Here is a 56091-nt window from a genome sequence, read left to right as displayed (position 1 = left end):
CCCGCGGCGCCACGCCGAAGACGAGCACCGCGAACCCGGCGAAGACGGCGACCGCGGGAAGCACGTTCAGGATCGCCGAGTACGCGTCGGCTGCAGTCACCTCCGAGTCCGTCGCCGCCGCGCCGAGCCAGAGCGTGGTCGCCGCGACGAGTGCGAGCACCGCGATCGCCCCGACCAGCGTCACGACGTGTCCGCCGAGCCATCGCCACCGCGGCAGCGGGCGCGTGAGGAGGAACTCCGCTCGCGTCGACGCCTCCTCCGCGCGGGCGGCCCCCATACGGAACGCCGCGAAGACCGCCGTGACCAGCCCGATGATCTTCGCGATCAGCGCGACGAAGCCCAGCGTGACGTCCTCGACCGACAGCCCGAACGCCGTGAGCAGTTCGACGAAGCCCTCGTCCTCGAGCAGGAACTCGTCGACGAGGGGCAGCATCGTCCCCATCACGACGCCGACGGCCGCGAAGCCGCCGGCCCAGGCGAGGAGCACGCCGAGATTCGCGCGCCAGGCGAACGCGGTCGCGCCGCCGAGCCCCCACCGGCGGGTCCGTCCGGTGGTGCGCGCCCGCACGAGGCCGGCACCCGCGTCGCGCAGGCCGCGCAGCAGCACGGCCCCGCCGCCGAGCACGAGCGTCGCCGCCAAGGGCACGAGCAGCACTTCCCACCGGTTCTCGTCGAAGGCCTCGATCCGATCGAACCAGCCCGCGGGCGTGAACCAGCCGAGCCACGCGCGGCGATCGGCGCTGTTCGCGGCCATCCGCATCAGGACCAGAGCCACCACGAGCGCCCCAGCGACCGACAGCGTCAGCCGCCGCGTGCCGAGCACCTGCGAGAGGAGCGCGGCGACCGCGACCAGCGTGGCGGCGTACCCCGCGACTGTGAGTCCGGCGAGCGCGGAGCCCTCCGGCTCCGCGCCGATCAGCGCGAACGCGATGCCGACCACCGCGCCGATGAGCGCGCACGCGGCGAGCAGCACGCCGAGCTGCACGACGAGCACCGTGTGCGCGCGCACGGCACCGAGTGCCTGGACCGCGTCGGCGCGCCCCGAGTCCTCGTCGCCGCGCAGCACGCGCGTCGTCGCGGTGAGCGCCCACGCGGCCGCGATGAGCGTGAGGTAGAGCCCGGCGTCCCACAGGGCGAACCCGCCCACGGTGTCGACCGCGGTGCCGACGCCCGCGATGATCCGCACCCCCGGATCCTCGGCCCAGAACAGCAGCGCCTGGCGTGACGCCTCGTCGGGGTACGCGGTCTCGAAGGAGAGCCCCTCGAGCGCGATCAGTCCCCCGAGGCCGAGCGCGATCGCGACCGCGCCGCGCACGATCAGGCGCCCCGTGAGCAGGGCGACCGCGCCGAGCGGGCGGGGCGCGCGACCGACCCGCAGGTGGCGGTGCGTCGCCATCGCGTGCGTGGTGGTCATGCGGCATCCGTTCGGTCTCGGGCCTGCGGCGGGTCAGTAGTAGGTCAGGAAGATCTCCTCGAGCGACGGCTCGACGGTGCGGAGCCGCACGACGCGGTGCTCGGCGAGACGGCGCACCAGCGCGTCGGGCTCGCCCGCGATGGTGATGCGGATGCCGCCCGGCACGCCGGCCAGCGGCTCCACGCCGGTGACGCCCGCGACGCCGTCGAGCGCGGGCGGTTCGCCGTCGAACACGGCCTCCACGATGGTCGCGCTGATGCGCCGCAGCTCGTCGAGCGCGGCGACCTCGACGAGCCGCCCGGCCCGCAGGATGCCGACCCGGTCGCAGAGGTCCTGCACCTCGTCGAGGATGTGCGACGAGAGGAAGATGGTCTGCCCGCGCGCCGCGGCATCCCTCGCCACGATCTGGAACTGCTCCTCCATGAGCGGGTCGAGGCCGGCGGTCGGCTCGTCGAGCAGCAGCATGTCGGGGCGGCTCATGAGCGCCGCGACGAGCGCGACCTTCTGCCGGTTGCCCTTCGACATCGACCGGATGCGCTCGGACGGGTCGACGTGGAAGCGCTCGACGAGCTCGGCGCGGAAGTCCGCGTCGACCCACCCGGTGACCGCGCCGAGCAGCCGCAGCACCTCGTCGCCCGTGAGCTGCGGCCAGAGCGCCACCTCGCCGGGCACGTACCCGAGGTGACGGTGCGCGCGCACGACGTCGCCGACCGGCACGCCGAGCACGGTCGCACTCCCCCGCGTCGGCCGGATCAGCCCGAGCAGCAACCGGATCGTCGTCGTCTTGCCCGACCCGTTCGGCCCGAGGAACCCGAAGATCTCGCCGCGGCGCACCTCGAGGTCGAGGCCCTCGAGCGCCTGCACCTGGCCGTAGTGCTTGGTCAGGTCGGAGGTCGCGATCGCCGCGTCACTCATCCGGGCCTCCTCCCGACGGGCGTGCCTGCGTGCAGTCTCCCGGGTGCGCGGGGCTGCGGGCGGGGCGAAGGTCCCGGATGGCGCGCCGCCGCGCCCGCTCAACCGAATCGGTCGAGCTCGGCGTCGGCGTCGTCGGCGTCGACATCGGCCCGGTCGCTCGCATGGGCGGCCGCCTCGTGCTCGCGCCGCGCCGTCCTGACCTCCCGGTCGGCGTCGGCGAGCTCGTCGCGCAGCTCGTCGAGCCGGCGCTCGAGTCCGTCGCGCTCCTCGCGGAGCTCGTCGAGGCGTCGCGTGGCGGCGTCCAGCCGCTCGTGGGTCGCGTCGAGCGTGCGCCGCGCGTCGGCCGCGTGCGCACGGGCGTCCCGGGCGGCGGCCTCGGCGCGGTCGCGGGCTGCACGGATCTCGTCCGCGGCCACGGACGCCGCGTCATCCGCTCGCCCCCTCGAACGCCGCGGCGGCGCGGATGCCTCGCCCGCGACGGCCCCGTCGAGGTCGACGTCGGACCCCACGGCCTGCAGTGCCCGCACGAGACGCCCCGAACGCACGGCCGCGCCCGCCTCCTCGGAGACCGTCGCGGCGACGAGCGTCTGCTCGACCTCGTCGAGGACCGCGCGCGACGGCGTGCGGTCCGCGGCGTCCGCCAGTGCGACCGCCGCGCGCAGCAGGTCGCCGACGATCTCGCGCCGCTCCGCGACGAGCGCCGTCATCGCCCGCCCGTCGCCCGACGCCTGCGCATCGGCCAGTTCGCCGCCGAGCCCGACGAGGTCGCCGAGCCGGTCGACCTGATCGTGCGCGAGCCGGTTGACGATCCACGCGACCGGCGACGGCCGCCGCAGTGCCGCGATCCGCTTCGCGAGCGCCGGATCGCTCGCCTTGGCGTCGGCCGCACGGGCGTTCCGAGCCGCCGTGAACTCCTCGGGCACGAGCGCGTAGAGCGCGTCGGCCGCCTCGGTGAGGCCGTCGGTCGCCACCCCGTCACACCGTCTCGAGGTACTTGTGCACGACGCTCAGCGCGACCGATCCCTGCCCCACGGCGGACGCGACACGACGCATCACGTCGGCCCGCACGTCGCCGGCCGCGAAGATGCCGGGCACGCTCGTCTCGAGGATGAACGGGTCGCGCTTGAGCGTCCAGCCGCGCGGGCGGCGGCCGTCGTGGATGAGGTCCTGCCCGGTGACCACGAACCCGTGGTCGTCGAGCTGGACCAGGTCGCGGACGAGTTCGGTTCCCGGCACCGCGCCGATGAATACGAACATCGCGTCGGCCGGCAGGGTGTCCTCAGCGCCCGTGACCGTGTCGCGGACGGTCATCGACGTCAGCCGCGTATCACCCTGCAGGGCGATCACCTCGGCGTGCGTGCGCACGGTGATGTTGCGCGTCGCCTCGATCTGGTCGATGAGGTACTTCGACATGCTCCGCGCGAGCGACTCGCCGCGCACCAGGATCGTGACCTCGGCGGCGTACCGGGAGAGGAACATCGCGCCCTGGCCCGCCGAGTTCGCACCGCCGACCACGACCACGCGGCTCCCGCTGTAGCTCACCGCCTCGCTGGCGGCCGCGCCGTAGTAGACGGATGCCCCGTTCAGCCGCTCCTCGCCGGGGATGCCGAGCGTGCGCGCCTCGACGCCGGTCGCGAGCACGATCGCCCGCGAGCGCAGCTCGCTGCCGTCGTCGAGCGTGACGATCTTGTAGGAGTCCTCGACGCGGATCGCGGTGACCGCCTGCGGGTTCAGGATCTCGGCGCCGAGTCGCCTCGCCTGGGTCACCGCGCGCCGCGCGAGGTCGGCGCCGCTGATGCCGTGCGGGAATCCGAGGTAGTTCTCGATGCGCGAGCTCGTGCCCGCCTGGCCGCCGGGCACCTCGCGCTCGATCACGGCCGTCCGCAGCCCCTCGGATGCGCCGTACACCGCCGCGGCCAGGCCCGCCGGCCCGGCGCCGATCACGATCAGGTCGTAGAACGGCGCCTGCGGGGGTGCGCGGAGCCCGATCCGCTCGGCCAGTTCGTGCAGGTCGGGGCAGGCGAGCACCGTACCGTCGGGCAGGAACACGACCGGCAGTCGCGTGCTGCCCTGCAGCGTGGCCTCGACGAGCGCCTTCGCGCCTTCGTTGCGCTCGATGTCGAGCCACTGGTACGGAATCTGGCTGCGGGCGAGGAAGTCCTTGACCGCATGCGTCGTCGGCGACCACAGCGTGCCCGCGACGCGGATGCCCTCGTACACGGGCGGCGTGTTGGCGTGCCAGTCGTCGAGCAGGTCGTTGAGCACGGGATAGAAGCGCTCGTCGGGTGGATCCCACGGCTTCAGCAGGTAGTAGTCGAGGTCGATGGCGTTGATGCTCGTGATCGCCGCATCGGTGTCGGCGTACGCGGTCAGCAGCACGCGCTTTGAGTCGGGGTAGTGGCGGATCGCCTCCGCGAGGAACTCGGTGCCCGACATCCCCGGCATCCGCTGGTCGACGACGAAGAGGGCGACCGGGGTGTTGCGGCGCTCGAGCTCGTCGATCGCCTCGAGCGCCTCCCGGCCCGACCCCGCCCGCAAGATGCGGTAGTCCTCGCCGTAGCGGGACTGCAGGTCGCGCGCGACCGCGTTGAGCACCTGCGGCTCGTCGTCGACGGTCATGATGACGGGCTTGACCATGGATCACCCCTCCTCCGGCGTTCGCGCGTCGCCGGTCGCGTCGGCCCGATCGACCGGCTCGATGCCGATCGGCAGCCGCACGGTGAATCGTGTGCACCCGGGCGTGGATTCGAGCTCGAACTGCCCGCGGTGCTTCTTCACGATGATGTTCCGTGAGATCGCGAGCCCGAGGCCCGTGCCCTCACCCGGCGGCTTGGTCGTGTAGAACGGGTCGAAGATCTTCGAGCGGATCTCGCGCGGCACGCCCGGTCCGTCGTCCTCGAACTGCACCTCCACCCACTCCCCCGCACGGCGGGCTCGGATGGTCAACGTGCCAGAGCCGTTCATCGCGTCGATGGCGTTGTCGATGAGGTTCGTCCACACCTGGTTGAGCTCGCCCGCGTACGACTGGATCGGCGGCAGGTCGGGGTCGTACTCGCGCACCACCGTCACGCCGTGCTTGAGCTTGTTCTGCAGGATGACGAGCGTGTCGTCGAGTCCGGAGCGGAGGTCGACATCCTGCACCGGGGCCTGGTCCATGTACGTGTAGCGCTTGAGCGCTCGCACGAGCTCGACGATCCGGTGCGTGCCGACCGTGATCTCGGTCAGCAGCGTGTAGACCGTCGACTTGAGGGCCAGCCATTCCACGACGACGGGAAGCCCCTCGCTGCCGAACACCACGCCGATCGCGTCGAGATCGTGGCGCCGGACGCCCAGGCCTGCGAGCGACGCCGCGATCTCCCCGACGCGCATGCCGTGCACACCCAGCCAGTCCTCGATCTCGGCCTCGCGGTCGCTGCGCTCGAGTGCGCCGAGCTGCACGGGATCCTTCGCACGCTCGGCGGCGAGCGCGTCGAGCTCACGGAGGCGCTGCAGTTGGTCCGCGCCGGAGTACCTGAGCATCCCCAGCCGGATCTGCGCATCCTGCAGCCGCTCGAAGACGTCCATCGCCTGCGCTGCGCCGCGTTGGGCGGCCGACGCGGGATTGTTCATCTCGTGTGCCAGGCCGGCGCTGAGGCGGCCGAGCGAGGCCATCTTCTCCTGCAGCACGAGCTGGTCCTGCATGGTCCCGATCCGGCGGAGGCTCTCCTCGAGCGCGGCGTTCCGGCTGCGGAACTCCTCCTCCTTCGCGCGGAACTCCTCCTCGCTGCGGCGCAGCGCCTCCTCGGCGGCCCGGCGGTCGCCGAGGTCGCGGATGATGCCGGTGTAGTAGCGGTCGCCGCGCACCGTCCACGTCGACAACGAGAGCTCGACCGGGATCTCGTCACCCGCCTTGGTCAGCGCGGACAGCTCGACGGTCGTGCCGATCACGTGCGGCACACCGGTCGCGGTGTAGCGTGCCATGCCGGCGCGGTGCAGTTCGCGGTAGCGCTCGGGGATGATCAGTTCGAGTTGCTGACCGACCACCTCCGCCTCGGTGTGCCCCAGGATGCGGGTGGCCGCCGCATTCCACGACACGATGCGGCTGGTGTGGTCGACCGAGACGATCGCGTCGATCGCGGACTCGGTGACCGACCGGAACTTCTGCTCCGCTTGGACGCGCTCGCTGATGTCGCGGATGATGCCCGTGTAGTAGCGGTCGTCGTCGAGGAACCACGTGGTGAGCGAGAGCTCAATCGGGAACTCCGTGCCGTCCTTGCGGAGCGCCGCGAGCTCCACCGTCGAGCCGATGACGTGGGTCGGCCCGCCGCTGCTCACACGGTGGAGGCTTGCACGATGGCGGTCGCGGAAGCGCTCCGGGATGATGAGCTCGAGGCTGCGACCCACCGCGTCGGCCTCGGAGTGTCCGAACAGGACCGTCGCGGCGCTGTTCCAGCTGCGGATGACGCCCTGCGCGTCCGCGGAGACGATCGCGTCGATCGCCGACTCCATGACCGACCGGAACTTCGCCTCGGACTCCCGCAGCGCCAGCCGGGCCTTGGACACGGTGACCTGCCGCTCGACCCGGGCGAGGACCTCGCGCGGGTCGAACGGGGTCGAGATCAGGTCGTCGCCCACCTCGAGGGCGCGCACGCGCGTCTCCGTGTCATCTTCGCCGGCGACGAAGACGACCGGGAGGTCACGGCCATGCCCGTGCCGATGCAAGTCGGCGACGAAGTCGAACGGGTCGACCCGGGCGAGCGCGGTGTCGACGACGATGAGGTCGGGATCGCGCGCGAGCGCCGCGCGCGTCGGGGCCTCGTCACCCCCGACGGAGAGCAGGTCGTATCGGCCGTCGTCGAGGATGCGCGTCAGCCCCCGCACCGCGTCGGCATCGTCGGAGACGACGAGGATCAGCCCTCGGTCGGCCATGGGCCCCCCTCCCCGCGCGCATCCGCCCCGTCGTCGTCGGACTCGTCGTCGTCGGACTCGTCGGCCGAGGCGGACGGGGCGAGGTGGACCGGCAGCCGCACGATGAACCGCGTGCAGCCCGGCCGGGACTCCACCTCGAGTTCGCCGTGGTGCTTGCCGACCACGAGGTTCCGGGAGATCGGCAGGCCGAGGCCTGTCCCTTCCCCCTGCGGCTTCGTCGTGAAGAACGGGTCGAAGAGCTTCGAGCGGATCTCGGGCGGCACGCCGGGCCCGTCGTCCTCGACCTGGACCTCGATCCAGTTCCCGTCGCGCCGTGCCCGCAGGACGAGCGTGCCCTCGCCGTGCATGGCGTCGATCGCGTTGTCGATGAGGTTCGTCCACACCTGATTGAGCTCGCCGGCGTAGGCCTGGATCGACGGCAGGTCGGCGTCGTACTCGCGCACGACGAGCACGCCGTGCTTGAGCTTGCTGTGCAGGATCACGAGCGTGTTGTCGATGCCGACCCGCACGTCGACATCCTGCACCGGCGCCTGGTCCATGTAGGTGTACGTCTTCAGCGCCTTCACCAGCTCGACGATGCGGCTCGTGCCGACGCCGATCTCCGAGAGCAGCATGTAGATCAGGAACTTCAGCCCCAGCCACTCGGCGACGACGGGCATGCCGGCGGGGTCGAAGGTCGCGCCCAGCGCGTCGAGGTCCTCGCGCGAGAAGCCGAGGCTCGTGAGCGACTGCGCGATCTCGCCGCCGGAGGACACGCCGTGGTCCGCGAGCCACTCCTCGATGTCGCCCGCTCGGTCGCTGCGCGCGACCGCGCCGAGCTGGGCGGGCGTGCGGGCCCGGTCGGCGGCGAGCGCGTCGAGCTCGCGGAGGTGTTCCAGCTGCGAGCCATAGTAGCCCAGGCGACCGAGCTGCAGCTGGGCGAGCTGCAGTCGCTCGAACACCGCCATCGCCTGCGCCGACCCGCGCTGCGCGGCCGACGCGGGGTTGTTGAGCTCGTGCGCCATCCCGGCGCTGAGCTTGCCGAGCGAGGCCATCTTCTCCTGCAGGATCAGCTGGTCCTGCATGGTCCCGATCCGTCGCAGCGTGGATTCCAGTGCGGCGTTCTTGCGTCGCAGCTGTTCGCCCCGTTCGCGCAGCTCGCGCTCGCTCCGGAGCAGGGCCTCCTCGGCGGCCTTGCGCGCGCCGATGTCGCGGATGATGCCCGTGTAGTACCGCTCCTCGTCGAGGAACCAGGTCGCGAGCGAGAGTTCGATCGGGAACTCGCTGCCGTCCTTGCGCACGGCCGCGAACTCGGCGGTCGAGCCGATCACGTGCGCCTCGCCGCCCGTGTTCACGCGGTGGATCCCCGCCCGGTGGAGGCCGCGGAACCGATCGGGGATGACCAGCTCGAGCGTGCGCCCGACCGCCTCCGCCTCGGTGTGGCCGAACAGCTCGGTCGCGGCGCGGTTCCAGCTGCAGATGACGCCGTCGGCATCCGCCGAGACGATGGCATCGATGGCCGACTCCATGACGGACCGGAGCTTCGCCTCGGACTCGCGCAGCGCCGCGCGCACCCTCGAGACCGTGACCTGACGCTCGATCCGGGCGAGCACCTCCCGCGAGTCGAACGGCGTCGTGAGCAGGTCGTCCCCGGCCTCGAGGCTGCGCACGCGCGCCCCGACATCGTCCGCAGGCGCGACGAAGAGGACCGGCAGGTCGCGACCGAGGCCGTCCCGGTGCAGGCCGGCCACGAAGTCGAACGGGTCGAGCCGGTCGAGCGTGGTGTCGACGACGACGAGGTCGGGTTCGCTCGTCGCGACCGCGGTCGTCGGGGCCTGGTCGCCCTCGACGGCGATCACGTCGAAGCGGCCGTCGTCGAGGATTCGGCGCAGCCCACCCACCGCTCCGACGTCGTCGGAGACCACGAGGATGAGCCCGCGGTCGGCCACGGAGACCTCCTCCCCTCCCGCATCGGTGCGGCGGACGGCCCTTCCGCCAGAGTAGCGACGCGTCGACCGCCCGACCAGCACCCGTCCGGGGTGGCCCCGCCACGCCGGATCGCCTCGCGCCGCTGCCCGGAACCGCCCGGTCCATCGAGTACATTCGGCCTCGAGCATGAGCTCACGGGGGTCGACGAGGAACGGAGGACCGATGACGCCATCCGGGTCGGCGGAACCCACGATCGCGCGCGGCGACGCGGAACCGCCGCACGAGACCGACGCCCTCGTCGAGCAGATCGTCGGAAGCGAACTCGCAGCGCTGCGGGAGGCGTTCGGCGAGGGCGCCGAGTTCGCCGTCACCCGTGCCGGCCGCCGCGACGAGACGCTGCACCGGCTGGAGTGCCCTGCGCTCGAGCCGCACCTCGACCGCCGCGCCCGCTGGACGGACGAGCACCGTAGGCGCCTCGCCGCCGACCGCGAATACCGGATCCCGCTGCCCGCGCTCATCACGCGCGAGCGCGCCCGCGCCACATCGAACGTGCGCGGCTGCAAGGTGTGCTGGCCGAACGCCACCGGCCGCGAGCCGAGGCCGCTCAAGCGCCTCACCGCCCGCGGCCTCCGCACCCAGCACGTCGGCCGGGTGCTCGCGACCGAGGCGGGCGACTCGCTCGGCACGATCGTCCGGATCTCCGCGCACTCCGGCGCCGACCTGTTCGGCGTCGAGCACGACGAGATCGAGATCGTGACCTCGGCCCGCACCGTCCGCGTCGCACCGGCCGAGGCCGTGCACCTCTGGGACCTCCCGAACGACTCCGAGGCGATCGAGCGGAAGATGCGGCTGCTCGCCAAGCTCGGGTCGGGCCTCTCGCCCGCGAACTGAGCACGCGCGAACCGAGGGCGCTCAGGTCCAGGGCTCGCGCCACCCGCCGTGTCGTGCAGCGAGTGCCGCCGCGGCATCCGGGCCCCAGCTGCCCGGCGCGTAGGGCTGCACGGGCGGCGGCGCGTCGATGAGCGGCTGCATCACCCGCCAGGCGGCCTCGATGGTCTCCTGCCGGCCGAACCGGATGCTGCGCCCCTCGAGCGCGGCGTGCAGGAGCACCTCGTACGGGGTCGGGCCCTCGCCGCCCTCGTCCGCGAACTCCATGTCGAGCCCGACGGGCCGCGGCGTCGCGGCATCCGCTCGCTTGGCATTGAGCATGATGCGCACGCCCGTGCCCGGATCGAGGCGGATGACGAGCTGGTCGGGCTGGCTGTCGGGCGTGCGCAGCCCGAAGCCGAGCAGCGGTGAGGGCCGGAACACCATCCGCACTTCGGTCTGGGTGACGGGCAACAGCTTGCCGGTGCGGATGAAGAACGGCACGCCCGACCACCGCCAGTTCTCGATGCCGAGCTCGATCGCGCAGAACGTCTCGGTCGTCGAGTCGGCAGCGACGCCCTCGACGTCGCGGTAGCCGTCGAACTGGCCGCGCACGTAGCGGGCCGGGTCGGCGTCCGCCATCGAGCGGAACAGCACGGTCTGCATGGTGCGGATCGACTCGACGTCGCCGTGCGCGGGCGCCTCCATCGCGACCGCCGCGAGCAGCTGCATGAGGTGGTTGACGACGACGTCGCGGAGCGCACCGACGGGGTCGTAGAAGCCCCCGCGACCGGCGATGCCGAAGTCCTCGGCCATGGTGATCTGCACGCACTCGACGTGGTTGCGGTTCCACACCGGCTCGAGCATGGTGTTCGCGAACCGCAGGTAGAGGATCTCCTCCAGGCCCATCTTCCCGAGGTAGTGGTCGATCCGGTACAGCTGCGACTCGTCGACGACCTCGTGCAGTTCGGCGGCGAGCGCCTGCGCCGACGCGAGGTCGTGCCCGAACGGCTTCTCGATGACGAATCGGGCGTTCGCCGCGAGGCCGGCCCTGGCAAGGCCCGTCACGACGGGTGCGAACAGGCTCGGCGGCGTCTCGAGGTAGAACACCGGATGGCGCGCCTCGCCCATCGCCGCGGCGACCCGCTCGTAGGTGGCCGGGTCGACGAAGTCGCCGTGCACATACGACAGGCGGTGGCAGAGCCGTTCGAAGACCCGGAGATCGAGGCGCTCGCCCGACGCGACGATCGACTCGCGGGCCCGCTCCTCGAGCTGCGGCAGGCTCCAGTCGTCGAACGCGACGCCGAGGATGCGGCAGTCGAGGAGCCCGCGCTGCTCGAGGCGGTACAGCGAGCGGAAGGTCATCACGCGCGCGAGATCGCCGGTGATGCCGAAGATGACGAGGAGGTCGCCGCGAGGGGCCTCCGGCTCCGAGACCTGCATGGTGGCAGTCTGGCCGATCCGCGCGCCGCGCGACAGGTCCGGCCCGTCCGAGGCGGCGCTCGGCCACGGCCGCCCGCCTAGACTGAACGGGCACTCGCGGGAGTGGTGAAACCGGTAGACACGCAGGATTTAGGTTCCTGTGCCTTCGGGCGTGTGGGTTCGAGTCCCACCTTCCGCACCGACCGTGCGGACGATGCCGCCGGTGGCCGGCGGGAGCGTCGATCCGGGAGGTGGCGACATGAGGGCCCCGGTCGATGCGCGTCTTACCCTGCCGAAGCCCTCCGCACGCGCGACCGTGTCCGGGATCGCCGCCGCGATCCTGCGCCGCGTCGCGCCCGGCCTGCTCGCGCGCATCGCCGGGCGGACTGCGCAGACCGCGCTCCCGCCCTTCACCGACCTGCTCCGCATCGCCGAACTCGCCGGTGCGCTCCCTGCGACCGATCCGTCCACGTCGCCGGCCGGGATCCTGGAGCGCTTCCCGCACCTCGCGGCGGTGACCACCCGCGAAGTCGTGATCGAGGGGCCGGACGGCGCGATCCGCGCCCGCACGTACTCGCCGCCCGATCCGGCCGGGGTCGGACTCGCCTGGGTGCACGGCGGCGCGTTCATCGGCGGCGACCTCGACCGCGCCGACGCGCACTGGCCCTCGCTCGAGCTCGCCTACCGCGGCGTCGCCGTGGTGTCGCTCGACTACCGCCACGCCGTGCGCGGCGTGCACTACCCGGCACCCTCCGATGACGTGCTGGCCGGATGGCGGTGGGCGGCGTCGCACGCGACGGCGCTCGGCGTGCCGTCCGGGGCGATGCACCTCGGAGGCTCGAGCGTCGGAGGCAACCTCGCCGCGGGCGTGGCCAAGCGCGTGCGCGATGCGCGCCCGGCGAAGCCGGCGCCCGCGAGCCTCGTGCTCGTCGCCCCGTTGCTCCACCCGTTCGGCACGCCGCTTCCGGCCGACGTGCTCGCCCGCATGCGCGCCACGACGGGCGGCGACGTGTTCCGGCCCGAGGACCTCACGCACATGGCCTGGAACTACGCGGGCCGCCGCAGCGTGCTCGACGACCCGTACGCGTTCCCGGCGAACGGCGACCTCGCCGCGCTGCCGCCGACCCTCGTCATCACCGAGGAGTTCGACACCATCCGCACCTCCGGCGAGGACTTCGCGGCAGGCCTCCGCGCCGCCGGCGTGCCGGCGGTCGTGCGCATGACGCCCGGCGCCGCGCACAGCTCGCTCGGCCGGCCCGCCGATCCGACCGCGCACCTCACGCTCGACGTGATCGCCGAGCACCTGCTCGGCCCGTGGACGCCGCGCCGCTGACGCCGCGCCGCGCCGCTGAGACGACCTCAGATGAAGAGGGTCGTGGCCGACTTCTCCGCCTCGCCGAGGAAGGTCGCGACGCCGCCGAACTCGATGCCGTCGATCAGGTCGGACTCGGCGATGCCGAGCAGGTCCATCGTCATCGTGCAGGCGATCAACCGGGCGCCGCCCGCCTGAGCCGCGCCCATGAGGTCGGGCACCGACTGCACCTCATGCTCCTTCATGACGTGCTTGATCATCGCAGGGCCGGCGCCCGCCATGTTCATCTGCGACAGCGGCAGGCGGTCGGGACCCGAGGGCATCATCATGCCGAACATCCGCTCGAGCGCGGTGTGGTCGCGCTTGGGGGCGTGCTCGCGGCGCAACGCGTTGAGCCCCCAGAACGTGAAGAACATCGACACCTGCTGCCCCATCGCCAGTGCGCCGTTGGCGATGATGAACGCCGCGAGCATCTTGTCGAGGTCGCCGGAGAAGACCACGAACGAGGTCTGGTTCCTGCGCGCGGCGACGGCCGTCGACGCGGCTGCGGAGGCCGCGCCGCCCTTCCGGAACGCCGCGACGTAGCCGGGGCCCTCGGGGGTCATCGACAGCACCTCGTGACCGTGGCTCGCCGCCCACGCGGGCCCGTCGCTCACGAAACCGGGGTCGGAGACGTGCACGAGGACCTCGTCGCCGGCAGCGAGCTCCGACATCGTGCTCGAGAGCCGCATGATCGGGCCCGGGCAGGCGAGCCCCGTGCAGTCGAGGTCGACCCGGGTCCCCGAGCCCTTCGTCGCGGCGATGAGGTCGGCGGCCTCCGCGTATGCGATCTCCGGCGCCGGCGCCGCGGCCGACACGGGCTCGACGTCGTGCCAGTACCGGAACGTGTTCGAGCCGCCCGAGAGGGTCGCGACCTCCGCGAATCCCCGCTGGACCAGGATGCGGTACGCCAGGTAGCTGCGGAATCCGACCGCGCAGTACAGGCGGACCGGCACGGCGCGTTCCCAGGCCTCGCACGCCGTGCGGAGCGTCGCGAGCGGCACGTTCTCCGCGCCGGGGATGTGCCAGATCGCGTACTCCTCGGGTGTGCGCACGTCGACCAGGCGCGCGCCCTCGACGGCGGCCGGCCAGTCCTTCGCGTACCAGAGCACGAGGTCGCCGCGCAGCACGTTTCCCGCGACGAACCCGGCCATGTTGACCGGGTCCTTCGCCGAGCCGAACGGCGGCGCGTAGGCGAGCTCGAGCTCCTCGAGGTCGTGCACCGTGCCGCCGAGCCGGATCACGGTCGCGAGCACGTCGAGGCGCTTGTCGACGCCGTCGAACCCGGCGACCTGCGCGCCGAGCACCCGACCCGTGCCCGGTGCGAAGAGCAGCTTGACGTGCATCTGCGCCGTGCCCGGGTAGTAGCCCGCGTGCCCGGAGGGGTGCAGGTGCACCGTGCGGTGCTCGATGCCGTCGGCGGCGAGTTGCCGCTCGGTGGCGCCGGTCCCGCCCGCGACCATGTCGAACACCTTCACGATCGAGGTGCCCTGCGTCGAGCGGTACTCGGTGTCGCGCCCGCAGATGTTCTCGGCGGCGACGCGCGCCTGGCGGTTCGCCGGTCCGGCGAGCGGCGTGATCCACGGGCCCGGCAGGACGGTGTGCGCGGTCTCGACGGCGTCGCCGGCGGCCCAGATCGACGGGTCGGAGGTGCGCATGTGCGTGTCGACGCGGATGCCGCCGCGCGGGCCGAGCTCGAGACCGGCGTCCTTCGCCAGCTGCACGTTGGGCCGCACGCCGGCTGAGAGGATCACGAGGTCGGCGTCGACGAAGACGTTGTCGGTCAGCTCGACGGTCACGCCGCCGCCGTCACGCGCGGCGAACGCGGCGGCCGCCGTGGAGAGGTGCAGGTCGACGCCGCGGCTGCGCAGGTGCTGCTCGACCGGGATCGACACCTCACGGTCGAGCGGCGGCAGGATCTGGTCGGCCATCTCGACGACCGTGACCGAGGCACCGCGGTGCTGCAGGTTCTCGGCCATCTCCACGCCGATGTAGCCCGCGCCGATCACGACCGCCTGCACGGGGCCCGCGATCGGCCCGCGGGCGGATGCCGCGGCGAGCGCCTCGTCGAGCTGCGCCTTGATCGCGTCCATGTCGGCGATGTTGCGCAGCACGTGCACGCCGGGCAGGTCGATGCCGGGCAGCGGCGGGCGGAGCGGATCGGCACCGGGACACAACGCCAGGCGGTCGTAGGACTCGGCGTACTCGCGCCCCGTCCGGAGCTCGCGGACCAGCACGGTCTTCGCCTCCCGGTCGATCGAGCGCACCTCGCTGCCCACGCGCACGTCGATGTCGAGCGTGTCGCGCAGGCTCTCGGGCGTCTGCAACAGCAGCCGGCTCCGATCGGCGATCACCTCGCCGATGTGGTACGGGAGGCCGCAGTTGGCGAACGAGACGTGATCGCCCTTCTCGAAGACGATGATGTCGGCGGATTCGTCGAGGCGCCGCGCACGCGCGGCCACCGAGGCGCCACCGGCGACCCCTCCGACGACGACGATCTTCATGCGGCACTCCTCCGTCTGTGGCGCCGACCGGCGCGCGGGGGCCGCCCCGCCGGGGCGGCGCCGTCCACGCTAGGCGCGGCCGGTCGCGCGGCGCGGGCCCTCGGTCCCGCGGCCGTGCCGCCCGGATCCGCCGCTCGGGATGTTCGCGGGGCGGCCGGCGGGTCTCAGTTCCCCCAGAACGGCCCCGTGAGCCCCACGCTCGCGAAGTACTCCCGCGCCTCGATCGGCTCCCGCCGTCGGTACGGTGAGTCCAGCCGCCCCTCGTACCAGTGCGACGCGAGCCGCCAGAGCGTCGGCAGGTCCATGACGTACCCGCGCTCGAGCCCGGTCCGCTCCAGCCACTCCTCGACGCAGCGGGTCGAGCAGAAGATGCGCTGGTGATCGCACGCGTGGATCACGTCGTCCCAGATGCGCGCGACCGGCGTCAGGAAGTGCGCGACCTGCGGCGCATCCGGTTCGGCCGAGCGCGTGATCGTCCAGGAGTGCGCCGTGCCGCACGCCGGACAGGTCGTCGCGATGAGGGCGGACGGCTCGTCGGGAACGAGGTGCGGGATCGCGAACGCGTCCCAGGCGCACCCGCCCCACCAGAGCGTCCGCTCCCCCATGACCGAGAAGGCGAAGTTGCGCGTCGCGAACGGGTGGGCGAGCACGATGCGGTGGGCGTCGTCGAACACGACGTGGCGCGCTGCGGCGAGCGCCTCGAGCGATTCGGCGACATCGGATGGCGCGAGCCCGGTCGTCGCGGCCAGTTCGCCGGGTGCGGGCAATCGTCCGGTCTCGGCGAGCCCCCGGTAGAGGGCGACGCGAACGGACTCATCGCGATCGTTCACGCGCCCGAGTCTTCCGCACTTCGGGCGTCTCGGCCAGACCGCACTCCCCGGTTCAGTCCGGCGACCGCAGGCGCCCGCCGTCCGTAGCATGGACGGGTGACCGACCCGACCGCGCCCGACGAGATCACACCGGGCATCTACGAGCACTACAAGGGTGCCCGGTACGAGGTGCTGCTCGTAGCGCGCCACAGCGAGACCGAGGAGCCGTTCGCGGTGTACCGCCAGCTCTACGGCGACGGCGGTGCCTGGATCCGCCCGCTCGGGATGTTCGCCGAGTCGGTCGAGCTCGACGGCCGCACCGTGCCTCGCTTCCGTCGGGTCGGGCCTGCTCAGCCCGCGTAGTCGGACACGGTGGGCCCGACGCCCGCGACATCGAGCCCGAACGACTCGGCGGCATCGCAGATCGCGCGCGCACGCGCCAGTCGCGGCAGGTCGCTGCCGTCTCTGATGCCGCGGCGCTCGATGGTCTCCACCACCTCGAGCGCCCACGCCAGATCCGCGTCCGACGGACTCATCGCGGCGTGCACGGCCCCCACCTGTTCCTCGCGCAGGCAGAGCCGGCCGGTCATGCCGAGGGATGCCGCGTGCCGCGACGCTTCGGCGAGCGCCGCCGCATCCCGCGCCACCGTGGGGCCGTCGACCGGACCGGGCAGGCCTGCCGCCCGGCTCGTCGACACGAGTCGCGACCGCGCGTAGAGCAGCGCCATCGGGTCGTCGGCGGCGCCGGTGTCGCGGCGGAAGTCGCCGCTCCCGAACGCGAGGCGCACCACGCCCGGCGCCGACGCGATCTCGAGGGCGGCCTCGACGCCCCGCGCGCTCTCGACGAGCGCGACCAGGGGGACGTCGCCGCCGAGCGCGTCGAGCGTGCGCCGCACCTGGTCGGGCGACTCGACCTTCGCGAGCACGACCCCGGCGACGAGGTCGCGGCCGCGGAGCAGCGCGACATCCGCCCGCCACTCGTCGGACGCGGCGTCGGCGATGCGCACCCATGCGCGTCCGAGCGCAGGCGATCTCGACTCGGCGAGCGCGGTCACCGCGGCGACGAGCGCGCGACGGGCCTCGCCCTTGCGGTCGGGCGCGACCCCGTCCTCGAGGTCGACGACCACCACGTCGGCGGCCGAGCCGGTGAGGCGATCGGCGAGGGCTTCGGCCGTGCCCGGCACCAGCAGCCAGGTCCGCGCGATCGCGGCCGGAACGGCGGCGGGCGCCGCCGGCGCGGGATGACCCGCGTCGACGGCGCCCGAGGCGAGGCCCGGAGCGTGCGAGCTCACCGGCGGCCCGCCTTCTCGTGCTCGAGCTCGCCGACGATCGCGGCGATCGCCTCGGTCGAGGGGCGCTGCTCGCGCTCGAGCTCGGCCTGCTCGTCGCCCGACAGGTGGTCGTCGACGCTCATCGTGGTCTCGTCGAACGGCTTCTCGCCGGCGAGCACGGCGCGCAGCTGCGTGCGGTCGAGTTCCTTCGTCCAGGTGCCGACGAGCAGCGTCGCGACGGCGTTGCCGGTGAAGTTGGTGAGGGCGCGCGCCTCCGACATGAACCGGTCGATGCCGACGATCACGCCGACGCCGTCGACGAGGTCGGGGCGGTGCGCCTGCAGTCCGCCGGCGAGGGTCGCGAGGCCCGCACCGGTGACGCCCGCGGCGCCCTTCGAGGCGACCATCATGAACAGCAGCAACCCGACCTGCTCTCCGATCGAGAGCGGCGTGCCCATGGCCGAGGCGATGAACAGCGAGGCCATCGTGAGGTAGATCGCGGTGCCGTCGAGGTTGAACGAGTACCCGGTCGGGATGGTGATGCCCGCGACCGGCTTGGAGACGCCCGCGTGCTCCATCTTCGCGATGAGGCGGGGCAGCACGACCTCGCTCGACGAGGTCGAGACGATGAGCAGGTACTCGCGACCGAGGTACTTCATCATCGAGAAGATGTTGACGCGGGTGACAGCCCAGAGCAGCGACCCGAGCACGACCAGGATGAACAGCGCGCAGGTGATGTAGAACGCGATCATGAGCGTGCCGAGCGAGATGATCGCGGCGACGCCGGTGTTGCCGACGACCGCGGCGATCGCGCCGAACGCGCCGATCGGGGCGACCCACATGATCATCGCGAGGATGCGGAACACGAGCGCCTGGATCTGGCGGATCGCTCCGAGGATCGGCGTGCCCTTGGAACCCATCTTCTGAAGCGCGAAGCCCACGAGCAGCGCCACGAACAGCACCTGCAGGATGTTGCCGTCGACGAGCGATGACAGCATCGAGGTCGGGATGATGCCGAGGAGGAACTCCTGCGTCGTCTTCGCCTCAGTGGTGCCGGCGTCGTACGAGGAGCCCGCGATGTTCAGCCCCTCGCCCGGGTGGATGAGGTTGCCGACGACCAGGCCGATGCCGAGCGCGAAGGTCGACATGACCATGAAGTAGAGCAGTGCGAGCCCGCCGACCTTGCCGACGGTGGCGGCCTTCGCGATCGAGCCGACGCCGAGCACGATGGTGCAGAAGATGATCGGGGCGATCATCATCTTGATGAGCAGCACGAACGCGTCGCCGATCGGCTTGAGGCCGACCGCGAACTCGGGAGCTGCGAGGCCCACGGCGATGCCGGCGGCGACCGCCGCGATCACCGCGATGTAGAGGTAGTGCGAGGAGTCGATCCTCCGCCGCGGCTTCGTGCCGTCGACGCGAGACTGGAGCGCCATTGCCGTCCCTGCCTTCCTTGGTCGTCCATCGCCGGCGGCGACGAATCGGGGTGTGACGGCAAGCATGCGCGAGCGGATGGAACGCCATCCGCTTGTGTTCATACTGTTCGCGGCACGACCGGCCGCAGGCCGCCGCGACCGCCGTAGGGTGTGACCAGACGACGGCGTAGCGAGGTGGACATGGTGCGATGGGTGCGCGGATGGAGCATCGCCGCGAAGCTGTTCGCCCTGCAGCTGGCCGTGATCGTGGTGCTCGCCGTGATCGCCGTCGCGCTCATCTGGGCCGACGCGCGCGCCGACGTCGAACGCGATGCCGCGTCGAAGTCGATGGCGATCGCGCAGACCATCGCGAACGACCCGTTCGTGGTCGACGGTGTGCAGGCCGAGGACCCGACCGCGGTGCTCCAGCCGTACGCGGTCGACGTCATGCGCGAGGCCGAGGTCGACTTCATCACGATCATGGCGCCCGATCGCACGCGCTTCACCCATCCCGATCCGTCGCAGATCGGGCAGCAGTTCCTCGGCAACATCGACCGGGCGCTCGCGGGCGAGGCGTTCAGCGAGACGTACACGGGCACGCTCGGGCCGTCGGTGCGCTCGGTCGTGCCGATCGAGGACGGTACGGGCGAGGTGGTCGCACTCGTCGCGGCGGGCATCACGGTGTCGAACACGCAGGTCGCGCTGGGCGCGCGGATCGCGACGGTGGTCGCCGCCGCCGCCGTCATGATCGCGCTCGGCGCGCTGGGAGCCTGGCTGCTCAGCCGCTACCTGCGACGGGTCACCTGGGGTCGCGGCGCCGAGGAGATGAGCCGCATGTTCGCCTACTACGAGGGCGTGCTGCACTCCATCGGCGAGGGACTCGTGCTCCAGGACGACCGCAACCGCGTGGTGCTCGCCAACGACCGCGCGGCCGAGCTGCTCGGCCTGCCGAAACCCACAGGGCGGGATGCCGCGCCGTCGCCGCTCGACGGGCTCGGGCTCGCGCCATCCGTCGCCGAGGTGCTCGCGCGCACCGACGCCGTCGTCGACGAGATCGTGATCACCCCGACCCACGTGCTCGTCGTCGACCGCGACGTGATCGTCTCGCGGCTGCGGCCCGGCGACCCGCACGCGCGGCGCGTCGGCACGGTCACGACGCTGCGCGACCACACCCGGCTGCAGGAGCTCACCGGCGAGCTCGCGACGATGACCACGCTCTCCGACGCGCTCCGCTCGCAGGCGCACGAGTTCGCCAACCGGCTCCACACGATCATCGCGCTCATCGAGCTCGGCCGGCCCGAGGAGGCCGTCGAGCTGGCCTCGAGCGAGCTCGCGCTCAGTCAGGCGCTCGCCGACCGGCTGCTCTCGGCCGTCGAGGAGCCGGTGCTGCTCGCGCTCCTGCTCGGCAAGGCGGCGCAGGCCGGCGAGCGCGGCATCCGCTTCGACGTCGACCTGCCCGAACGGCTCGCAACGACCGGCATCGACCCGCGCGAGACCATCACGATCGTCGGCAACCTCATCGACAACGCGCTCGACGCGGCGTCCGCGACGCCCTCCCCCGCGGTCGAGGTGGCCATCGGCACGCGAGACGGATGCCTCGTGGTCGCCGTCGCCGACAGCGGCCCGGGGCCGCGCGCCGGCACGCGGGTGTTCGACCTCGGCGTGACCTCGAAGGCGGGCGAGGCGATGGACGGCGCGGCCGGCGCCGCGCAGGGGCACGGCATCGGGCTCGCGCTCGTGCGCCAGTCCGTCGCCCGCCTCGGCGGCGACATCCGCGTCGACGGATCGCGCTTCGAGGTCGTGCTGCCCGTCCCGACCGTCGCCCCGTCCCCCGGAGCGGCCGATGCCTGACGTCGCGATCCGCGTGCTCGTCGTGGAGGACGAGCCGGTCACCGCCGAGGCGCACGCCGCGTACGTCGGCCGCGTCGCCGGCTTCGAGGTGGCCGGGATCGCGCACACCGGCGCCGAGGCGGTGCGGCTCCTCCGCGACGCTCGGCGCCCCGACGGCTCGATCGCCGGGATCGACCTGATCCTCCTCGACGTCAACCTGCCCGACACGACCGGCATCGAGCTGTGCCGATCCCTCCGGGCCGCTGGGACCGAGATCGACGTCATCGCAGTGACCGCGGTGCGCGAGGCTTCCGTCGTCCGCTCGGCGGTCTCGCTCGGGATCGTGCAGTACCTCATCAAGCCCTTCGCGTTCGCCGCGTTCGCCGAGAAGCTCGGCGCGTACCGCGACTACCGGGCGCGCGTCGGCACCGCGGTCGTCACCGACCAGCAGGAGGTCGACGCATCGTTCGCGGCCCTCCGCACCGCATCGGGCGCCGACCTGCCCAAGGGACTCACCCGCGAGACGCTCGATCGCGTGCGCGCCGCCGTGCGCGCCGCACCCGAAGGCCGCGGCGTCTCAGCGGCCGAGCTGGCCGCCGGCCTGGACCTCTCGCGGGTCACCGCGCGGCGCTACCTCGAGCACCTCGCCGAGACGGGCGCGGTCGAGCGCGCGAACCGCTACGGGACCCCGGGCCGTCCCGAGGTCGAGTACCGCCGACGCTGACGGCGGGCCAGGATCAGGTCGGAACGACCACGCCGCCCAGCGATTCGTACCCGATCGTGCTCGGGCGCCACGCCGATCCGTCCCACGACTTGTGCAGCACCGTCGAGTCGACCCCGACGGCGAAGACGTCGAGCCGTCCCGGCGCCCCCGACAGGATCGAACCGGCCGGCTGTGGCGCGGGCGCGACGGGGACGAGCCATCCGGCGAGGGCCGCCGCGTTCATGCGGAGGATCTCCATCGCCAGGGTGTGGTCGAGATGCGCGAGCACGTCGTTCGCGGTGTGGATGTTCCCGTTCGCGCTGTCGGAGCCCTCGATCGTGAGGACGGCGGGGACTCCGGCGTCGATGAAGGGCACGTGGTCGCTCGCGAACGGCGAGAGCGAGGTCTCGACGCGCAGGCCGGTATACGTCGCCGCAGCCTCGGCCAGTGCGTCGATCAGCCCCCGTGAGACCACGGCGCCTTCGAGCAACACGGTCGGCACGGCGGCGTTCCGGCACGCGATCATGTCCATGTTCAGAACGGCGCGGATCCGCGCCCGCTCCGCGCCGGGCAGCGACGCCACATATCGCCGGCTGCCGATCAGGCCCTGTTCCTCCCCGCCGAAGAGGATCAGCCGCACGTCGTGCTCGAACGACCTGCCCGCGAGCACCCGGCCGAGCTCCAGCACACCCGCCGAGCCGCTCGCGTTGTCGTCGGCGCCCGGGGCCGGGGCTCCCGGCCCACCCGCCAGGTTGACCGAGTCCAGGTGCGCAGTCACGATCACGACTCCGCGTGCGGAAGTCGCTGCGCCGGAGCGCTCGCCGATGATGTTCTCGCTCCGACCTGCCCCCATCGGCACCGGCTCACGGGTCGTCGCGAACCCCAGCGCCGCCATCCTGGCCTCCGCCCGGTCGGCTGCGGTCCTGAATCCGGCGCTGATCGAGTGCCGGGTCGGCAGGCCCGCCATCCACGAGAGATGCTCGGCGTACGACGCCGGCGACAGCTCGCCGAGCATCTCCTCGATCGAAGGATCCGCACGCCCCGCTCGAAGCTCCGCGACGTCGACCACGACGCCGCCGACGGGCACGGGCTCGATCCGCCAGCAATCGTCGCGTGGCAGGTCCGACAGCCGAGCATCGGCCGGGATGACGAGATGGCGACCGTGATCGAGCACCGGCCTGACATCCGGGAAGGCATCCTGGAACGACCGACCGACTTGCGTCACGAGGAGCAGGTCGGACGCCCGACGCGACGCGCGCCCGAGGGTGCGGTCTGCGGAGGTCCACACGACCTCCGCGTCAGCGACCCGCACCCGGTTCGCGTCCGCGTGCACGCTCCGCCCCGCGGGCACGACGAGGTAGCGGACGTCGTCGCTCATGTGGGACCCTCCTCCGCGACCTCGAGGCGGTCGTCCTCGAGCGAGACGATGCGCAGCCGGCGAGAACCCAGCGCACCCACGAGCGCGAGCCGGTCGGACCCGACCAGATGCCAGCTTCCCGGCCGGGTCTCGGCGGTGTCGTCGCGTCCGACGGCGTGCTCGATCAGCGTCCCGTCGGGCAGGAACTCCACGCCACTGCGCCCGCGGGCCAAGGGCAGCGGGTATCCGACCGGACGATACACGGTCACTCCATCGTGGTCCTCCTCATGCGAGTGGATCCACGTCCGGTAGAGCCGCTCGGTCATGGTCGACTGAGCGGAGAGCCGTCGCCGACGAGCGCATCATCCCGGAGCACGAGGCCGGCCGGCGAGTCCGGTACCGCGTGCCGGAGGTCGCTGATCACGCCGCCCATGTACTCGTACCCGGTGACGGACGGACCCCAGGCCGCACCATCCCACCACTTGTGATAGAGCGCGCCGTCCGTGCCGGTGACGAAGACGTCGAGCCGGTTCGGACCCCAGGAGGTGACGCGCGGTCCGTCGGTGCAGGTGCCCCCCATGTACTCCCAGTCGGTGACCGACGGACCCCACGACGAGCCATCCCACCACTTGTGGTAGAGCGCGCTGTCGGTGCCGATCACGAACACGTCCAAGCGGTTCGGACCCCACGACACGACCGTCGGCGGGCTCGTGCAGATCCCGCCCATGTACTCCCAGTCGGTGACCGACGGACCCCACGACGAGCCATCCCACCACTTGTGGTACAGCGCACTGTCGGTGCCGATCACGAACACGTCCAAGCGGTTCGGACCCCACGCGACCGCGGTCGGCGGGCTCGTGCAGACGCCGCCCATGTACTCGTACCCGGTGATCGACGGCCCCCAGCCGGAGCTGTCGAACCACTTGTGGTAGAGCGCGCTGTCGGTGCCGATCACGAAGACGTCGAGACGGTTGGCGCCCCAGGCCACCACCTCCGGCCGCGTGAGACAGACCCCGCCCATGTACTCGTACCCGGTGATCGACGGTCCCCACGACGAGCCATCCCACCACTTGTGGTAGAGCGCGCGGTCGGTGCCCAGGACGAACGCGTCGAGCCGGTTCGGGCCCCACGTCGCCAAGCGCGGCTGGGTGAGGCAGGTCCCGCCCATGTACTCGTAGTCGGTGACCGAGGGACCCCACGAGGCGCCATCCCACCACTTGTGGTACATCGCCCGGTCGGTGCCGATGACGAAGGCGTCCAATCGGTTCGGCCCCCACGCGGCGACCTCTGGCGCGTTCATGCAGATCCCACCCATGTACTCGTAATCGGTGACGGACGGTCCCCAGCCGGACCCCCCGTCGAACCACTTGTGGTACATCGCGCGATCGGTCCCGATGGCGAACGCGTCGATGCGGTCCGCGCCCCACGACACGATGGGGCCCGCCGGCTCCGGATGGCGCATGCCGGTGAGGAACGAATCGCGCACTCCGTCCAGGGTCGCCTCCATGCGCGCCACCTGGCCATGCGTGAACATCACCATCGCCGGGTCGTCGGTGTAGTCCATGTAGTTCATGAACAGATCGCCGTTCGGCCCATTGCTGCAGCTGAGCTTCGGGAACGTCGGCGCGCCGTAGTTCGGGCCGCCCTGGTTGGGAGTGTCCGCGACCTCGTCGCTGCCGTTGCATCCACTGCCGTCGTCGCCCCAGATGTGGAACAGGTTGAGCCAATGCCCCACCTCGTGCGTCGCGGTACGACCCAGGTGGAACGGCGCGGTCGCCGTACCAGTCGTGCCGAACGCCGTGGTCTCGATGACCACGCCGTCGGTTGCCGCCGGTCCGCCCGGGAACTGCGCGTACCCGAGCAGCGGCCCCATGGAGTTGTGGACCTTGCAGACCCACATGTTCAGGTACCGGTCCGCGGGCCACGCGTCGGTGCCTCCGCTCGAGAAGAACTTCGCTGCGTTGGTCTCCTGGGCGAAGGACGCCACGTTCGTCGATCGGCGCGTGATGCCGTTCGTCGGATCACCGTTCGGGTCGGTCGTCGCGAGGACGAACTCGATCCGGGCATCCGCGACCAGCGGCTGGAAGACCCCGGGCACGATCGAGACATCCGGGTTCGACGCACGGAAGTCACGGTTCAGCACGTCGATCTGGCTCTGCACCTGCGCGTCGCCGACGTTCAGGGCCGCGTTGTCGTAGAGCACGTGCACCACGACGGGAATGCGCACGATGCCCGGGAACCTCGCCTGGAGCGACTCCTCGTCGCTGGGGAACTGCCGGGCGTGGTTCTCGATCATCGCCCTCGCATCCACGTACTCCTGCGACGTCGAGAGCAGCCGGCGATGCTCCTCCATCGTGCCGCACCATGCGCGATGCAGTTCGGGGGCCTCGGCGTCCGACGCCCCGAACCCCGTCCCGTCACCGCCGGATCCGGCGGTGTCGCCCGCCATGCGGCTCATGCCGCTGGACGAGCCCAAGTCGGGCCGCATCGACGAAGCTCGCCCGCCCATCGCATCGCCGGCGCCCGGGGCGGACATCGCGGAGCCCTTCATCACTCCGTTCGACATGCGGCCTGCGCCTCCCGGCATCGCGCCGCCCGGCATCGCCCCCGCTGCGGACGCGCTCATCCCCGTGCCGGCCCCAGCCGGATCCGGATCTCCGGCCTTGCCGGACGTCCCGTTGCTCTTTCGTGGCATGGTCGTCACCCCCCTGTGACAGGCGCGCGACGAAGGTTCGGCATCGCCGCGCCCTCAGGCAGCCTCCCCCAAGGCTGCACCCACACACGATCCTCCTGAACCGGCGCGGCCACAAGTCCCAATTCTGTTCACGTGCCCGGCCTCGCCCCGAGGTCGAGGACCGCCGCCGCCGAGCCATCCGCTCGGTAGACTGCACGGACACCACGCCGCCAGCGACCGGCTCCGCCGTGTCCGTCGACAGGAGCACCTGCCGTGATCCACACCGCACTCATCCCCTGGCTCGACCCCGAGACGATCATCCAGTCCGCCGGGCCGTGGGCGCTGCTGGTGGTGTGCTTCATCGTGTTCGCCGAGACCGGCCTGCTCGTCGGGTTCCTGCTGCCGGGCGACACGCTGCTCGTCATCTCGGGCCTGCTGTCGAACCCCGAGCTCGTGCCGCCGAACGGCGTGTTCGGCGTCTCCGTGTGGATCGTCGCCCTGCTCATCGGCCTGTCGGCGTTCGTCGGCGGCGAGGTCGGGTACGAGATCGGCCATCGCGGCGGGCCGAAGGTGTTCGAACGCAAGGAGAGCGGGCTGTTCAGCGTGAAGAACGTCGAACGCACGAATGCGTTCTTCGAGCGCTTCGGCGGGCTCACGATCATCCTCGCCCGGTTCGTGCCGATCGTGCGCACCTTCGCGCCGGTCGCCGCGGGCGTCGGCCACATGAACCGCGGCCGCTACTCGCTCTACAACTTCATCGGCGCGGTCGTCTGGGGCTTCGGCCTGACGATGTTCGGCTACGCCGTCAGCTTCATCCCGCCGGTCGCCTACCTCGTTCGCGAGTACATCGACATCATCCTGCTCATCGCCGTCGGCGGTACCGCCCTGATCACGGCCTGGCACTACTTCAGCGAGCGCCGCAAGGCGAAGAAGGCCGAGGAGGCCGGCGAGGACGTGGTGACCGACGAGGAGGAGGCCGAGGAGCTCGTGCTCGACCCCGACGTGTTCGACCGCCCGCCGCACCTCGACGGCGACCGCGGGCACGACGGCCACGGCCACGGCCGCCACGGCGACGAGCACCCGCCGCGCGAGCACTGAGCGCGGGGCCGCTGAGCGGGGGCGCGGGGCCGCTGAGCGGGGGCGCGGGGCGCCGAGCGCTTCAGCTCGTGAACCAGCCCGCGGGGCCGACCTCGCCGCCCATGCGCGGCACGTACTGGTCGAAGTAGACGCGTGAGATGAGCTCGCGCCGGCTCCGGACGCCGGCCTTGTCGAAGACCGCCTTGAGGTGGTCCTGCACGGTGTAGGCCGAGACGTGGAGCGTCGAGGCGATCTCCTTCGTCTCGACGCCCTGCAGCACGAGCCGCGTCACGTCGCGTTCGCGCGGCGTGAGGCCGAACGCGGCCACGACGAGCGCGACGATCTCGGGCGGGCGCGCCTCCTCGATGGTGACGACGACGTCGCCGGCCGCGCCGTCGGCCCCTGACAGCGGCGACGCGTGGAGCAGGAGCCACACGCCCGACGCGGTCCGCACCCGCGCGCGCGGCAACGGGGCGTCGGGTGTGACGAGCATGCGGCGGGCCGCCGCGACGAGCGCGGTCACGAGGCCGAGCGGGTCGCCGCCGTGCGGGTCGTCCATGAGCTGCGCGAGCCGCTCCTCGGCGCCGACGCTGATCTGGGTGATGTGGTCGCCGTCGCCGACGATGACGACCGCGGGCCCCATGGCGTCCGCGTCGGGCAGCACGTCGTGCGCGAGCCGCGTGAGGATGCCCGCGCGGGCGCCGCGCGCGAACGACTCCGACATCCGGCCGAGGAGCTCGACCTCGTCGTCGCGGAATGCCGGGTCGTCGCTGCCGCGGAAGAGCGCCATGCCGCCCCAGACGCCCGAGCCGTCGCGGAACACCATGCGCGCCTCGTCGTAGAACCCGTAGACGGGGCGCATGAGGCGGTTGGTGCGGTCGGAGCGATCGACCTCGTCGGGCATCGTGGCCCGCATCCCGATGGCACGGCGGTCGGATGCGGCGATCGAGCGGAACGAGGTCGCCTCGTCACCGCCGTACTCGAGGATGCCGAACAGCCGGTCGTGCTCGTTGTTCGCCGTGAGGGCGCCGTACTTGCGGGCGCTCGTGAGCATGAGGGTCGCCGGGTCGTGCGTGGCGACGCACGCGCCGACCCAGGGCACCGCCCGACGAACCGACTCGGCCGCCTCGCTCAGGAAGTCGTCGAGGTCGAGGCCCGCCCGCGAGAGCACGTCGAGGTCGCCCCGCACGCGGGCCGCGATCAGTGAGCTGCTCACGTGCACCAGTATGCGCTCGGGCACCCCACCCGCGACATCCCAGATGTGTGGGATCCGGCATTCCCCGGCCGCTCGGGATACCGGAGGCCAGCCGCCGCACCGGAGCATTCCATCGTGACCATCACCATCGACGCCGCACCCCTCGACGAGGACGGCGAACTCGTCCACGCCGAGGATGCGATCGCGCAGCTCTGCCTGGCGCTCGTGCGCCTCGAGGCCGGGCTCGCCGACCGCGGGTTGGGCATGGCGGCCGTCGATCGGCTGAGGGTCCTCACGATCGAGCCCACCGACCCGGAACTGGTGGACCTCGTCCTGGAGCGATGCCGGGCCGACGGGGCCACCCCGCCGATCACCGGCCTCCAGGTCGCCCGGCTCGAGGTCGCCGGCATGCTCGTCGGCATCTCCGCCGACGTGACCGATCCACCTCCACCCCGACCAGAAGGACTGACCGAGATGCATCCGTCGCTCACCGACACACCGACCCCTCGCCGGGCCGCCGCCGTCCACTTCCCCGGCGAGCCGGGCTACGACACGGCGCGCACGCCGTGGAACCTCGCGGTCGACCAGCGGCCCGCCGCCGTCGCCGTGCCGCGCACGATCGCGGAGGTCGTCGACGTCGTCACGGCCGCCGTCGCGCGCGGTCTCCGCGTCGCCCCGCAGAGCACCGGCCACGGTGCGGCGGCGCTCGGCGCGCAGCCGCTCGACGACGTGATGCTGCTGCGCCTCGACGAGCTCACCGGCGTCGAGGTCGATCCCGAGGCCCGCGTCGCGCGCGTGCTCGGCGGCACCCTCTGGCAGGACGTCGTCGCCGCGGCGACGCCGTACGGCCTCACCGCGCTGCACGGCAGCGCCGGCGACGTCGCGGTGGCCGGGTACGTGCTCGGCGGCGGGCTGTCGTTCTACGGTCGCGAGCACGGGCTCGCCTCGTCGCACCTGCGCGCGGTCGAGCTCGTGACGGCCGACGGCACCCTGATCCGCGCGAGCGCCGACGAGCACGCCGACCTGTTCTGGGCCGTCAAGGGCGGCGGCGGCAACTTCGGCGCCGTGGTCGCGATGGAGATCGACCTGCTGCCGATCGCCGATGTGGTCGCGGGCATGCTGCTCTGGGACCTCTCCCGCGCCGAGGAGGTCACGCACGCCTGGGCGGCGTGGACGGCCGGGCTGCCCGAGTCGGTCACGACGTCGCTCCGCTTCATGCGCTTCCCGCCGCTGCCCGAGTTGCCGCCGTTCCTCAGCGGCCGCAGCCTCGTCGTGATCGACGGCGCCGTCCTCGAGGACGACGCGAGCGCGGCCGAGCTGCTCGCGCCGCTCCGCGCGCTCGCGCCCGAGGTCGACACGTTCGCGCGCATCCCAGCGGCCGACCTGCTCGCCGTGCACATGGACCCGCCCGCGCCCGTGCCGTCGGTCAGCGACCACACCATCCTCGGCGAGCTTCCCGCCGCCGGCATCGACGCGTTCCTCGCCGTGGCCGGCCCCGGCGTCGAGACGCCGCTCATGTTCGCCGAGCTGCGCCACCTCGGCGGTGCGCTGGCCCGGCCGCAGGATGCCTCGCTCGACCGCCTCGACGGCGCCTACGCCCTGTACGCCATCGCCATCGCGCCCACGCCCGAGGTCGCGGCGATCGGCACCGCCGCGACGTGCGAGGTCGTCGCGGCCATGCGCCCCTGGACGACCTCGCGCCCCTACCTCAACTTCGTCGATCGCTCGGTCGACGCCGCGACCGGCTTCGACCCCGCCGCGTGGATCCGGCTCGGCGAGATCCGCCGCTCGGTCGACCCCGCCGGCGTCTGGGTCGCCGCCCACCCCGTCGGTGCCCGCTGACGCGGCGCCGCCATCACCCACCGCGCACCATCCCCATGAAGGAGCCCCGCATGCAGATCCGTCGCACCCTCACCGCCGCCGCCGTCGCGGCCGTCGCCGCAGTCGGCACCGCCGGCATCGCACTCCCCGCCCAGGCCCGCCCCGCCGCCCCGGCGGTGCCCGACCACGCCGCGCAGGCCGCGCTCGTGGCCGAGCTCCGCGCCGCCACCGCACGATTCCACGACGTGGACGTCGCGATCGCCGAGGGCTACCTGCCCGGCGATGAGTGCGCGGCGTCGCCCGACGGCGCCATGGGCCACCACTTCGTCAACCCCGCGCTCGTCGCGCCCGGCGCGCCCATCGACCCGGCCCACCCGCCGGTGCTCATGTACGGTCCGTCGGCCTCGGGCGAGCTCGAGCTGTGGGGCGCCGAGTTCTTCGAGCCGAACATCGGCCAGCCGACCCCGGTCTTCGGCACGCAGTCGTTCGACGGCCCCATGCCGGGCCACGAGCCCGGCATGCCCGAGCACTACGACCTGCACGTGTGGACGGGCAAGCACAACCCCGCCGGGCTGTACGCGCCGTTCAACCCGAGCCTCTCCTGCTGACCGACCCCCCGCGCCTGCGCCACTTCGCGCCCGTCCGCGCCGCTTCCCGCGGCGCAGAGGCGGCCGAAGTGGCGCAGGCGCGGGCGGGCGCGCATTCAGGCGTGCGTCGCGTGCTCGTGCCGGCCGCGGCCCGACGGCTCGAGCTGGAACGTCGAGTGTCCGACGTCGAAGTGCTCGCTGAGGCATCCGCCCAGCTCGTCGAGCAGTTCGCCGACGCGTCCCTCGGCGAACACCGCAGGCTCGACCTCCACGTGCGCGCTGAACACGTGCGCGCCGGTCGTGATCGCCCACACGTGCACGTCGTGCACGGCGACCACGCCCGGCGTCCCGAGGATGTGGTCGCGGATCTCCGCGACATCCGTCTCGGCCGGCGTCGACTGGCTGAGCACCCGCATCACGTCGCGAAGCAGCATCAGCGCGCGCGGCACGATGAGCGCCGCGATGGCGAGCGAGGCGATGGGGTCGGCGGCGTCCCATCCGGTCGTGAGGATCACCGCGGCCGCGACGATCACGAGCACCGATCCGACCGCGTCGCCGAGCACCTCGAGGTAGGCGCCCCGCAGGTTGATCGACTCCTTCGCGCCGCCGCGCAGCACCAGCAGCGCGACGACGTTCGCGACGAGGCCCGCGACGGCGACCACGAGCATGGGGCCGCCCGCGACCTCGTGCGCCTCGCCCTGGGCGCCGGAGACCAGACGGCCGATCGCGCCCGCCGTCACCGCGACCGCGACGACCACCAGGATCACGCCGTTCGCGAGCGCGCCGAACACCTCGAACCGGCGGAACCCGTACGTCTGCCGGTCGGTCGCGGGGCGCGCCGCGACGAGCGCGGCGCCGAGCGCGATCACCAGCCCGAGCAGGTCGCTCGTCATGTGGCCCGCGTCGGCCAGCAGCGCGAGCGAGCCGCTCAGGAGTCCGCCGACGACCTGCACGACGAGGAACGCGCCGATGATCGCGATGGCGATCACGAGCCGGGTGCGGTTCGCCGCCTGCGCGTCGTGGGAGTGGTCGTGCGAATGGGCCATGGCCCTTCCAGCGTAGGCCGGATGGCGCGGCCCCGCCGTTGATGGGAACGAGACCCGTTCTCAGCCGCCGCCGGGCACCACGACGCCCGTCTCGTAGCCGAGCATGACGGCGTGGACGCGGTCGCGCACGCCGAGCTTCAGGAGGATGTGCCCGACGTGCGTCTTGACGGTGGACTCGGAGAGGTAGAACGCCGCGGAGATCTCGGCGTTGCTGAGGCCGCGCGCGATGGCCGTGAACACCTCGAGCTCCCGATCGGTGAGGGAGGCGAGCCGGGGATCGGGGACGCCGCCGCGGAGTGGCGCCGCGGGCGTCGGCGGCACGGCTCCGGCGCCCGGAAGCTGCGCGCCGAAGAGCTCGAGCAACCGCCGCGTGATGCGGGGCTCGACGATCGCGTCGCCCGCCGCGACGGTGCGGATCGCGCGCACCAGGTCGGCGGGTCGGGCATCCTTCAGGAGGAACCCGCTCGCGCCCGCACGCAGGCCGGCGAACGCGTACTCGTCGAGGTCGAACGTGGTGAGGATCAGCACGCGCACCCCGGGATGGCGCTGCGCGATCCGCTCCGTCGCCGCGATGCCGTCCATCCTCGGCATACGCACGTCCATCACGACGACATCCGGGGCGAGCGTCGCGGCGAGCTCCACCGCCTCGACGCCGTCATCGGCCTCGCCGACGACGTCGATGCCGGGCTCGTTCTCGAGGACCATCCGGAATCCGACGCGGATGAGCGGCTGGTCGTCGACGAGCAGGACGCGGATGTCGGCCGGGGGCGGTTCAGGCATCGGCGACCTCCCCTCCCGTCGGCAGCACCGCGCGCACGCGCCATCCGCCCGACGGGGTCGGCCCCGCCTCGACGGACCCGCCGAACACCGCGGCACGCTCGGACATGCCGATGAGCCCGCGACCCGCGCCGACGGACGCGGGAGCGTGCCGCCCGTCGTCGGTGACCGTGACGACGGTCGCCTCGGCGTCGTCGTCGACGAGGACGTCGACGCGCTCGGCATCCGCGGCGTAGCGGAGCGCGTTGGTCAGCGCCTCCTGCACGATCCGGTGCACCGCCAGATCGCGCTGCGGGTCGGGGACGGGCGCGCCCCGTACCGTGAACCGGACCGGCAGCCCCGCCTCCCGGAAGCGCGCGACGAGCTCGCCGAGTTCCTCGCGCCCGGGCGCCGGCTGGAGCGCGGCGGGCTCACCGGAGGACTCGCCGAGCACCGACAGCACCTGCCGCATGTCGCGAAGCGCGTCGCGGCCCGTTTCGGCGAGCCGCTCGAGCGCGCGTCGTGCGGCGTCCGGGTCGCGCTCGACCGACGCCGACGCGCCGTCGGCGAGCGTGATCATGACAGAGAGGCTGTGGGCGACGATGTCGTGCATCTCGCGCGCGATCCGGCTGCGTTCCGCGAGCGTCGCGATGCGCGCCCGGCTGTCCCGCTCCCTCGCGAGCTGCTCGGCGCGGTCGGTCAGCACGCGGACGCGCTCCGCGCGCTGCCACGTGTTCGTGCCGAGCAGGACGCCCACCGTGTCGGCCATGGCGATCGTCAGCAGCACGACGGGGATGTCGAACGCGCCGGGTGCCCCGAGCCGTGCCTCGAGCACCGGGAGCCACAGGAACAGGCTCGCGACGGTCACGACGAACGCGGCGGCCGCGGCGATCCAGCCGATGACGGGCGTCCGGAACGCGGCGACCGCGTAGAGCGCGATGGGCACCGCGAGCACGAGGTTCGACTCCGCCGAGAAACCGAGCACCGTCGTGAGGATCGTCACCACGACGAGCACCGTGATCGGCGCACGGCGGCGGAACAGGAGCGCGATCGCGGTGCCCGCGATGCTCACCACCTGCCACGGGGTAACCTCCGAGTCCTCGGTGACGACATCGGACGCGAGGGTTGCGACCACGATCGTGGTGAACACGAGCGATACCGCGACATCCACCAGCCAGGGGCGCGTCGCGAACAGGCGGCGGAGCGGACCGGCGGCGGGCGCGGAGCCGCCATCGGCCGGGCTGACCGCCCGGCCGATGGTGCGTGCCCGCTCGGCCATCACACGTCTCGTCTCGCGAACCGCGCTCCGCCCAGGGCCACCGAGCCGACCGTCCACGCGAGGAGGACGAGTCCGCCCGTGAGGATCGTCTGCCACCCGGCCTGGGCCGCGGATTGGAACAGCATCATACCGGCGGTGCTCGGCAGCCATCCGGCCAGCTCCGCGCCGATGCCGGGCACGAGCGGCAGGATCGCCGGGGCGACCATGAGCAGCCCGAGCACCGCGCCCATCGCGGCCGCCGTGCTGCGGAACAGCGAGCCCAGCGCGGTCGAGAGCACCGCGACGAGCGCGAGGAACACCGCGCCGCCCGCCAGCACCTGCACCACGTCGGGGTCGGCGAGCGACGAGCCGAGTCCGAGCGGTGCGAGTTGCGACTGCACGAGCAGGAACGAGGCGACGGCCCCGACGAGCCCGACGGCGGCGCCGATCGCGGCCGAGACGAGCAGCTTCGCCGCGAAGACGGGGGTCCGGCGCGGCACGACCGCGAGGGTCGCCGCGAGCAGCCCGGTCCCCCGTTCCGGTCCCACGACCAGCACGCCGAGGATCGCGACGAGGGCGTAGGCGAACATGAACGCGAACCCGATGACGCCGAGGCTGGGCACGGGCCCGTAGTTGTCGGCGAGCACGGCCGCCGGGTCGGGCACCTCGGATGCGGGCGCAAGGGTGACGACGAACAGGATGCCGCCGGCGAACAGCAGCACGGTCGCGATGGCGGCGCCGACGGTCCAGTAGGTCGAGCGGACGGTGGCGGCCTTGATCCACTCGGCGCGGATCACGCGACGGAACGTGAGGCGCGGTGCGACGGCGCCGGGACCGGGCTCGGTGCAGACGCCCTCGAAGTCGGAGGCGGATGCGGTTGCGGTAGATGTAGCGGTAGCGGACATTGGGATCTCCCTGGATGTGGTCGTGCGGCTCAGGCCGCGGGGGTGACGGCCGCGTACTCGAGCGCGGATTCCGTGAGCGAGAGGTAGGCCTCCTCGAGCGAGGCCGTGCGGGTGGTGAGCTCGTGGAGCAGCACGTCGTGGTCGCGCGCGATCGCGGCGATCGTCGCCGCATCCGCGCCCGTGACCTCGAGCCGGCCCGCCGCCACGGTGGTGACGGCGACGCCCGGTGCGGCGAGGGCCGCCGCGAGCCGGTCGGCGTCGGGCGTGGTGACGTCGACGTGCGTGGCCCCGACGCCGGCGAGGACCTCGGTCATCGGGGCGTCGGCGATCAGGCGCCCGCGGCCGATCACGATGAGGTGGTCGGCGGTCTGGGCCATCTCGCTCATGAGGTGCGAGGAGAGGAACACGGTCCGTCCCTCGGCGGCGAGGCTCCGCAGGAAGCGGCGGACCCAGACGATGCCGTCGGGGTCGAGCCCGTTGATCGGCTCGTCGAGCATGAGCGTCTGCGGGTCGCCGAGCAGCGCCGCGGCCAGACCGAGACGCTGGTGCATGCCCATCGAGAACGTGCCGACGCGTCGCCCGGCGACCGCGTCGATTCCGGTGAGCTCGAGCACCTCGTCGACCCTCGCGCGGCCCAGGCCGTGCGTGGCGGCGAGCGCGAGCAGGTGGGCGCGCGCGGTTCGCCCGGGATGGGCGAGGCCCGGCCCGAGCAGCGTGCCGAGCTCGGTGATCGGCGCGGCGTGCTGCGCGATGGTCCGGCCGTTCACGCGGGTCGAACCTGAGGTGGGGCGCACGAGGCCGGCGATGGCGCGCATGGTCGTCGACTTGCCCGCACCGTTCGGTCCGAGGAACCCGGTGATGACACCGGGATGCACGGTGAACGAGAGGTCATCGACGGCGACGGTTGCGCCGAAGCGCTTGGTGAGGTGGGTTGCTTCGATCATGCGTCGAAGGTATGCAGCGCTCTCGGCGCCGGCATCGGCCCGTGGTGCCGACCTCGGCCGCCCTGCTCGTACCGTGGTACGAGTACTTCGGCGCGAGTTCAGGTCGCGGCGCGCTCCTCCGCGACCCGCTCGAGCTCGGGCAGCAGGGCACGGAACGCGCGCGCCCGGTGGCTGTGCGCGTTCTTCACCTCGGGCGCGAGCTCGGCCGCCGACACCTCGAAGTCGTCGGGCAGGAAGATCGGGTCGTAGCCGAAGCCGTTCACGCCCGCCCGCTCGGTCGCGATACGGCCCGGCCAGGTGCCGACGGCGGCGAACTCGTAGGGCGTGCCGCCCGCGGCATTCGGTACCACCAGCGCGATCGTGCAGTGGAAGTGGGCGGTGCGGTGCGGGTCGCCGATGTCGGCGAGCTGCGCGAGAAGCAGCTCGAGGTTGGCCTCCGCGCCGCGGCCCGGTCCGGCCCAGCGGGCCGAGAAGATGCCCGGCGAGCCGCCCATGACGTCGACCGCGATCCCCGAGTCGTCGGCGAGCGCGATGCGACCGGTGTGGGATGCCGCGGCGCGGGCCTTGATGAACGCGTTCTCGTCGAACGAGGTGCCGTCCTCGACCGGCTCCGGCCCGTCGTAGGGCAGCACCGTGATCCCGGGCACGTGCTCGCCGAGGATGTGCTGGAACTCGGCGACCTTGTGCGCGTTGTGCGTGGCGAGGACGACCTCGAGGCCGGTCTGCGACATCCGCTCGCCCCGCTCAGCCGGCGCGGCCGGGAAGGGGCGCCTCGAGCGCGGCTCGCTGGATCGCGGCCAGGTCGGTCGTGCCCGCGAGCGCGAGGTCGAGCAGGTCGTCGAGCTCGCGGCGGTCGAACGGCGCGCCCTCGGCGGTGCCCTGCACCTCGACGAAGAGTCCGCGGCCGGTGGCGACCACGTTCATGTCGGTCTCGGCGCGCACGTCCTCGACGTAGGCGAGGTCGAGCATGGGCGTGCCGTCGATGATGCCGACCGACACGGCCGACACGGTGTCGATGAGCGGCGTCGCCTTCTGTCCGATGAACTTCTTCGTGCGCGCCCACTCGATGGCATCGGCGAGCGCGACGTACGCGCCGGTGATCGCGGCGGTGCGCGTGCCGCCGTCGGCCTGGAGCACGTCGCAGTCGATCTGGATGGTGTTCTCGCCGAGCGACTTCATGTCGACCACGGCGCGGAGGCTTCGGCCGATGAGCCGGCTGATCTCGTGCGTGCGACCGCCGATGCGGCCCTTGACCGACTCGCGGTCGTTGCGCGTGTTCGTCGAGCGCGGCAGCATCGCGTACTCGGCGGTGATCCAGCCCGTGCCCTTGCCGGTCATCCAGCGCGGCACGCCGTTGGTGAAGCTCGCGGTGCAGAGCACCTTGGTCTGGCCGAATGAGATGAGCGCGCTGCCCTCGGCGTGGGCGCTCCAGCCGCGCTCGACGACGACGTCGCGCAGGGAGTCGGGCGTGCGGCCGTCGGCGCGCACGAGGTCGGGGGTGGGGTGCTCGGTCACAGAGGTCTCCTGTCGGTGCGGGCGGTCCGCGAGGCGGTGGGAAGCGTGAGGGCGCCCGTCTGCACGAGCTCGACGCTCGAGATGTCGGGGCCGATGAGTCGGTGCGCGAGGTCGAGGAACGCGGCGGACGAGTCGCCGGTCGCCTCGAAGCGGTGCACGGGCGGGAGCGGACTGCGGCGCTCGAGCCCTTGGGAAACGAGCACGCGGTAGACGTCGTTCGCGGTCTCGACATCGCTCGACACGAGCGAGACGCCCTCCCCCATGACGTACGAGATCGCGCCCTTCAGGAACGGGTAGTGCGTGCAGCCGAGCACGAGCGTGTCGACCTGCGCGGTGCGCAGCGGCGCGAGGTACTCCTCGGCCACTGCGAGCACCTCGGGCCCGGTCGTGACGCCGGCCTCGACGAACTCGACGAAGCGCGGGCACGCGGCCGAGACGAGCTCGAGGTGCGGCGCGGCGGCGAACGCGTCGTCGTACGCGCGCGACTGGATGGTGCCGGCCGTGCCGATCACACCGACGCGACCGGTGCGCGTGGTGGCGACGGCGCGCCGCACGGCGGGCTGGATGACCTCGACGACGGGCACGTCGTAGCGCTCGCGCGCGTCGCGCAGCATCGCCGAACTCGCGGTGTTGCACGCGATCACGAGCATCTTCACGCCCTGGGCGACGAGGTCGTCGAGCACGGCGAGGGCGTAGCGGCGCACGTCCGCGATCGGCTTCGGCCCGTAGGGCGAGTGCTCGAGGTCGCCGACGTAGACGATCTCCTCGTTCGGGAGCTGGTCGCGCACCGCCCTGGCAACGGTGAGTCCCCCGACGCCGGAGTCGAAGATCCCGATGGGTGCGTCCGTCACGGTCACCCAGCCTAGATCAGGGCGGCGGGGCGGAGGGCTCGGCGAGCGCCGCGCGGATGGCCCGCGCGATCCGGCCGGTCGCGGGGTGCCGGTGGTTGCGGTGCCACGCCAGGCGCACCTCCATCGGCGGCGCGTCGACGATGGGCACGAACACGACCCCGGGTCGCGGAAGATGGTGCGCGGTCGCCTCGGAGGTGACGCCGATCGCGTCGCCCGCGGCGATGAGGTCGAGCCACTCCTCGACGTCGCCGGTCATGACCAGCCGCGGCGCCTCGACGCCGATCGCCTCCCAGAGCTCGGGCGTCGTGGTGCCCGAGCGCCGGTCGACGCCGACCTCGTAGGGGGTGAGGTCGGCCAGGCGCACGGCGTCGTGATCGGCGAGCGGATGGTCGACCGGCAGGGCCGCGACGCGACGCTCGGTGCCCACCAGCTCGGCCTCGAGTTCGGGTCGGTCGATCGGATGCCGCAGCACCGCGACGTCGACGTGTCCGTCGAGCAGTCCGACGTCGCGGGTGTTGAGCCGGACGAGCCGGAGCGGATCGGCGGGGTGCGCCCGGTTCCACGCCCGGAGCAGCGGCGTGGTGTGCGCGCCGAGCGCCGCCCACGCATAGCCGAGGCGGATGGCGCTGCGCTCGCCCCGCAGTGTGGCGACCGCGCGGTCGAGCTCGCCGAGCATGCGCCGGGCGGTGCCCGCGAGGGACGAACCCTGCTCGGTGGGCTCGACCCGGCGGGTGGTGCGGTGCATGAGCGACGCCCCGACCTCGTGCTCGAGGGCGGCGAGCGCGCGGGAGACGGCGGCCTGCGACATCCCGAGCCGGCCGGCCGCGGCGGTGAACGAGCGTTCCTCGTCGACGGCGACGAGCACCCTGAGGTGGCGCAGCTCGATATCCATGTGCTGAGCGTATCAATAGACGCGCATTACATTTCTCTTCGCAACGATCCGTGCCTAGCGTGGAGTCATGACCACCGCACGCCGCGATCGAGCCGACGCCGCCGCCGTCGTGGGCGGCGCCGCCTCCGTGCAGGTCGGTGCGGCCCTCGGCGCCACGATCTTCCCGCTGGTCGGGCCGGCGGGCGTCGTCGCGCTGCGGCAGGCGTTCGCGGCCGTCGCGCTGCTCGCGGTGTCGCGGCCCCGGCTGCGCCGGCTCACCTGGGCGGCCGTGCGGCCGGCGATCGCGCTCGGCGCGGTGCTCGTCGTCATGAACGTCTCGGTCTACGGGGCGATCGAGCGCATCGGCCTCGGGCCGGCGGTCACGCTCGAGTTCCTCGGCCCGCTCGCCCTCGCACTGCTCGCCTCACGACGGCGTCTCGACCTCGTCTGCGCCGCCCTGGCCACGACGGGCGTGGCGCTGCTGACCGGAAGCGTGCCGGGCATCGACGTCCTGGGCGTGGGGCTCGCGCTCACGGCCGCGGCGGCGTGGGCCGCCTACATCCTGCTCAGCCAGCGAGCCGGACGCACGCTGCCCGGTGTGCAGGGCACCGCGATCGCGACCCTCGTGGCCGCCGTGTTCACGTCGCCGATCCTCGTGCTCGCGCTGCTCTCCCTCGAGGCGCACGAGGTCCTCCTCGTGCTCGCGGTCGGGGCCGCGGCCGCCCTGCTCTCGTCGGCACTGCCGTACTCGATCGACCTCATGGTGCTGCGACGGATGCCGCGGCAGCGATTCGGCGTCCTGCAGAGCGTGCACCCGGCCGCCGCGGCCCTCGCGGGATTCGTCGTGCTCGGCCAGGCGCTCGCGCCGTGGCAGGTCGCGGGACTCGCCCTCATCACCGTCGCGAACGCGCTCGCCATCGGGATCGCGCCCCGCCGGGCCCGCGCGAGCGCTGCGGCGTCGCCGGGCGCGGCGACGCCTGCTCCGCGGCATCCGGAACCCGCCGCATTAGGCTGAGCGGCGTGACCGGCTCCGCAGCGCTCTTCACCGACCGATACGAACTCACCATGGTGGATGCCGCCCTGCAGGACGGGACCGGCCACCGCGAGAGCCTGTTCGAGGCGTTCGCCCGCCGGCTGCCGAACGGCCGCCGCTACGGCGTCGTCGCCGGCACGGGCCGGCTGCTCGAGCTCATCGAGCGGTTCCGGTTCGAGGACGCCGAACTCGAGTTCCTGCGCGAGCAGCACGTGGTGCAGGACGCCACCCTCGACTGGCTCGCCGACTACCGGTTCCGCGGCGAGATCTGGGGCTACCGCGAGGGCGAGGCGTACTTCCCCGGCTCGCCGCTGCTCACCATCCAGGGCTCCTTCGCCGAGGCCGTGATGCTCGAGACGGTCGTGCTGTCGGTGCTCAACTACGACTCCTCGGTCGCGAGCGCGGCCGCGCGCATGGTCTCGGTCGCGCTCGGCAGGCCCATCGCCGAGATGGGTTCGCGGCGCACCAACGAGGCCTCGGCGATCGCCGCGGCCCGCGCCGCGTACATCGCCGGCTTCGACGCGACGAGCAACCTCGAGGCCGGGCGCACGTGGGGCATCCCCACGATGGGCACGGCGGCGCACGCCTTCACGCTCCTGCACGACTCCGAGGAGGCCGCCTTCCGCTCGCAGGTCGAGGCGATGGGGACGGGCACCACGCTCCTGGTCGACACCTACGACATCCGCGCCGGCGTCGAGACCGCCATCCGTGTCGCCGGAACCGGGCTCGGGGCGGTGCGCGTCGACTCGGGCGACCTGCCGACCGTCGTCGCCGACGTGCGCGCGCAGCTCGACGAGCTCGGCGCGGTGAACACGCGTATCACGGTGACGAGCGACCTCGACGAGTACACGATCGCCGCCCTGTCGGGCTCACCGGCCGACGCCTACGGGGTGGGCACGTCGGTCGTGACCGGTTCGGGGTTCCCCGCCGCCGGCATGGTCTACAAGCTCGTCGCCCGTCGCGGCGACGACGGCGAGTGGGTCGACGTCGCCAAGTCGTCGGCGAAGAAGGCGAGCGTCGGCGGGCGCAAGAACGCCGCGCGCCGTCTCGACTCCACCCGGACGGCCCGCGAGGAGCTCGTCTTCATCGGCGACGGCCCCGAGGGGAAGGCCGAGTTCGAGGCCGGAGACGAACTGCGCCCCCTGATGGTGCACCTCATGCACCAGGGCCGAGCCGATGCCGCCTTCACCGGGCACGCCGGCGTCGACGCCGCACGCCGCCACCGCGCCGAGGTCATGCAGGAACTGCCCGTCGAGGCGTTCCGGCTGGGCCGGGGCGAGCCGGTGATCCCGACGAACTACCGCTGAGCCGAGCCGAGGTGGGCTCAGCCCTTCTTCATGCGCTCGTAGATCTCCTTGCAGGTGGGGCACACCGGGAACTTCTCGGGGTCGCGACCCGGGGTCCACTTCTTGCCGCACAGCGCCTTCACCGGCTTGCCGGTGATCGCCGACTCGAGGATCTGCTCCTTCTTGACGTAGTGGGAGAACCGCTCGTGGTCCCCCGGCTCGATGTTCTCCTCTTCGAGGAGCTTCTCGAGTTCGCGGTCGAGCACGGAGGTGCCGCCGCCGGGCGCATCGGGGTCGGCAATGCTCGCCTGCACGGGTCGGATCATGCGGTCGAGTCTACGCCGAGCTCAGGCGCGCACGGCGGCCGCGAGGATCTCAGGACCGCGCCGCTCGAACACGCGACCGCCGGCCCACACGCCGAGCGCGAGCACGAGCACGCCGAGGCCGGCACCGGCCGCGAGCGACGCCGCGTGCCACGCCGGGTCGTCGAAGATGCCGAGCCACGCGAAATAGATCGCGGGCGCCGCGACGAGCAGCGAGCCGAACATCGTGAACGACTGCACCAGCGCCGTGACCGCCCCCGTCGACTGCGGCGCCTGGAACGGGCTGTCGCCCGGCTTGACCACGGGGTACGGCATCGCCGCCGAGGTGATCGAGCCGAGGCCGAGGCCCGCGAGCAGCAGCGCCGTGCTCACGCCGAGCAGCGACGGCAGCAGCCGCCAGTCGTCGAGGACGAACACCGTCACCGCGCTGCCGAGCCCGATCACGAGGATCCCGGAGATCAGCACGGGTACGAGTCGGCCGACGCGGTCGGCGGCGCCCCGCACGCCCGACGCGACGTGCAGCCACACGGCCGTGCTGTCGTACGCGGTGTCGTTGTGCAGGCTCCAGCCGAGCAGGAGGCACATGAGCGGCACGGGGATCAGGCCGAGGTACATGCCGGGCACGCCGGCGATGCCGAGCGGCACGACGACGAGGAACGGCGTGATCGGCACCATCAGCAGCGCCACCCAGTACCGCGCGTCGCGGAACCAGTAGGTGATGCTGCGGGCCGCGATCGCTCCGGTCGCTCCGTGCGGCATGCGGCCGAACCATCCGTGCCCGTGGTAACTGCGGGCGGATGCCTCGCGGCCAGGTGTCACGAGCATGCGGGCGACCAGCACCTCCCACGCCTTCCAGGCGACCCAGACCGTCGCGACGGCGATCACGAGCTTCAGGATGGCGGCGCCCCACGCCCCGGCCGCGGCATCGCCGGGCACGGCGAACGCGGCGCCGAACGGCGTCCACGACAGCACGCCGGCGATCGCGCCGATCGCCTGGCGGCCGGACGACGCCCAGTCCACGGTCGAGAGCGAGACGATCACCGGGGCCGCCATCACGACGAGCAGCACCCCGATCACGCCGGCGACCTCACGGCTGCGCCGGGTCTCCAGCAGCATGCCGGCCAGGCCCGCGGCGAGGCGAGCGGCGAGCAGGCAGGTGGCGAACGCGAGCGGCGCCGCGACGACGGCGAGCAACGTCTCGCCCACGCCCCGCGACCAGGTCACCACGGTCCCGCTCAGCGCGATCGCGAGCGCGAGCGCGGGGACGCCGATGGCCGCGGCGAGCGCGAGCCCGAGCGCGAGGGTGCGGTCGGGCATCCCGAACAGGGCGAATCTCCGCGGGTCCATCGTGTCGTCGATGCCGAACACGAGCGGCACGAGCAGGAACGCGACCACGGTCGCCGACCCCGCGAGGACGATGACGTCGCGCACCAGTCCGAGGTCGTCGATGCCGCGAGCGCCCGTGAGCGCCGCGAACGCGAACACGGCGGCGCCGAGTCCGTAGATCAGGCCCACCACGATCCCCACGACCTGCCACGTGCTGCGCCGGAAGATGTTCCCGAGCAGCCGCAGCTTCAGTCGGAGAAGCTGTGCAACCATTCCATGCCTTCCGCTGCCTTGCGTCCGCCGGCGAGCTCGACGAAGCGGTCCTCGAGCGTCTGGCCCCGGCGCACCTCGTCGAGCGTGCCCGCGGCGAGCACGCGACCGCCGACGATGATCGCGGCCGAGTCGCACACGCGCTCGATCAGGTCCATGCCGTGGCTGGAGAGCAGCACGGTGCCGCCGCCGGCGACGTAGCGCTCGAGGATGTCGGTGAGGTTCGCCGCCGAGACCGGGTCGACCGACTCGAACGGCTCGTCGAGGACGAGCACGCGCGGCGAGTGGATCATCGCGCACGCGAGGGCGACCTTCTTCGTCATGCCGGCGGAGTAGTCGGCGACGAGGCGGTCCAGTGCGTCCTCCAGCCCGAACGCAGCGGCCAGGTCGGCGCTGCGCTCGAGCACGGTGCGATGGTCGAGCCCGCGGAGCGAGCCCGAGTAGTAGAGCAGCTCGGCGCCCGTGAGCCGGTCGAACAGCCGCAGGCGGTCGGGCAGCACGCCGGTGATCCGCTTGGCGGCGCGCGGCTGCTTCCACACGTCGATGCCGTTCACGTGCACGGATCCCGTGTCGGGGCGGAGCAGCCCGGTGATCATCGAGAGCGTCGTGGTCTTGCCGGCGCCGTTGGGCCCGACGATGCCGTAGAACGACCCGGCCCGGACCTCTAGGGAGATGGCGTCGACCGCCGTGGTGTCGCCGAAGCGCTTGACCAGGGCCTCGACGGTGAGCACGCGCGGGGCGTCGGCGGGCGGCGCCCCCCGCGCCACGCGCAGCGTGCGCTTCTTGCGCGGCGTCAGCTTCGGCGATCCGACCGGGATGACGGCGACGCCGCGCTCGGCGCCCACGGCGCGATCGCTCACGGCGACCGAGGTCTCGCCCTCCGCGCCCGAAGCCTGGTCGACGGCGGGCTCGGACTCGGGCTCGACGGCGGCGACCGGGGCGACAGTGGGCTTGGTCTCGGGCTCGACGGCGGCGTCGGGGGCGACGGCGGACTCAGCGGCAGCGGCAACGGCGCCCGCGGCGGCGACCGCCGTGGCCTCGGCAGCCGGAGCCGGCTCGGCCGGCTCGGCCGGCTCGGGGGCCGGTGGCACGTCGTCGACCGCCGGGGTCATCTCGAGGGTCTCGGCCTCAGGCACCTCGTCGAGGACGGGAGCCTCGTCGACCGCAGGCTCCGCCTCGGCGACGGGAGCGGGTTCGACGAACGGCGCCTCGTCGGCGACCGCGGCCGGCTCGACCGCGGTGGCCGGCACGACCAGCGGCGGCGGAGTCGACCCACCGGCCGTGCCTTGGCTCGACTCCGTGACATCCGACTTGCGCGGGCTGCGCTCGGCGGCCGTGGTGTCGGTCGTCATGGCGGCGGCGACGCGCTGGCGCGTCGGCGAGGCCTTCTGGCGGGCATCGGTCGTGCGAGCGCGGGCCTTGGCCGCGGAGGACGACGGCGTCCGGGCCGCCTTCGCCGCCTCGCCACGGGCCGCGGCCGCGTTCGAGGACGCCGCCCGTGAGGCTGCGCTGCGCTTCGACGCCGGACGCGGCTCGACGGCCTCGGGCGCGGACTCCGGTGCCTTCGCCTCAGCCGCCGGCTTCGCCGCTGCGCGGGTGGTGCGCGGCGCCTTGGGCGTGCTCGCCTTCGCCGCGCTCGACCGCGAGGAGCCGGCCTTCGCCGTCTCGGTCGCGGCCGCACCGGCCTTGGACGCGGTCGTCCGCGAAGCGGACGCACGGGATGAGGTCGTCGGCGCCGTGGGCGCCTTCTCGGCGGGCGACGTCTCGACGGTCGCGTTGGCGGCCGCCGTCTTCGCCGCGGGCGTCTTCTCGGCAGGTGCCTTCTTCGCGGCGGGCCTCCTCACCGCAGGCTTCTTCACGGCGGGCGTCGTCTCAGCGGACTGCGCCGCCGCTCCCGACTCACTCGCCGACGTCCCGGAGGCGGTGCGCGACGAACGCGACCGCGGGGACCGCGGGGTGGACGCACTCCGGGTTCCGGGCGCGACGACATCCCCCCGATCGGCGGACACCCCCGTGCCGGTGCCTCCGGGAGTCTCGTCGTCAGGACCTGATCGCGAAACGGAAGTCACCCCGACAACCTACCAACCAGCACGCGCCGCACGCTGGAGAACACCTCCATCCGCGCGCCGCCCGGCCCGGTTGCGGCAGCGCACGGCTGGGCGGAAACTGGGCATCGCATCACGATCGGGCTACGGCTTCCCGCTCGACTCGGCATCCACTCGCGGCCTCCGGTATCCTGAGACCCGGCATAACGGCGTGTCCAGAAGTGAACTTGCGGATGAACTCCCGGCGAACTCGGTGTGAAACGAGGCCGTCGCGACATCCGATCGACGAAGGAGATGCAGTGACCACGCAGATCGTGATCCTCGCAGCCGGCATGGGGAGCCGGCTCGGGCGAAGCCTCCCCAAGCCGCTCACCGAGCTCAGCGACGGCCGCACCATCATGGGGCAGCAGTTCGACAACATCGAGCACGCGTTCGGCCGCAACGCCAGCGTGACGATCGTCGTCGGCTACAAGCTCGAGCACATCATCGAGGCGTTCCCGCAGGCGTCCTTCGTATACAACGAGGAGTACGACCAGACGAACACGTCGAAGTCGCTCATGCGCGCCCTGCAGGCCTCGCAGCCCGGCGGCGTGCTCTGGATGAACGGCGACGTCGTCTTCGACCCGCGGATCCTCGACCGGGCCCTGCCGTTCATCGCGCGCGACCAGTCGTTCGTAACCGTCAACACGGCCAAGGTCTCCGACGAAGAGGTGAAGTACACCACGAGCGCCGAGGGCTACATCAAGGAGCTCTCCAAGACCGTCAAGGGCGGGCTCGGCGAGGCGGTCGGCATCAACTACGTCTCCAGCCGCGACAAGGCGACGCTGCTCGCGCATCTCGCGCGCGTGGGCGACCAGGACTACTTCGAGCGCGGCATCGAGCTCGCGATCGACAAGAACGGCATGCTCGTCGAGCCGATGGACGTGTCCGACCTCTACGCGGTCGAGATCGACTTCGCCGAAGACCTGGAGCGCGCGAACCACTTCGTGTGACCTGCAGCGAATCCACAGCGCGAGAAGCGGATGCCACGCGGCATCCGCTTCTCGCATGTCGGGCGCCTGCGCGGCGGGCATCTACGATGATGAGCGTGATGAGCTACGCCGACACGCATCCGTTCTCGCGGACGCGGTGGTCGGAGTACCGGCATTCGCTCTGGCTCCTCACCACGCGCGACCTCAAGGTCCGGTACTCCACGTCGGCGCTCGGGTACCTGTGGTCGATCCTCGACCCGCTCGTCATGGCGGGCATCTACTGGTTCGTCTTCACGCAGGTGTTCCAGCGCCCGATCGGCACCGAGCCGTACATCGTGTTCCTGCTCGCCGCGCTGCTGCCCTGGATGTGGTTCAACGGCGCCGTCTCCGACTCGACGCGCGCATTCCTGAAGGATGCGAAGCTCGTCCGCTCGACCAAGCTCCCCCGGACGATCTGGGTGAACCGCATCGTGCTCTCCAAAGGCATCGAGTTCGTGCTCTCGCTTCCGGTGCTCGCGCTGTTCGCGATCCTGTTCGGCGCCGAGGTCGGCTGGGGCCTGCTCTGGTTCCCGCTCGCGATCGTGTTGCAGGCCGCACTGACGGCCGGGGTCGGGCTCGTCATCGCCCCGCTCGTGGTGTTCTTCCGCGACCTCGAGCGTGCGGCCAAGCTCGTGCTGCGCTTCCTGTTCTACGCCTCGCCCATCGTCTACGGCACGACCAACCTGCCCGAGCAACTGCACTTCTGGGCGGCATTCAATCCGCTCACGGGCATCTTCGGCCTCTATCGTGCGGCGTTCTTCCCCGACGAGCTCGACTGGTTCGCCGTCGCCGTGGCGGCCGCGATGTCGGTCGCGATCCTGGCGCTCGGACTCTGGGTGTTCCGCAGTTCCGAACGCCAGGTGCTGAAGGAGATCTGATGCCAGAGGCAGCCATCCGAGCCCATGACCTGGGGGTGCGCTTCCGGCGCAACCGGCGGGGCCGGCGGTCCTTCAAGGACCTGCTGTCGCGCAGCCGACGTCGCATCCGACCCGACGAGTTCTGGGCGCTGCGCGAGGTTTCGATCGACGTCCAGCCCGGCGAGGCGATCGGCGTGGTCGGCCGCAACGGGCAGGGCAAGTCGACGCTGCTCAAGCTCGTCGCCGGCGTGATGCTGCCCGACGAGGGCGCGGTGATCGTCAACGGCGGCGTCGCGCCGCTGATCGAGATCACCGGCGGTTTCGTCGACGACCTCACCGTGCGCGACAACGTGTACCTCACTGCGGGCCTGCACGGCATGACCCGCCCGCAGATCGACGCGAAGTTCGACGAGATCATCGAGTTCTCCGAGATCGGCGAGTTTCTCGACACCCCCTACAAGCACCTCTCGAGCGGCATGAAGGTGCGGATCGCGTTCGCGGTCATCTCGCAGCTCGAGGAGCCGATCCTGCTCGTCGACGAGGTGCTCGCCGTGGGCGACAAAGCGTTCCGCGAGAAGTGCTACAAGCGAATCGAGGAGCTGCTCGCCGGCGGCCGCACGCTGTTCTTCGTGTCTCACAATGAACGCGATCTCCGCCGGTTCTGCACGCGCGGGCTGTACCTCGACAAGGGCAGGCTCGTGCTCGACGCCCCGATCGACGACGTGCTCGAACGGTACAACGCCGAGTACGGCACGACGAAGTAGCCTCAGCCGGCCCGCGGTTGGTGCCGCGGGGCGGTCGTGATCGTACGACCCGACGGACTTCGCCATCGGATCACGCCATCGTGGTCCTGTCGCATGCGCCAGTTCGTGTGGTGCTTCAGGCGATGGTGCTTGCGGCAGAGGCACGCGAGGTTGTCGTGGTCGGTCGCTCCCCCGTGTTCCCACGATCGGGTGTGGTCGAGGTCGCTTCGCTCCGCCGGTGCCGTGCAGCCCGGGAACCGGCAGACACCGTCGCGGTCGCGGACGAGTCCGGCGAGGTCGGCGGGCACACGACGCGTCGTGCGACCGTAGCGCAGGGTCGCCCCGGTCTCGGGGTCGGTCAGCAGTCGGCGGAGGCTCGGAGCCAGGGCCGTGATGGCGGTCGCCGTCTCGATGTCGATGGGTTCTCCCTCGAGAGTAGCCGCCTGGTCACCGTGCCCGAGAAGCGTCAGCGCGGGCACGGTGAGGTGCACGACAGGCCGGACCGCACCGAGATCGCCCCGCGCGGGCCTCGCCGCGGGGTCGTCGATGCCGAGGAGCAGCGCGACCGCGGCATCGGCCGATCGCTGCGGCCGGGTGCGTTCGTCGCCCTCGGCGCGAGTCTTCGTGATCGCGTCGAGCCGGGCACGGATCGCGGTGGCGTGCTCGCCGGCACAGAGGACCGAGACCCAGGCTATTCCATCGGCCGCGGGCTCGATGACGACTCGCCGCTCGGTGACCGCACGAGCGCGACGTGCCTCGAGGGCCTCATCGAGGAATCGGTGGCCGAGCCGGCGGAGTGCGGCGCGGAACGCCGGCGGAGTCATCCGCCTCGCCCGCTCGAGCGCGGCTGCCGCGAACTCCGCCTGACGACCCTCGGGGACGAGATCGGCCGCGTCGGCCAGGTCGCGGATGTGCCGCACCGACACGTCGCCCGCCGCGAGCGCGGCGCCTGCGTCGGGGAAGCGGATCACCACCGTCTCGGCATCGCGCAACAGCATGTGCGCGGTGCGCTCGTGCACGCCCAGCGTGGTGGCGAGTTCGGCCGCGACCGAACGGGCCGCCCACTCCCGATTCTCCCGCTCGGTCCGCGACGCGTGAGCTTCGACGACGAGTGCGGCGTCATGAGCCTCGTGGATGGCCGCGTACTGCTCGGACTGCAGGCCGCGGATCGCTCGCTCGAGTTCGGCGACGCGTTCCAGCGCCGCAGCGAGTCGGGTCTCCGGGTCCATGCGCTCATCAGACCACGACCCGCTGACACTGCGAATACACCCAATGATCAGGACTTTTCACTGTGAATAACGCCCTGCAGAGCGCGACTGTGGAGGAGGAGTCGAACACCCGCCCGCACTGCGCGACCGGCGACGCGACACCGCGTCAAGCCCCCCGGCCGGATCCCGCGTCCCAGCGAGCTTCACATCCGATCCCCCTAGGATCATCGGCATGTCCGATCGCGTCCACCGCATCACGTCGATGGGATCCGGCGCGCCGCACGAGGGCGAGCCGCACGACAACCACGGGCCCGCCGGCCCGGGCTCGGACCCCGCCGATCGGGCCGCCGGCCTGGAACGCGGCTTCGACCGGCTCCTCGCAGTCCAGCGCCCCATCGTGATCGCGCACCTGCGCAGCATCCGCCGCAACCATCCGACCGCAACGCCCGACGAGCTCGTGCGCATCCTCGAACGCCGCTACCTCACGGCCGTCACGACGGGCGGCGCCGCCGTCGGCGCCACCGCGGTCGTCCCGGGCATCGGCACGGGCGTCACGCTCGCGCTCTCGGGCGTGGAGACCGCGGGCTTCCTCGAGGCCACGGCCCTGTTCGCGCAGTCCGTCGCCGAGGTGCACGGCCTGCACATCGAGAACCCCGACCGGGCCCGCGCCCTTGTGATGACGCTGCTCATGGGTCGCGAGGGCGTCGACCTCGTACGCCAATTCGCGGCGCAGGCCGGCGGCGCCGGCGTCAGCCGCAACGCCTACTGGGGCGAGGTCATCACGAGCGGCCTGCCGAAGGCGGTCATGGGCACGGTCGTCGACCGGCTGCGCCGCCTCTTCATCAAGCAGTACGCCGTACGCGGCAGCGCGGGCATCATCGGGCGCGCGATCCCCTTTGGCATCGGCGCCGCGATCGGCGGCGTGGGCAACCACGTGCTCGGCCGTCGCGTGATGCAGCAGTCGCGGATCGCATTCGGTGCGGCCCCACCGTCGCTGCCCATCGAACTCGAGCCGCGCCAACCCGGCGAGCCGGCCGGGGCGCGCGCCCTCCGGCGCGGCTCGGCGATCAGCACGGCCGTCATCACGGCCTCGAGCCGCGGCCTCCGCTCGGCCGGGCGGGCGATCGGCCGCCGACGCGACGATCGCGAACGCGACAGCGATCGCGGTCAACAGGACGAGCTCGACGCCACACCCTCGACCGCGAACCCGCCCGAGAACCCGCCCGAGCCGCCGCCCGACACGAGCCCCTAGTCCACCTCGAGCTCGTCGGACTGCTCGGCCGCCTCGCCCTCGGCGTCATGGTCGTCGATATCGGGGTCGGTCGCGTGCAGCGCCGCGAACCGCTCCCATTCGGCCATGAGGTGGTCGACCGCCTCGTGGAAGCGCGCCGTGGTCACCCCCGGCGTCGTGTCGCCGAAGTACCGTTCGACCCAGTACCCGAGCCTGCCGAGCGCGGCCGCGTCGTGCGTGACCTCGTCGACGCGGGCGCACATCGTGTCGCCGTCGGCGGCGTCGAGCCACTCGCACGCCGACAGGTAGCCGCCGGTGTCGATCTGGGCGTCGGGATTCACGGGCCGCGTGACGAGCAACGGCTTGCCGGCCGCGAGCCGGTCGTAGACCATCGCCGAGATGTCGACGATCGCGACGTCGGCGGCCGCGAGCTGCCAGCCGAGGTCGGGACCCGTGTCGACGATGTGGTGCGCCGTCGCGTCGGCCCCGTTCGATTGTTCGAGCATCCGCATGATCTCGCGGTTCGCGGCGCCGTAGTCGTGGTCGACCACGCCCGACCGCGGGTGCGGCCGGTAGATCACGCGGTGCCGCCCGGTCGCGATGAGGGCACGGACGAGCTCGACGCCGTGCGAGGCGATCGACCCGTACGCCGCGGCGCCCCGGTCGCCCTCCCACGTCGGCGCGTAGAGCACCACATCGCGATCGTCGGACGGGTAGGGCAGGGGCCGCCCGTCGAGGTAGTGGTCGGCCTGCGGGCGGCCGATCGGGATGGCGCGCTTGTCGAAGTCGTAGTCCCACAGCACCTTCTCGAGGCGCGCCCGCGCGGCATCCCCCGCAATCAGGGCGTAGTCGTACGCCTTGAACTGGTTCGTGGTCATGTACATCTTGTCGGACTCGCCGTGGTTGATGAACACGTGCCAGCGGCGGCCGTAGCGCATCATCTGGAAGTTCTTGGCGTTCTGGTTGACGTAGAACACGATGTGCAGGTCTTGCTCGTGGATCACGCGCTCGAGGTCGGCGACGCGGCGCACGTACGCGACCGGCAGCGGCGATTCGTCGAGGAGCGCGAGGGCCGCCCCCGAGGCGCGGCTGAGGATGAGCACCGGATGGCGCTGCGCGAGCTCCGCGAGCGGCTTGTACCACTGGCGCAGCTGGTAGAGGTTCACCTTGCCGTCGGCGAAGTACACGCCGATGCGGTACTGGTGCGGCTCGGGCGGCAGCACCTCGGCCAGCTGCCGCTGGGCGCGGCGCGACCGGGCGACGTTCTGGACCAGCTTCACGGCGCGGCGCGCGTCTCTCCTCAAACCCACCGTCCAAGGGTAGCCGTCGCCCGCGGAGCCCGTGGAGCGCGCGGTGCCCGCCGGCTGGCTCAGATGACGGGCGGTCGCCCCGCGAGCGTCATCCGCCAGACGGTGCTCCAGCGGAGCGGATGGCGCGGCCCCGGGTCTTCGCGCCAGCCGGCGCGCCATCCGCCGAACCATGCCCGCAGCGCCGCAGGGTCACGGAACCAGCGGAGCACCTGGATCGCCGTCCACGAGCCGACGTAGAGCGGCACGAGCACTGCTGGGAGGTTCCGGCGCGCGAGCCAGACCCGGTTCCTGGCGTTGAGCCGGTAGTAGTAGGCGTGGCGGGCGGGGTCGATGACCGGATGCGCCGCCTCGAGGTCGCCCGCGTACCAGGCGCGGTGCCCGGTGTCCCACACGCGCCACGCGAGCTCGATGCCCTCGTGCGCGTAGAAGAACGGGTCGGCCCAGCCGCCCGTCGCGTCGAACACGGCGCGGGGCATGAGGACCGCGCCCTCCCAGCACGAGAACACGTCGCTGGAGTGCGCCGGGTCGCCCTTGCGGATGCGCGGGATCCACCGGCGGGGTGCGGTGAGGCCGGTCGGGTCGACCACGCGCGGCTGCACGAGCCCGAGGTCGGGGTGCGCGTCGAGCAGGCGGCATCCGTCGGCGAGGAAGGTCGCACTCGGCAGGAACGCGTCGTCGTCGAGGAAGAACAGCACCTCGCCCGCGACGTGCGGCACGCCGCGGTTGCGGCCGGCCGGGATGCCGAGGTTCTCGGGCAGGTGCACGGTGCGCACCTCGGGCGGCAGCGGCGGCTCGGCGGTCGCGGGATCCCATCCGTTGCCGACGCAGGCGACGTCGACCTCGACGCCGACCTGGTCGAGCACGCTCCGGATGCCGCGCGCGAGCTCCTCGGGTCGCCGCCCCATCGTCAGGACGACCACGCCGACGCGCGGGAGCGCCGGTGCGGGCGTGGGCGCCGGCGCCGGGGCGTCAGGAACGGACACGGCGGGACGCCATGATCGCGACGAAGTGGCCGACGAGCGCGAGGGCGGCCAGCGGCAGCAGCACCGCGACCACGGCGCGGTCGACGAGCGGCTGGCCGGCGAACAGGCCGACGACCGCCGCGGCGAACGCGATGAGCGTCAGCTCGACCGAGTGGTACAGGCGGTGGAACGGCACGAACCGCGCGGCGCGGCGCAGCGTGGCGATGAGGCCGCCGCGCGGCGCCGTCTCGCCGTGCGTGTCGGCGAGCTTGGCCAGCCCGGCGTTCGCGCGGGCGACGTGCACCATGTCGTTCAGCGCCTTGTTGAGCACGATGATGAGCGCGAGCATCGCGCCGACCGTCGTCCACAGGAAGTCGGCGGGGAACTCGAGCGGGTAGGCCGCGGCGCGGATGCCGAGCGCCAGCGGGATGAGCGCCTCGGTCGAGTAGTGGCCGACCTTGTCGAGGAAGACGCCGGCCGGGCTCGACGTGCGCCGCCAGCGGGCGACCTCCCCGTCGCAGCAGTCGACGAGCATCTGCAGTTGGCCCAGCACGACCGCGAGCAGCGCGCCCCAGATGCCGGGGATGAGCAGCGCGGCGGCGGTCGACCACCCGACGAGGATCATGAGGCCGGTGACGCCGTTGGCCGAGATCCGCGTGCGGAGGAGCAGCCAGGTGAGGTACGGCGAGAGGTTGCGCAGGTACAGCGACGCGGTCCAGTGCTCGGCGTTGCGCCGGCCCCGCACCTCGGGCGGCTGGGTCACGGCGCGGAGTTCGGCGATGCTCGTCGGCTTGCCGCGATCGGGCTCGGTCTGCGTCATGCTCACCTTCCCGTGTGGGTCGCGATGTTGCTCGTGAGCGACAGGTAGCCGAGCACGAAGCCGGTGCCCCAGGCCACGTGGATGCAGGGCAGTACCACGAGGAACCAGCCCGCGGTGCCCGGTCCCCGCCCGCGAGCGTACACGAGCGTCGCGACCACGACGAAGAGGAGGTAGACGGCGGGCACGATGAAGCCGAGGAGCAGCCACGGCGCCGCGCCGAGCGCCAGCTGCACGAGGCCGGCGACGCCGAGCAGCGTGCCGAGCACGACGCCGACGACCATCGCCGGCGGGACGAAGTAGCGGAGGCCGTTGGCGGCGGGGAAGCGCCGCGCGAGCTCGCCGCGCCACAACCCCGTGGAGAACATCTGCCGTGCGAGGCGTTCGACGCTCGACCGCGGACGATAGGTGACCGCGAGCTGCGGAGTGAACCACACCGTGCCGCCCGTGGCGCGGAGGCGGCGGTTCAGCTCCCAGTCCTGCCCGCGCTTGATGGTCTCGTCGAAGAGGCCGACGCGCTCGAGCGCGCTCTTGCGGAAGACGCCGAGGTAGACCGTCTCGACGGGGCCCTCCGTGCCGCCGACGTGGAACGCCGAACCGCCGAGGCCGACCGGGGTCGTGTAGGCCAGCGCGACCGCGCGCTCGAAGGATGTCTCGCCGCGGGCGTCCATGATGCCGCCGACGTTGTCGGCACCGGTGCGCACGAGGGTCTCGACGGCGGTGCGCGCGTAGTCGCGCGGCAGCATCGAGTGGGAGTCGACGCGGATGACGACGGGGTGCGCGGCGGCGCGGATGCCGATGTTCAGGCCCGCCGGCGTGGAACCCACCTCGTTCTCGAGCACGCGCACGCGCGCGTCGCGCGCGGCGAGGTCGGCCACGAGCTCGGTCGTGCCGTCGATCGAGGGACCGAGCGCGATGAGCACCTCGACGGGGCCGTCGTACTCCTGGTCGAGGATGGATTCGACCGCGGCCCGCACGTGCGAGGCGTCGTTCAGCACGGGCATGACGTAGGAGATGCCGATCGGCGGCGACAGGTCCGCCGGGTGGTGCTGCTCGGGCATGTTCCTCATTCGTGCACAGGGTCGATCGAGCCTAGCAGCCGGGTGCCGCGCAGGCCGCGGGCGGCACGGCGACGGGCGGCACGGCGACGGGGGCCGGCCCGGTGCGGGACCGGCCCCCGTCGGAAGGGAGCGTGCGAGCGGTCAGCCCTCGAAGGTCCCGAGGGTGACGGTCGCGGTCTGCGACTCGCCGTCGCGGGTGAAGGTCACCTCGGCCTCGGCGCCGCCGGGCAGCGCCCGGACCTGCGCGGTGAGGTCGGTCTGGTCGCTGATCGGGATGCCGTTCAGCGCCGTCACCACGTCGCCCGACTGCAGCCCGGCGGCCTCCGCTGCGCCGCCCGCGCTGACCTCCGAGATCAGCGCGCCGACGGTGTCGCTCTCGCCGCTCGCCTGCGCCGACGTCACGGTCGCGCCCAGCAGGCCGTGCGTGGCCGCACCGGTCTCGATGATCTCCTCCGCCACGCGCTGGGCGAGGTTCGAGGGCACCGCGAACCCGACGCCGATGTTGCCGGCCTCGCCCGAGGCGCCGCCCGTCGAGAGGATCGCGACGTTGATGCCGATGAGCTTGCCGTCGGAGTCGAGCAGCGCGCCGCCCGAGTTGCCCGGGTTGATCGCGGCATCCGTCTGGATGACCGGGATCGAGATGAGCCCGCCGCCCTGCGACTGCTCCTGGCCGGGCTCCTCGCCGTCGTAGTTCCAGAAGTCGAACGGGCTCTGCTGCGAGTCCTCGCCCTCGCCCTGGTCCTGGCCGTCGTCGGGCGTCGTCGGCGCCGCGGACGACTCGACGTCGATGCTGCGGTTGAGCGCGCTCACGATGCCGTCGGTCACGGTGCCGGAGAGGCCGAGCGGCGCGCCGATGGCGATCGCGGTGTCGCCCACGTTGAGCTCGTCGGAGTCGGCGAACTCGATCGGCGTGAGGTCCGAGGCATCCACGAGCTTGATGACCGCGAGGTCGCTCAGCGGGTCGGTGCCGATGAGCTCGGCCGAGTACAGCCGGCCGTCGTTCGTCTTGACCTGGATGGTCGGGTCGCCCGTAGCGCCGTCGAGCGTGACGACGTGCGTGTTCGTCAGCACGTAGCCGTCTTCGGACAGGATGACGCCGGAGCCCGTGCCCTGACCCTGCCCGCCGGCGACCTCGATGGTCACGACGCTCGGGCTGGCCGAGGCGGCGACCGCGGTCACCTGGTTCACGGACTCGGTGTCGTTGACGACGATGCGCTCGGCACCGGCCGAGGTCTGCGTCGTCGTGTCGTCGTCGCCGCCGGTCACGAGCGCGGTGACGCCGGCGCCCGACGCACCGCCGATCAGGGCGGCGGCCACGATCGCGGCCGCGACGCCGAAGCCCACGCGGCGCTGCTTCGCCGGCGCGGGGGCCGGTGCAGCGGATGGCGCGGCGGGCCCGCCGAACGCGGGCGGCACGTTGCCCGACCCGCCGGCGGCCGCGTACGGCGGTGCCGCGGAGGGCGCCGTCGGGGCGGCGCCGGCGGCCGTGCCGGCGAGCGGGGTGGTCGCCGCGGTCGGTGCGCCCTGGCCCGCGGCCGGTGCGGCGGCGGGCTCGTGGCGGTACTGGCCCGCGACGTATGGCTGCGGGGCCTGGCCCGGCGTGTAGACGGTGCCCGTGGGGCGCGGCGCGGCGGGCTCGGCCGGCGCGGGCGCTGCCGCTGCGGGCTCGGCCGGCGCGGACGCGACCGGTGCGGGCGCGGCGGGCTCAGGTGCGGCCGGCGCAGCGGGCGCAGCCGGCGCAGGCGCAGCCGCCTCGGGGGTGGTGGTCTCCGGGCGGGCCTCCGGGTCCTGGTCGTGCCCGCCGGTGGTGGTGTCGGTCATCTGTCGCTCCCTTCCAGCGAAGCCAGCATCGCCCTGCAAGCTGTGCGGCGCGTCGGCGGTTTCTATGTCCTGGCTGTGCCGGTGCCGGGAACCGGCCGGGCGCCCACGCAAGCGTAACGGCCGGACTGTGACGTACGGTGTGAGCGTGGACCGCACCTCCTCCCCCCGGCTGGCGCCCTGGCAGCGCACGGCGGCCGGCGCCGGCCTGCTCGCTCCCGACGGCACCGTCGCCGCGACGGTGTTCGCCGAGATGAGCGCGCTCGCGATCTCGACGGGCGCGATCAACCTCGGCCAGGGCTTCCCCGACGAGGACGGCCCGCGCGAGGTGCTCGACGCCGCGCGCGAGGCGATCGCGACGGGCGTGAACCAGTACCCGCCGGGTCCGGGCATGCCGGTGCTCCGCGAGGCGATTGCGCGCCACCAGCACCGCTGGTACGGCCTGTCGGTCGATCCGATGCGCGAGGTCCTCGTCACCGCGGGCGCGACCGAGGCGCTGGCCGCCACGATCCTCGCGTTCGTCGACGACGGCGACGAGGTGATCACGTTCGAGCCGTCGTACGACGCCTACGCGGCGCTCGTCGCGCGCGCCGGCGGCATCCACCGCACGGTTCCGC

General features: G+C 72.6%; 49 protein-coding genes and 1 tRNA gene (2 of these 50 cut by a window edge). 17 read left to right on the top strand and 33 right to left on the bottom strand.

Annotated features, from left to right (window positions below; translation table 11 throughout):
• From AC3RKB_RS15160 to AC3RKB_RS15135, 6 genes are all read right to left on the bottom strand, one after another.
• On the bottom strand, window positions 1-1414 hold the 5' portion of the coding sequence (locus AC3RKB_RS15160; RefSeq protein ID WP_491437089.1) for an efflux permease Rv1217c-related protein. Its footprint begins 233 nt before the window's first position; only the first 1414 of its 1647 coding nucleotides appear in the window; the start codon lies at window positions 1412-1414; its stop codon lies beyond the left edge, outside the window.
• 33 nt (window positions 1415-1447) lie between these two features.
• On the bottom strand, window positions 1448-2329 hold the full coding sequence (locus AC3RKB_RS15155) for an ABC transporter ATP-binding protein (RefSeq protein ID WP_491437088.1): 882 nt from the start codon (window positions 2327-2329) through the stop codon (window positions 1448-1450).
• A 98-nt stretch (window positions 2330-2427) separates the two neighbouring features.
• A complete protein-coding gene (locus AC3RKB_RS15150; RefSeq protein ID WP_491437087.1) occupies window positions 2428-3300 on the bottom strand; it encodes a transposase in 873 nt (290 codons plus the stop codon).
• Window positions 3301-3304: 4 nt separating this feature from the next.
• Window positions 3305-4966 carry an FAD-dependent oxidoreductase gene (locus tag AC3RKB_RS15145; protein WP_491437086.1) on the bottom strand — a complete coding sequence of 554 codons (1662 nt, stop codon included), beginning with the start codon at window positions 4964-4966 and terminating at the stop codon, window positions 3305-3307.
• A 3-nt stretch (window positions 4967-4969) separates the two neighbouring features.
• Window positions 4970-7237 (bottom strand): PAS domain S-box protein, encoded by a 2268-nt coding sequence (locus AC3RKB_RS15140; RefSeq protein ID WP_491437085.1) that lies wholly within the window; start codon window positions 7235-7237, stop codon window positions 4970-4972.
• The gene (locus AC3RKB_RS15135) at window positions 7219-9165 is read right to left on the bottom strand and encodes an ATP-binding response regulator (protein WP_491437084.1); all 1947 of its coding nucleotides are present in this window, start codon (window positions 9163-9165) and stop codon (window positions 7219-7221) included. The genes AC3RKB_RS15140 and AC3RKB_RS15135 overlap by 19 nt, the downstream gene beginning before the upstream one ends.
• A gap of 202 nt (window positions 9166-9367) precedes the next feature.
• Here AC3RKB_RS15135 and AC3RKB_RS15130 point away from each other — a divergent pair, with 202 nt between their 5' ends.
• Window positions 9368-10036 carry a hypothetical protein gene (locus AC3RKB_RS15130; protein ID WP_491437083.1) on the top strand — a complete coding sequence of 223 codons (669 nt, stop codon included), beginning with the start codon at window positions 9368-9370 and terminating at the stop codon, window positions 10034-10036.
• A gap of 21 nt (window positions 10037-10057) precedes the next feature.
• Here AC3RKB_RS15130 and zwf read toward each other — a convergent pair whose 3' ends face one another.
• Complete coding sequence (zwf, locus tag AC3RKB_RS15125; protein ID WP_491437082.1) at window positions 10058-11455, bottom strand: glucose-6-phosphate dehydrogenase; 1398 nt, start codon at window positions 11453-11455, stop codon at window positions 10058-10060.
• A gap of 96 nt (window positions 11456-11551) precedes the next feature.
• Here zwf and AC3RKB_RS15120 point away from each other — a divergent pair.
• Together AC3RKB_RS15120 and AC3RKB_RS15115 are read left to right on the top strand one after the other, a co-directional pair.
• Window positions 11552-11633: transfer RNA gene (locus AC3RKB_RS15120), tRNA-Leu, on the top strand.
• 60 nt (window positions 11634-11693) lie between these two features.
• A complete protein-coding gene (locus tag AC3RKB_RS15115; RefSeq protein ID WP_491437081.1) occupies window positions 11694-12767 on the top strand; it encodes an alpha/beta hydrolase fold domain-containing protein in 1074 nt (357 codons plus the stop codon).
• Between the two features lie 26 nt (window positions 12768-12793).
• Here the strand turns inward: AC3RKB_RS15115 and AC3RKB_RS15110 are convergent, their stop codons facing one another.
• Window positions 12794-15289: an FAD-dependent oxidoreductase gene (locus AC3RKB_RS15110; RefSeq protein ID WP_491437080.1), complete on the bottom strand. Its 2496-nt coding sequence runs from the start codon at window positions 15287-15289 to the stop codon at window positions 12794-12796.
• Between the two features lie 164 nt (window positions 15290-15453).
• Complete coding sequence (gene merB, locus AC3RKB_RS15105; protein ID WP_491437079.1) at window positions 15454-16119, bottom strand: organomercurial lyase; 666 nt, start codon at window positions 16117-16119, stop codon at window positions 15454-15456.
• A 96-nt stretch (window positions 16120-16215) separates the two neighbouring features.
• Here merB and AC3RKB_RS15100 point away from each other — a divergent pair, with 96 nt between their 5' ends.
• On the top strand, window positions 16216-16461 hold the full coding sequence (locus tag AC3RKB_RS15100) for a DUF1653 domain-containing protein (protein ID WP_491437078.1): 246 nt from the start codon (window positions 16216-16218) through the stop codon (window positions 16459-16461).
• Here the strand turns inward: AC3RKB_RS15100 and AC3RKB_RS15095 are convergent.
• The gene (locus AC3RKB_RS15095) at window positions 16449-17390 is read right to left on the bottom strand and encodes an HpcH/HpaI aldolase/citrate lyase family protein (RefSeq protein WP_491437077.1); all 942 of its coding nucleotides are present in this window, start codon (window positions 17388-17390) and stop codon (window positions 16449-16451) included. The two genes, AC3RKB_RS15100 and AC3RKB_RS15095, sit on opposite strands and share 13 nt — an antisense overlap.
• A complete protein-coding gene (locus AC3RKB_RS15090; RefSeq protein WP_491437076.1) occupies window positions 17387-18805 on the bottom strand; it encodes a cation:dicarboxylate symporter family transporter in 1419 nt (472 codons plus the stop codon). The genes AC3RKB_RS15095 and AC3RKB_RS15090 overlap by 4 nt, the downstream gene beginning before the upstream one ends.
• Before the next feature lie 180 nt (window positions 18806-18985).
• Here AC3RKB_RS15090 and AC3RKB_RS15085 point away from each other — a divergent pair, with 180 nt between their 5' ends.
• Both AC3RKB_RS15085 and AC3RKB_RS15080 read left to right on the top strand, forming a co-directional pair.
• On the top strand, window positions 18986-20635 hold the full coding sequence (locus tag AC3RKB_RS15085; RefSeq protein ID WP_491437075.1) for an ATP-binding protein: 1650 nt from the start codon (window positions 18986-18988) through the stop codon (window positions 20633-20635).
• Entirely contained in the window at window positions 20628-21338 is a 711-nt protein-coding gene (locus tag AC3RKB_RS15080) for a response regulator (RefSeq protein ID WP_491437074.1), read from the top strand. The genes AC3RKB_RS15085 and AC3RKB_RS15080 overlap by 8 nt, the downstream gene beginning before the upstream one ends.
• Window positions 21339-21351: 13 nt before the next feature.
• On the opposite strand, the gene AC3RKB_RS15075 is transcribed toward AC3RKB_RS15080, so the two are convergent.
• From AC3RKB_RS15075 to AC3RKB_RS15065, 3 genes are read right to left on the bottom strand one after another with little or no spacing between them, the layout of a single operon-like run.
• Entirely contained in the window at window positions 21352-22695 is a 1344-nt protein-coding gene (locus AC3RKB_RS15075) for a M28 family metallopeptidase (protein WP_491437073.1), read from the bottom strand.
• Complete coding sequence (locus AC3RKB_RS15070) at window positions 22692-23000, bottom strand: hypothetical protein (RefSeq protein WP_491437072.1); 309 nt, start codon at window positions 22998-23000, stop codon at window positions 22692-22694. The genes AC3RKB_RS15075 and AC3RKB_RS15070 overlap by 4 nt, the downstream gene beginning before the upstream one ends.
• Window positions 22997-25240, bottom strand: a complete 2244-nt coding sequence (locus tag AC3RKB_RS15065) for a DUF8189 domain-containing protein (RefSeq protein WP_491437071.1) — start codon at window positions 25238-25240, stop codon at window positions 22997-22999. Before AC3RKB_RS15065 ends, AC3RKB_RS15070 begins: the two co-directional genes overlap by 4 nt.
• A 381-nt stretch (window positions 25241-25621) precedes the next feature.
• Between AC3RKB_RS15065 and AC3RKB_RS15060 the strand changes: the two genes are divergently transcribed.
• On the top strand, window positions 25622-26446 hold the full coding sequence (locus tag AC3RKB_RS15060) for a DedA family protein (protein WP_491437070.1): 825 nt from the start codon (window positions 25622-25624) through the stop codon (window positions 26444-26446).
• 61 nt (window positions 26447-26507) lie between these two features.
• On the opposite strand, the gene AC3RKB_RS15055 is transcribed toward AC3RKB_RS15060, so the two are convergent.
• Complete coding sequence (locus AC3RKB_RS15055; RefSeq protein ID WP_491437069.1) at window positions 26508-27641, bottom strand: helix-turn-helix transcriptional regulator; 1134 nt, start codon at window positions 27639-27641, stop codon at window positions 26508-26510.
• Window positions 27642-27755: 114 nt separating this feature from the next.
• Between AC3RKB_RS15055 and AC3RKB_RS15050 the strand changes: the two genes are divergently transcribed.
• On the top strand, window positions 27756-29462 hold the full coding sequence (locus AC3RKB_RS15050) for an FAD-binding oxidoreductase (RefSeq protein ID WP_491437068.1): 1707 nt from the start codon (window positions 27756-27758) through the stop codon (window positions 29460-29462).
• Between the two features lie 50 nt (window positions 29463-29512).
• Entirely contained in the window at window positions 29513-30049 is a 537-nt protein-coding gene (locus AC3RKB_RS15045; protein WP_491437067.1) for a hypothetical protein, read from the top strand.
• 95 nt (window positions 30050-30144) lie between these two features.
• On the opposite strand, the gene AC3RKB_RS15040 is transcribed toward AC3RKB_RS15045, so the two are convergent.
• From AC3RKB_RS15040 to AC3RKB_RS15000, 9 genes are all read right to left on the bottom strand, one after another.
• On the bottom strand, window positions 30145-31074 hold the full coding sequence (locus tag AC3RKB_RS15040) for a cation diffusion facilitator family transporter (RefSeq protein WP_491437066.1): 930 nt from the start codon (window positions 31072-31074) through the stop codon (window positions 30145-30147).
• A gap of 60 nt (window positions 31075-31134) precedes the next feature.
• Entirely contained in the window at window positions 31135-31854 is a 720-nt protein-coding gene (locus tag AC3RKB_RS15035) for a response regulator transcription factor (protein WP_491437065.1), read from the bottom strand.
• A complete protein-coding gene (locus AC3RKB_RS15030; protein WP_491437064.1) occupies window positions 31847-33109 on the bottom strand; it encodes a sensor histidine kinase in 1263 nt (420 codons plus the stop codon). Before AC3RKB_RS15030 ends, AC3RKB_RS15035 begins: the two co-directional genes overlap by 8 nt.
• Window positions 33109-33993, bottom strand: coding sequence for a hypothetical protein (locus AC3RKB_RS15025; protein ID WP_491437063.1), 885 nt, complete (start codon window positions 33991-33993; stop codon window positions 33109-33111). The genes AC3RKB_RS15030 and AC3RKB_RS15025 overlap by 1 nt, the downstream gene beginning before the upstream one ends.
• A 29-nt stretch (window positions 33994-34022) precedes the next feature.
• Window positions 34023-34937 (bottom strand): ABC transporter ATP-binding protein, encoded by a 915-nt coding sequence (locus AC3RKB_RS15020; protein ID WP_491437062.1) that lies wholly within the window; start codon window positions 34935-34937, stop codon window positions 34023-34025.
• Between the two features lie 98 nt (window positions 34938-35035).
• The gene (rdgB, locus tag AC3RKB_RS15015) at window positions 35036-35668 is read right to left on the bottom strand and encodes an RdgB/HAM1 family non-canonical purine NTP pyrophosphatase (RefSeq protein ID WP_491437061.1); all 633 of its coding nucleotides are present in this window, start codon (window positions 35666-35668) and stop codon (window positions 35036-35038) included.
• 13 nt (window positions 35669-35681) lie between these two features.
• The gene (gene rph / locus AC3RKB_RS15010; protein WP_491437060.1) at window positions 35682-36452 is read right to left on the bottom strand and encodes a ribonuclease PH; all 771 of its coding nucleotides are present in this window, start codon (window positions 36450-36452) and stop codon (window positions 35682-35684) included.
• Window positions 36449-37303, bottom strand: coding sequence for a glutamate racemase (murI, locus tag AC3RKB_RS15005; protein WP_491437059.1), 855 nt, complete (start codon window positions 37301-37303; stop codon window positions 36449-36451). Before murI ends, rph begins: the two co-directional genes overlap by 4 nt.
• Before the next feature lie 16 nt (window positions 37304-37319).
• Window positions 37320-38195, bottom strand: coding sequence for a LysR family transcriptional regulator (locus tag AC3RKB_RS15000; RefSeq protein WP_491437058.1), 876 nt, complete (start codon window positions 38193-38195; stop codon window positions 37320-37322).
• Window positions 38196-38262: 67 nt separating this feature from the next.
• Between AC3RKB_RS15000 and AC3RKB_RS14995 the strand changes: the two genes are divergently transcribed.
• A complete protein-coding gene (locus AC3RKB_RS14995) occupies window positions 38263-39189 on the top strand; it encodes an EamA family transporter (protein WP_491437057.1) in 927 nt (308 codons plus the stop codon).
• 5 nt (window positions 39190-39194) lie between these two features.
• Window positions 39195-40514, top strand: a complete 1320-nt coding sequence (locus tag AC3RKB_RS14990; protein WP_491437056.1) for a nicotinate phosphoribosyltransferase — start codon at window positions 39195-39197, stop codon at window positions 40512-40514.
• A gap of 17 nt (window positions 40515-40531) precedes the next feature.
• On the opposite strand, the gene AC3RKB_RS14985 is transcribed toward AC3RKB_RS14990, so the two are convergent.
• The 3 genes from AC3RKB_RS14985 to AC3RKB_RS14975 are packed head-to-tail and all read right to left on the bottom strand — an operon-like array spanning window position 40532 to window position 43764.
• A complete protein-coding gene (locus AC3RKB_RS14985) occupies window positions 40532-40819 on the bottom strand; it encodes a DUF3039 domain-containing protein (protein ID WP_491437055.1) in 288 nt (95 codons plus the stop codon).
• A 21-nt stretch (window positions 40820-40840) separates the two neighbouring features.
• The gene (locus AC3RKB_RS14980) at window positions 40841-42415 is read right to left on the bottom strand and encodes a hypothetical protein (protein ID WP_491437054.1); all 1575 of its coding nucleotides are present in this window, start codon (window positions 42413-42415) and stop codon (window positions 40841-40843) included.
• Window positions 42391-43764, bottom strand: a complete 1374-nt coding sequence (locus tag AC3RKB_RS14975) for an ABC transporter ATP-binding protein (RefSeq protein WP_491437053.1) — start codon at window positions 43762-43764, stop codon at window positions 42391-42393. The genes AC3RKB_RS14980 and AC3RKB_RS14975 overlap by 25 nt, the downstream gene beginning before the upstream one ends.
• Here AC3RKB_RS14975 and AC3RKB_RS14970 point away from each other — a divergent pair.
• The 4 genes from AC3RKB_RS14970 (at window position 43751) to AC3RKB_RS14955 (ending at window position 47088) form a co-directional block, all read left to right on the top strand.
• Window positions 43751-44716, top strand: coding sequence for a hypothetical protein (locus tag AC3RKB_RS14970; protein ID WP_491437052.1), 966 nt, complete (start codon window positions 43751-43753; stop codon window positions 44714-44716). The genes AC3RKB_RS14975 and AC3RKB_RS14970 overlap by 14 nt on opposite strands.
• A gap of 40 nt (window positions 44717-44756) precedes the next feature.
• The gene (locus AC3RKB_RS14965; RefSeq protein WP_491437051.1) at window positions 44757-45449 is read left to right on the top strand and encodes a phosphocholine cytidylyltransferase family protein; all 693 of its coding nucleotides are present in this window, start codon (window positions 44757-44759) and stop codon (window positions 45447-45449) included.
• Window positions 45450-45547: 98 nt separating this feature from the next.
• On the top strand, window positions 45548-46345 hold the full coding sequence (locus tag AC3RKB_RS14960) for an ABC transporter permease (protein WP_491437857.1): 798 nt from the start codon (window positions 45548-45550) through the stop codon (window positions 46343-46345).
• Window positions 46345-47088, top strand: coding sequence for an ABC transporter ATP-binding protein (locus AC3RKB_RS14955; RefSeq protein WP_491437050.1), 744 nt, complete (start codon window positions 46345-46347; stop codon window positions 47086-47088). Before AC3RKB_RS14960 ends, AC3RKB_RS14955 begins: the two co-directional genes overlap by 1 nt.
• Window positions 47089-47090: 2 nt before the next feature.
• On the opposite strand, the gene AC3RKB_RS14950 is transcribed toward AC3RKB_RS14955, so the two are convergent.
• Window positions 47091-48296 carry an HNH endonuclease signature motif containing protein gene (locus tag AC3RKB_RS14950; RefSeq protein WP_491437049.1) on the bottom strand — a complete coding sequence of 402 codons (1206 nt, stop codon included), beginning with the start codon at window positions 48294-48296 and terminating at the stop codon, window positions 47091-47093.
• A gap of 211 nt (window positions 48297-48507) precedes the next feature.
• On the opposite strand from AC3RKB_RS14950, the gene AC3RKB_RS14945 reads away from it, so the two are divergent.
• The gene (locus AC3RKB_RS14945) at window positions 48508-49527 is read left to right on the top strand and encodes a hypothetical protein (protein ID WP_491437048.1); all 1020 of its coding nucleotides are present in this window, start codon (window positions 48508-48510) and stop codon (window positions 49525-49527) included.
• On the opposite strand, the gene AC3RKB_RS14940 is transcribed toward AC3RKB_RS14945, so the two are convergent.
• From AC3RKB_RS14940 to AC3RKB_RS14920, 5 genes are all read right to left on the bottom strand, one after another.
• Window positions 49524-50816 (bottom strand): CDP-glycerol glycerophosphotransferase family protein, encoded by a 1293-nt coding sequence (locus AC3RKB_RS14940; RefSeq protein ID WP_491437047.1) that lies wholly within the window; start codon window positions 50814-50816, stop codon window positions 49524-49526. The genes AC3RKB_RS14945 and AC3RKB_RS14940 overlap by 4 nt on opposite strands.
• Window positions 50817-50875: 59 nt before the next feature.
• Window positions 50876-51721: a glycosyltransferase family 2 protein gene (locus AC3RKB_RS14935; protein WP_491437856.1), complete on the bottom strand. Its 846-nt coding sequence runs from the start codon at window positions 51719-51721 to the stop codon at window positions 50876-50878.
• A gap of 64 nt (window positions 51722-51785) precedes the next feature.
• Window positions 51786-52598, bottom strand: a complete 813-nt coding sequence (locus AC3RKB_RS14930; RefSeq protein ID WP_491437046.1) for a CDP-alcohol phosphatidyltransferase family protein — start codon at window positions 52596-52598, stop codon at window positions 51786-51788.
• 2 nt (window positions 52599-52600) lie between these two features.
• Complete coding sequence (locus tag AC3RKB_RS14925) at window positions 52601-53656, bottom strand: glycosyltransferase family 2 protein (protein ID WP_491437045.1); 1056 nt, start codon at window positions 53654-53656, stop codon at window positions 52601-52603.
• A 141-nt stretch (window positions 53657-53797) separates the two neighbouring features.
• Complete coding sequence (locus tag AC3RKB_RS14920) at window positions 53798-55477, bottom strand: S1C family serine protease (protein WP_491437044.1); 1680 nt, start codon at window positions 55475-55477, stop codon at window positions 53798-53800.
• A 145-nt stretch (window positions 55478-55622) separates the two neighbouring features.
• Between AC3RKB_RS14920 and AC3RKB_RS14915 the strand changes: the two genes are divergently transcribed.
• A protein-coding gene (locus AC3RKB_RS14915) for a pyridoxal phosphate-dependent aminotransferase (RefSeq protein WP_491437043.1) crosses the window boundary here: on the top strand, window positions 55623-56091 show its 5' end (the start). Its footprint extends 767 nt past the window's final position; only the first 469 of its 1236 coding nucleotides appear in the window; its start codon is at window positions 55623-55625; its stop codon lies off the right edge, out of view.

It is taken from the genome of Agromyces capsici, assembly GCF_058349965.1.
This window is presented reverse-complemented; position numbering and strand designations above follow the sequence as displayed.

What these genes read in the sequence shown, in the direction of transcription:
- AC3RKB_RS15155 (WP_491437088.1), bottom strand. Translation starts at nt 2,329, where the DNA reads ATGAGTGACGCGGCGATCGCGACCTCCGACCTGACCAAGCACTACGGC.
- AC3RKB_RS15145 (WP_491437086.1), bottom strand. Translation starts at nt 4,966, where the DNA reads ATGGTCAAGCCCGTCATCATGACCGTCGACGACGAGCCGCAGGTGCTC.
- AC3RKB_RS15140 (WP_491437085.1), bottom strand. Translation starts at nt 7,237, where the DNA reads ATGGCCGACCGAGGGCTGATCCTCGTCGTCTCCGACGATGCCGACGCG.
- AC3RKB_RS15130 (WP_491437083.1), top strand. Translation starts at nt 9,368, where the DNA reads ATGACGCCATCCGGGTCGGCGGAACCCACGATCGCGCGCGGCGACGCG.
- zwf (WP_491437082.1), bottom strand. Translation starts at nt 11,455, where the DNA reads ATGCAGGTCTCGGAGCCGGAGGCCCCTCGCGGCGACCTCCTCGTCATC.
- AC3RKB_RS15115 (WP_491437081.1), top strand. Translation starts at nt 11,694, where the DNA reads ATGAGGGCCCCGGTCGATGCGCGTCTTACCCTGCCGAAGCCCTCCGCA.
- AC3RKB_RS15110 (WP_491437080.1), bottom strand. Translation starts at nt 15,289, where the DNA reads ATGAAGATCGTCGTCGTCGGAGGGGTCGCCGGTGGCGCCTCGGTGGCC.
- AC3RKB_RS15090 (WP_491437076.1), bottom strand. Translation starts at nt 18,805, where the DNA reads ATGGCGCTCCAGTCTCGCGTCGACGGCACGAAGCCGCGGCGGAGGATC.
- AC3RKB_RS15085 (WP_491437075.1), top strand. Translation starts at nt 18,986, where the DNA reads ATGGTGCGATGGGTGCGCGGATGGAGCATCGCCGCGAAGCTGTTCGCC.
- AC3RKB_RS15080 (WP_491437074.1), top strand. Translation starts at nt 20,628, where the DNA reads ATGCCTGACGTCGCGATCCGCGTGCTCGTCGTGGAGGACGAGCCGGTC.
- AC3RKB_RS15075 (WP_491437073.1), bottom strand. Translation starts at nt 22,695, where the DNA reads ATGAGCGACGACGTCCGCTACCTCGTCGTGCCCGCGGGGCGGAGCGTG.
- AC3RKB_RS15070 (WP_491437072.1), bottom strand. Translation starts at nt 23,000, where the DNA reads ATGACCGAGCGGCTCTACCGGACGTGGATCCACTCGCATGAGGAGGAC.
- AC3RKB_RS15065 (WP_491437071.1), bottom strand. Translation starts at nt 25,240, where the DNA reads ATGTCGAACGGAGTGATGAAGGGCTCCGCGATGTCCGCCCCGGGCGCC.
- AC3RKB_RS15045 (WP_491437067.1), top strand. Translation starts at nt 29,513, where the DNA reads ATGCAGATCCGTCGCACCCTCACCGCCGCCGCCGTCGCGGCCGTCGCC.
- AC3RKB_RS15040 (WP_491437066.1), bottom strand. Translation starts at nt 31,074, where the DNA reads ATGGCCCATTCGCACGACCACTCCCACGACGCGCAGGCGGCGAACCGC.
- AC3RKB_RS15035 (WP_491437065.1), bottom strand. Translation starts at nt 31,854, where the DNA reads ATGCCTGAACCGCCCCCGGCCGACATCCGCGTCCTGCTCGTCGACGAC.
- AC3RKB_RS15030 (WP_491437064.1), bottom strand. Translation starts at nt 33,109, where the DNA reads ATGGCCGAGCGGGCACGCACCATCGGCCGGGCGGTCAGCCCGGCCGAT.
- AC3RKB_RS15025 (WP_491437063.1), bottom strand. Translation starts at nt 33,993, where the DNA reads ATGTCCGCTACCGCTACATCTACCGCAACCGCATCCGCCTCCGACTTC.
- AC3RKB_RS15020 (WP_491437062.1), bottom strand. Translation starts at nt 34,937, where the DNA reads ATGATCGAAGCAACCCACCTCACCAAGCGCTTCGGCGCAACCGTCGCC.
- rdgB (WP_491437061.1), bottom strand. Translation starts at nt 35,668, where the DNA reads ATGTCGCAGACCGGCCTCGAGGTCGTCCTCGCCACGCACAACGCGCAC.
- AC3RKB_RS15000 (WP_491437058.1), bottom strand. Translation starts at nt 38,195, where the DNA reads ATGGATATCGAGCTGCGCCACCTCAGGGTGCTCGTCGCCGTCGACGAG.
- AC3RKB_RS14995 (WP_491437057.1), top strand. Translation starts at nt 38,263, where the DNA reads ATGACCACCGCACGCCGCGATCGAGCCGACGCCGCCGCCGTCGTGGGC.
- AC3RKB_RS14985 (WP_491437055.1), bottom strand. Translation starts at nt 40,819, where the DNA reads ATGATCCGACCCGTGCAGGCGAGCATTGCCGACCCCGATGCGCCCGGC.
- AC3RKB_RS14980 (WP_491437054.1), bottom strand. Translation starts at nt 42,415, where the DNA reads ATGGTTGCACAGCTTCTCCGACTGAAGCTGCGGCTGCTCGGGAACATC.
- AC3RKB_RS14975 (WP_491437053.1), bottom strand. Translation starts at nt 43,764, where the DNA reads ATGACGACCGACACCACGGCCGCCGAGCGCAGCCCGCGCAAGTCGGAT.
- AC3RKB_RS14960 (WP_491437857.1), top strand. Translation starts at nt 45,548, where the DNA reads ATGAGCTACGCCGACACGCATCCGTTCTCGCGGACGCGGTGGTCGGAG.
- AC3RKB_RS14955 (WP_491437050.1), top strand. Translation starts at nt 46,345, where the DNA reads ATGCCAGAGGCAGCCATCCGAGCCCATGACCTGGGGGTGCGCTTCCGG.
- AC3RKB_RS14950 (WP_491437049.1), bottom strand. Translation starts at nt 48,296, where the DNA reads ATGGACCCGGAGACCCGACTCGCTGCGGCGCTGGAACGCGTCGCCGAA.
- AC3RKB_RS14945 (WP_491437048.1), top strand. Translation starts at nt 48,508, where the DNA reads ATGTCCGATCGCGTCCACCGCATCACGTCGATGGGATCCGGCGCGCCG.
- AC3RKB_RS14935 (WP_491437856.1), bottom strand. Translation starts at nt 51,721, where the DNA reads ATGGGGCGGCGACCCGAGGAGCTCGCGCGCGGCATCCGGAGCGTGCTC.
- AC3RKB_RS14930 (WP_491437046.1), bottom strand. Translation starts at nt 52,598, where the DNA reads ATGACGCAGACCGAGCCCGATCGCGGCAAGCCGACGAGCATCGCCGAA.
- AC3RKB_RS14925 (WP_491437045.1), bottom strand. Translation starts at nt 53,656, where the DNA reads ATGCCCGAGCAGCACCACCCGGCGGACCTGTCGCCGCCGATCGGCATC.
- AC3RKB_RS14920 (WP_491437044.1), bottom strand. Translation starts at nt 55,477, where the DNA reads ATGACCGACACCACCACCGGCGGGCACGACCAGGACCCGGAGGCCCGC.